Annotated in this window: 48 protein-coding genes (2 of these 48 only partly in view); 21 read left to right on the top strand and 27 right to left on the bottom strand. The window is 72.7% G+C overall.

From position 1 onward, the window contains the following. Together AC07DW_RS03675 and AC07DW_RS03670 are read right to left on the bottom strand one after the other, a co-directional pair. On the bottom strand, positions 1–260 hold the 5' end (the start) of the coding sequence (locus AC07DW_RS03675) for a helix-turn-helix domain-containing protein (RefSeq protein ID WP_478855969.1). The gene continues 949 nt to the left of window position 1, outside the view; the window shows 260 of its 1,209 coding nt (coding positions 1–260); its start codon is at positions 258–260; its stop codon lies off the left edge, out of view. A gap of 376 nt (positions 261–636) precedes the next feature. After that, positions 637–957, bottom strand: coding sequence for a hypothetical protein (locus tag AC07DW_RS03670; protein ID WP_478855968.1), 321 nt, complete (start codon positions 955–957; stop codon positions 637–639). A gap of 1,122 nt (positions 958–2,079) precedes the next feature. Between AC07DW_RS03670 and AC07DW_RS03665 the strand changes: the two genes are divergently transcribed. Then, positions 2,080–2,601, top strand: a complete 522-nt coding sequence (locus tag AC07DW_RS03665) for a universal stress protein (RefSeq protein WP_189551582.1) — start codon at positions 2,080–2,082, stop codon at positions 2,599–2,601. Between the two features lie 197 nt (positions 2,602–2,798). Here AC07DW_RS03665 and glmS read toward each other — a convergent pair whose 3' ends face one another. Further along, positions 2,799–4,616 (bottom strand): glutamine--fructose-6-phosphate transaminase (isomerizing), encoded by a 1,818-nt coding sequence (glmS, locus tag AC07DW_RS03660; RefSeq protein WP_478855967.1) that lies wholly within the window; start codon positions 4,614–4,616, stop codon positions 2,799–2,801. 58 nt (positions 4,617–4,674) lie between these two features. After that, entirely contained in the window at positions 4,675–4,950 is a 276-nt protein-coding gene (locus tag AC07DW_RS03655; protein ID WP_064069380.1) for a hypothetical protein, read from the bottom strand. A gap of 247 nt (positions 4,951–5,197) precedes the next feature. On the opposite strand from AC07DW_RS03655, the gene AC07DW_RS03650 reads away from it, so the two are divergent. Beyond that, a complete protein-coding gene (locus tag AC07DW_RS03650; RefSeq protein WP_478855966.1) occupies positions 5,198–6,823 on the top strand; it encodes a beta-N-acetylhexosaminidase in 1,626 nt (541 codons plus the stop codon). A gap of 134 nt (positions 6,824–6,957) precedes the next feature. On the opposite strand, the gene AC07DW_RS03645 is transcribed toward AC07DW_RS03650, so the two are convergent. From AC07DW_RS03645 to AC07DW_RS03600, 10 genes are all read right to left on the bottom strand, one after another. Beyond that, positions 6,958–8,724 carry an IucA/IucC family protein gene (locus tag AC07DW_RS03645; RefSeq protein WP_478855965.1) on the bottom strand — a complete coding sequence of 589 codons (1,767 nt, stop codon included), beginning with the start codon at positions 8,722–8,724 and terminating at the stop codon, positions 6,958–6,960. After that, on the bottom strand, positions 8,721–9,281 hold the full coding sequence (locus AC07DW_RS03640; RefSeq protein ID WP_478855964.1) for a GNAT family N-acetyltransferase: 561 nt from the start codon (positions 9,279–9,281) through the stop codon (positions 8,721–8,723). The genes AC07DW_RS03645 and AC07DW_RS03640 overlap by 4 nt, the downstream gene beginning before the upstream one ends. After that, positions 9,278–10,540 carry a lysine N(6)-hydroxylase/L-ornithine N(5)-oxygenase family protein gene (locus AC07DW_RS03635; protein ID WP_478855963.1) on the bottom strand — a complete coding sequence of 421 codons (1,263 nt, stop codon included), beginning with the start codon at positions 10,538–10,540 and terminating at the stop codon, positions 9,278–9,280. Before AC07DW_RS03635 ends, AC07DW_RS03640 begins: the two co-directional genes overlap by 4 nt. Beyond that, entirely contained in the window at positions 10,524–11,966 is a 1,443-nt protein-coding gene (locus tag AC07DW_RS03630; RefSeq protein WP_478855962.1) for a pyridoxal phosphate-dependent decarboxylase family protein, read from the bottom strand. Before AC07DW_RS03630 ends, AC07DW_RS03635 begins: the two co-directional genes overlap by 17 nt. 188 nt (positions 11,967–12,154) lie before the next feature. Beyond that, on the bottom strand, positions 12,155–13,033 hold the full coding sequence (locus AC07DW_RS03625) for a siderophore-interacting protein (protein ID WP_478855961.1): 879 nt from the start codon (positions 13,031–13,033) through the stop codon (positions 12,155–12,157). A gap of 4 nt (positions 13,034–13,037) precedes the next feature. Beyond that, the gene (locus AC07DW_RS03620; protein WP_478855960.1) at positions 13,038–14,084 is read right to left on the bottom strand and encodes an ABC transporter substrate-binding protein; all 1,047 of its coding nucleotides are present in this window, start codon (positions 14,082–14,084) and stop codon (positions 13,038–13,040) included. Positions 14,085–14,262: 178 nt separating this feature from the next. Then, positions 14,263–15,423 (bottom strand): acyl-CoA dehydrogenase family protein, encoded by a 1,161-nt coding sequence (locus tag AC07DW_RS03615; RefSeq protein WP_478855959.1) that lies wholly within the window; start codon positions 15,421–15,423, stop codon positions 14,263–14,265. Between the two features lie 3 nt (positions 15,424–15,426). Next, complete coding sequence (locus tag AC07DW_RS03610) at positions 15,427–16,389, bottom strand: hydroxymethylglutaryl-CoA lyase (RefSeq protein ID WP_478855958.1); 963 nt, start codon at positions 16,387–16,389, stop codon at positions 15,427–15,429. Beyond that, positions 16,386–18,323, bottom strand: a complete 1,938-nt coding sequence (locus AC07DW_RS03605) for an acetyl/propionyl/methylcrotonyl-CoA carboxylase subunit alpha (protein ID WP_478855957.1) — start codon at positions 18,321–18,323, stop codon at positions 16,386–16,388. Before AC07DW_RS03605 ends, AC07DW_RS03610 begins: the two co-directional genes overlap by 4 nt. Before the next feature lie 7 nt (positions 18,324–18,330). Next, positions 18,331–19,947: a carboxyl transferase domain-containing protein gene (locus AC07DW_RS03600; RefSeq protein ID WP_478855956.1), complete on the bottom strand. Its 1,617-nt coding sequence runs from the start codon at positions 19,945–19,947 to the stop codon at positions 18,331–18,333. An 81-nt stretch (positions 19,948–20,028) separates the two neighbouring features. Here AC07DW_RS03600 and AC07DW_RS03595 point away from each other — a divergent pair, with 81 nt between their 5' ends. Then, a complete protein-coding gene (locus AC07DW_RS03595; protein ID WP_478855955.1) occupies positions 20,029–20,646 on the top strand; it encodes an SACE_7040 family transcriptional regulator in 618 nt (205 codons plus the stop codon). A 38-nt stretch (positions 20,647–20,684) separates the two neighbouring features. Then, complete coding sequence (locus AC07DW_RS03590) at positions 20,685–21,452, top strand: phosphatase (protein ID WP_478855954.1); 768 nt, start codon at positions 20,685–20,687, stop codon at positions 21,450–21,452. Between the two features lie 33 nt (positions 21,453–21,485). Here AC07DW_RS03590 and AC07DW_RS03585 read toward each other — a convergent pair whose 3' ends face one another. The 4 genes from AC07DW_RS03585 to AC07DW_RS03570 form a co-directional block, all read right to left on the bottom strand. Next, on the bottom strand, positions 21,486–21,956 hold the full coding sequence (locus AC07DW_RS03585; RefSeq protein ID WP_478855953.1) for a hypothetical protein: 471 nt from the start codon (positions 21,954–21,956) through the stop codon (positions 21,486–21,488). Positions 21,957–21,972: 16 nt separating this feature from the next. Further along, positions 21,973–22,857: an acyl-CoA thioesterase II gene (tesB, locus tag AC07DW_RS03580; RefSeq protein WP_478855952.1), complete on the bottom strand. Its 885-nt coding sequence runs from the start codon at positions 22,855–22,857 to the stop codon at positions 21,973–21,975. Between the two features lie 5 nt (positions 22,858–22,862). Further along, positions 22,863–24,020 (bottom strand): acyl-CoA dehydrogenase family protein, encoded by a 1,158-nt coding sequence (locus AC07DW_RS03575; RefSeq protein WP_478855951.1) that lies wholly within the window; start codon positions 24,018–24,020, stop codon positions 22,863–22,865. Between the two features lie 102 nt (positions 24,021–24,122). Beyond that, positions 24,123–25,307, bottom strand: a complete 1,185-nt coding sequence (locus AC07DW_RS03570; protein WP_478855950.1) for a helix-turn-helix domain-containing protein — start codon at positions 25,305–25,307, stop codon at positions 24,123–24,125. Positions 25,308–25,474: 167 nt separating this feature from the next. On the opposite strand from AC07DW_RS03570, the gene AC07DW_RS03565 reads away from it, so the two are divergent. Beyond that, positions 25,475–26,077, top strand: coding sequence for a hypothetical protein (locus AC07DW_RS03565; protein WP_478855949.1), 603 nt, complete (start codon positions 25,475–25,477; stop codon positions 26,075–26,077). Between the two features lie 106 nt (positions 26,078–26,183). Beyond that, complete coding sequence (locus AC07DW_RS03560) at positions 26,184–26,474, top strand: hypothetical protein (protein WP_478855948.1); 291 nt, start codon at positions 26,184–26,186, stop codon at positions 26,472–26,474. A gap of 51 nt (positions 26,475–26,525) precedes the next feature. Here AC07DW_RS03560 and AC07DW_RS03555 read toward each other — a convergent pair whose 3' ends face one another. Further along, positions 26,526–27,932, bottom strand: coding sequence for a PucR family transcriptional regulator (locus AC07DW_RS03555; RefSeq protein ID WP_478855947.1), 1,407 nt, complete (start codon positions 27,930–27,932; stop codon positions 26,526–26,528). A 157-nt stretch (positions 27,933–28,089) separates the two neighbouring features. Between AC07DW_RS03555 and speB the strand changes: the two genes are divergently transcribed. The 6 genes from speB to AC07DW_RS03525 all read left to right on the top strand — a co-directional run bounded on the left by speB (position 28,090) and on the right by AC07DW_RS03525 (position 37,919). Then, the gene (gene speB, locus AC07DW_RS03550; protein ID WP_478855946.1) at positions 28,090–29,082 is read left to right on the top strand and encodes an agmatinase; all 993 of its coding nucleotides are present in this window, start codon (positions 28,090–28,092) and stop codon (positions 29,080–29,082) included. 162 nt (positions 29,083–29,244) lie between these two features. After that, complete coding sequence (locus tag AC07DW_RS03545; protein ID WP_478855945.1) at positions 29,245–30,927, top strand: thiamine pyrophosphate-binding protein; 1,683 nt, start codon at positions 29,245–29,247, stop codon at positions 30,925–30,927. Positions 30,928–31,077: 150 nt separating this feature from the next. After that, positions 31,078–31,971, top strand: coding sequence for a serine hydrolase (locus AC07DW_RS03540; RefSeq protein WP_478856052.1), 894 nt, complete (start codon positions 31,078–31,080; stop codon positions 31,969–31,971). 186 nt (positions 31,972–32,157) lie between these two features. Beyond that, on the top strand, positions 32,158–35,871 hold the full coding sequence (locus AC07DW_RS03535) for an ABC transporter ATP-binding protein (protein ID WP_478855944.1): 3,714 nt from the start codon (positions 32,158–32,160) through the stop codon (positions 35,869–35,871). A gap of 140 nt (positions 35,872–36,011) precedes the next feature. After that, entirely contained in the window at positions 36,012–36,419 is a 408-nt protein-coding gene (locus tag AC07DW_RS03530) for a hypothetical protein (RefSeq protein WP_478855943.1), read from the top strand. 81 nt (positions 36,420–36,500) lie between these two features. Next, positions 36,501–37,919, top strand: a complete 1,419-nt coding sequence (locus AC07DW_RS03525) for a S28 family serine protease (RefSeq protein WP_478855942.1) — start codon at positions 36,501–36,503, stop codon at positions 37,917–37,919. A 54-nt stretch (positions 37,920–37,973) separates the two neighbouring features. Here the strand turns inward: AC07DW_RS03525 and AC07DW_RS03520 are convergent, their stop codons facing one another. The 4 genes from AC07DW_RS03520 to AC07DW_RS03505 all read right to left on the bottom strand — a co-directional run bounded on the left by AC07DW_RS03520 (position 37,974) and on the right by AC07DW_RS03505 (position 42,982). Beyond that, positions 37,974–39,797 (bottom strand): glycoside hydrolase family 3 protein, encoded by a 1,824-nt coding sequence (locus AC07DW_RS03520; protein WP_478855941.1) that lies wholly within the window; start codon positions 39,795–39,797, stop codon positions 37,974–37,976. Positions 39,798–39,951: 154 nt separating this feature from the next. After that, entirely contained in the window at positions 39,952–40,695 is a 744-nt protein-coding gene (locus AC07DW_RS03515) for a hypothetical protein (RefSeq protein ID WP_478855940.1), read from the bottom strand. 195 nt (positions 40,696–40,890) lie between these two features. Beyond that, positions 40,891–41,676 (bottom strand): sugar phosphate isomerase/epimerase family protein, encoded by a 786-nt coding sequence (locus AC07DW_RS03510; RefSeq protein ID WP_478855939.1) that lies wholly within the window; start codon positions 41,674–41,676, stop codon positions 40,891–40,893. 241 nt (positions 41,677–41,917) lie between these two features. Then, the gene (locus AC07DW_RS03505; protein ID WP_478855938.1) at positions 41,918–42,982 is read right to left on the bottom strand and encodes a LacI family DNA-binding transcriptional regulator; all 1,065 of its coding nucleotides are present in this window, start codon (positions 42,980–42,982) and stop codon (positions 41,918–41,920) included. A gap of 152 nt (positions 42,983–43,134) precedes the next feature. Here AC07DW_RS03505 and AC07DW_RS03500 point away from each other — a divergent pair, with 152 nt between their 5' ends. From AC07DW_RS03500 to AC07DW_RS03480, 5 genes are all read left to right on the top strand, one after another. Then, on the top strand, positions 43,135–44,286 hold the full coding sequence (locus tag AC07DW_RS03500) for a Gfo/Idh/MocA family protein (RefSeq protein WP_478855937.1): 1,152 nt from the start codon (positions 43,135–43,137) through the stop codon (positions 44,284–44,286). Further along, on the top strand, positions 44,283–45,437 hold the full coding sequence (locus AC07DW_RS03495) for a dihydrodipicolinate synthase family protein (RefSeq protein ID WP_478855936.1): 1,155 nt from the start codon (positions 44,283–44,285) through the stop codon (positions 45,435–45,437). Before AC07DW_RS03500 ends, AC07DW_RS03495 begins: the two co-directional genes overlap by 4 nt. A 29-nt stretch (positions 45,438–45,466) precedes the next feature. Then, positions 45,467–46,246, top strand: coding sequence for a sugar phosphate isomerase/epimerase family protein (locus AC07DW_RS03490; RefSeq protein WP_478856051.1), 780 nt, complete (start codon positions 45,467–45,469; stop codon positions 46,244–46,246). A gap of 213 nt (positions 46,247–46,459) precedes the next feature. After that, positions 46,460–48,685, top strand: coding sequence for an SF1B family DNA helicase RecD2 (gene recD2 / locus AC07DW_RS03485; protein WP_478855935.1), 2,226 nt, complete (start codon positions 46,460–46,462; stop codon positions 48,683–48,685). 177 nt (positions 48,686–48,862) lie between these two features. After that, positions 48,863–50,152 (top strand): citrate synthase, encoded by a 1,290-nt coding sequence (locus tag AC07DW_RS03480; RefSeq protein WP_478855934.1) that lies wholly within the window; start codon positions 48,863–48,865, stop codon positions 50,150–50,152. Positions 50,153–50,695: 543 nt separating this feature from the next. Here the strand turns inward: AC07DW_RS03480 and AC07DW_RS03475 are convergent. The 4 genes from AC07DW_RS03475 to AC07DW_RS03460 form a co-directional block, all read right to left on the bottom strand. After that, on the bottom strand, positions 50,696–51,007 hold the full coding sequence (locus AC07DW_RS03475) for a heavy-metal-associated domain-containing protein (protein WP_478855933.1): 312 nt from the start codon (positions 51,005–51,007) through the stop codon (positions 50,696–50,698). A 189-nt stretch (positions 51,008–51,196) separates the two neighbouring features. Beyond that, positions 51,197–51,436: a GNAT family N-acetyltransferase gene (locus tag AC07DW_RS03470; protein ID WP_478855932.1), complete on the bottom strand. Its 240-nt coding sequence runs from the start codon at positions 51,434–51,436 to the stop codon at positions 51,197–51,199. A gap of 112 nt (positions 51,437–51,548) precedes the next feature. Beyond that, positions 51,549–51,746: a helix-turn-helix transcriptional regulator gene (locus tag AC07DW_RS03465; RefSeq protein WP_478855931.1), complete on the bottom strand. Its 198-nt coding sequence runs from the start codon at positions 51,744–51,746 to the stop codon at positions 51,549–51,551. A 221-nt stretch (positions 51,747–51,967) separates the two neighbouring features. Further along, a complete protein-coding gene (locus tag AC07DW_RS03460; RefSeq protein ID WP_478855930.1) occupies positions 51,968–52,882 on the bottom strand; it encodes a sugar phosphate isomerase/epimerase family protein in 915 nt (304 codons plus the stop codon). Positions 52,883–53,006: 124 nt separating this feature from the next. Between AC07DW_RS03460 and AC07DW_RS03455 the strand changes: the two genes are divergently transcribed. The 4 genes in view from AC07DW_RS03455 to iolD are tightly spaced (at most 29 nt apart) and all read left to right on the top strand, a layout consistent with a single transcriptional unit that may run on beyond the window. Next, entirely contained in the window at positions 53,007–54,062 is a 1,056-nt protein-coding gene (locus AC07DW_RS03455; RefSeq protein WP_478855929.1) for a 5-dehydro-2-deoxygluconokinase, read from the top strand. Beyond that, entirely contained in the window at positions 54,059–54,943 is an 885-nt protein-coding gene (locus AC07DW_RS03450; protein ID WP_478855928.1) for a Cgl0159 family (beta/alpha)8-fold protein, read from the top strand. The genes AC07DW_RS03455 and AC07DW_RS03450 overlap by 4 nt, the downstream gene beginning before the upstream one ends. A 29-nt stretch (positions 54,944–54,972) precedes the next feature. Continuing rightward, positions 54,973–55,788: a 5-deoxy-glucuronate isomerase gene (gene iolB / locus AC07DW_RS03445; protein WP_478855927.1), complete on the top strand. Its 816-nt coding sequence runs from the start codon at positions 54,973–54,975 to the stop codon at positions 55,786–55,788. Then, on the top strand, positions 55,785–57,531 hold the 5' portion of the coding sequence (iolD, locus tag AC07DW_RS03440) for a 3D-(3,5/4)-trihydroxycyclohexane-1,2-dione acylhydrolase (decyclizing) (RefSeq protein ID WP_478855926.1). It continues 128 nt past the right edge of the window; 1,747 of the gene's 1,875 nt are visible here — the first part of the coding sequence; its start codon is at positions 55,785–55,787; its stop codon lies off the right edge, out of view. Before iolB ends, iolD begins: the two co-directional genes overlap by 4 nt.

Genomic DNA, 57,531 nt, shown 5'->3' with positions numbered 1-57,531 from the left:
GCCCGGCTGATGGCCTCCAGGCCGTACGGCGCGCTGAGTTCGAGTCCGCCGGTGGTCCGCAGCGGTCCGTCCTCGCCCGCGCAGACGAGCAGCCTGTAGCGCGGAACTCCGGCGTCCTGGCGGTCGATCCCGAACACCGAGAGCGGGATGGAACTCTCGAAGATGGGGCCGCCGCTGAACAGCAGTACTGCGACGACCTCGCGGCGGCGCCGTCCGGACAGTTTGCGTCCGGTCTCCGGTGCGGCGGAGTCCTGGCTCATGACGCTAAGCCCCCCTCGGTGTTCGCGTCTCCTAGGTCCTGTCGCTCCTGCACGTTTCCCCTCGGTTTTGCACGAGTCCCCAGTCTTCGATAGTCATGATCGAATCTACTGTGTCCCGTGGCGCCGGAGTGACAAGTTCCGCATCCGGCACTAAGTCGACAAGGCAACTTGGCGCGAAGCATTCGATCACGAAGCGTTCCACTCGCGGGCCCCGCAGGGAAGGCCGTCTCACACTCATGGCCCATCCGCGTAGGGTGCGAGCGCCCCCGGCGGTCCTTTCCTGCCTGGTGACAAGGGGGTTGGCAGGCCATTTGGGCATGGAGCGGCCACCTGGTCGAAGTTGGCTGAAAACATACGGGCGCGGATGTGCGAACACTCAGTCCCGAGGTGTACACCCCGCGCCGTGACGGCCTCCGCGGTGTGCCCCGGCGCCCGGTCGCGCGTGCCGGCCCGCCCGCTGCGGGGCGGTCCGGCGCCGGTCCTCCTCGGCGACACGCTCGGCGCGGCGCAGCAGCACCCGGCAGGCGGCGGTCACGGCGGCCAGCCCCACGGCGGTGCCGGCCGCGCCGCCGAAGGACGTGCCGTACACCAGCAGGACCACGGGGACCAGCGCACAGCTGAACGCCGCCCAGCGCACCACGTCGCTCGCCGACTCGGACGCGGACGACGGGACGGGCGTGGACGGGCGTGAGAACACGGGACGCTCCCTGGACTGTGGACCGCGGACGGGGGACTGCGGTATGACCGGTCGGAACGAGTGGCCAACGACGACCGGCCGCCCCGGTCACTGCCCCGCGTCCGCCGGACGGACGGGGCCCGGCGGCGCCGGGTCGTGCCCCCGCGCGCTCGCGGCCCCGCCACGGGTGCCGCCGAGAGTACCGGTCGGTCGGCATGTTCCAGCCATTGCTACGCAGCGTGACGAAGAGCGGGGGCGGACCCCCGCCGGGGCGCGCATCCGGCCGGACGGGGGCCGGGGTGCGTCGCGCCCCGGCCACCCGGGCCAGCCCCCGGGCGGTGTCTCCACCGGCGGGGTATCCCGCCCGGGATGCGGCGGGGCGGCGGGCGGGCGATGCGGCTGGGGCGGCGGGCGACGCGGCTGTGGGGTGGGCGAGGGAGGAGGCGTGGCGACGGCGGCCGGGTCGCCGACGCCGGACAAGGGTCGGGGGCCGGGGTGCGACGGGACGGGAGCGGCCGGAGGGATCGGAGAGGCCGGAGGGGCGAGAGAGGCCGACATAGGCGGTGAGGGGCCGGAGAGGCCGGAAGGGCGAGAGAGGCCGACAAGGCCGTGAGGGGCCGGAGAGGCCCGGGGAAGCCGAGCGGCCGGAGGATCCGAGTGGGCGAGGGGCCGTAGTGGCCGGAGGGCCCGAGTGGCCAAAGGAACCGGAGAGGCCGAGAGACCGCGGTGACCGCCGTGACCCAAGGGGCCGGAGGAATCCGAGGGGCCGTAGGGGCTGACCGGGGAGGCCGGCCGGCCCCGGTGGTCCCACTGGTCCCGCTGGTTCGCGTCCCGGCGGCCGGGGCGCGGGACGGACGGTGTTCGGGCAGGTGGGGCCGCGTCCCGGGGCTCAGGGGGCGCCCGGATCGGGGGATCGGCGGTCGGCTGTAAGGGGCACCCGGCATTGCCATACGCGACGGGCTCGTGCATGCTCCCTGGGACGCCGTGTGGCCGCTGCGGCAGGGTGGCGGGCACTGGGCAGCGGAGGAGTGCCGCCGTACCCTTGGGGGTATGGGGCCGGGAAGACGATTCCCGGACAGAGCTCCGCCGCCAACCGTCGTACCCCTGCTCCTTCCCAAGAGGATCTTCTTCGTCGAGACACCGATGGCCGGTCACGAAATCCCTGAACCCGCGGACCGCAGGCAGGTCGCCGACTCTCCGGTCGACCCCCTCGCGGCGGACCAGACACGCCACTCCTGCGACCCCGCCTTCCAGCACGGGGTGGTCGTCGGATTCGACGGCTCGACCTCCAGCGAGCGAGCGCTCGCGTACGCCATCGGCATGGCCCGCCGCTCAGGCTCCGGCCTGATCATCGTGCATGTGGCCAACCGGCTGCCCACCACCGTCTGGGCCGGCTGCGAGCCGCCCGTCTTCGTCGACGTGCCCGATCACCGCACCGAGGTGCTCGGACTGGAGCTGGCCTGCGCGGACTACCTCGCCGAGGTGCCGTGGATCCTGGTCGAGCGCGGCGGCGACATCTGCCACGAGCTGGAGGAGGTCGGGCGGGAGTACTCGGCCGACGCCATCGTCGTCGGCTCCACGCACGGCATCGTCGGCCGCATCTTCGGCTCGGTCGCCGGACGGCTGGCACGGCGCGCGCAGCGGCCCGTCGTCGTCATCCCGTAGCCCCACGTCGTCCCCCGGCCCGCGTCGTCGTTCCCTGGGCCCCGCGTCGTCCTTCCGCGGTCCACGCCGGGCGCCCCCGCCGGTGACGCGGCGTCAACTCCGGCGGCACCCGTTGTGCGAAAGGGCGACCCCCGGCGCGTCGGTGGGACGCGCCGGGGGTCGCCCGGTCCCGGTTCCGCCGTGACGGCGGGCGGGGACTACTCCACGGTGACGGACTTGGCCAGGTTGCGCGGCTTGTCGATGTCCCGGCCCAGGGCCAGGGCCGTGTGGTAGGCGAGCAGCTGGAGCGGGATGCCCATGAGGATCGGGTCCAGCTCGTCCTCGTTCTTCGGGACGAGGATCGTGTGGTCCGCCTTCTCCTGCTCCTGGTGCGCGACCGCGAGGATCTTGCCGCTGCGCGCCTTGATCTCCTCCATCGCGGCCCGGTTCTTCTCCAGCAGGGAGTCGTTCGGGACGATCGCGACGGTGGGCATGGCGGGCTCGATCAGCGCCAGCGGGCCGTGCTTGAGCTCGGAGGCCGGGTACGCCTCGGCGTGGATGTAGGAGATCTCCTTGAGCTTCAGGGAAGCCTCCAGCGCCACCGGGTAGCCCCGGACGCGGCCGATGAACATCATCGACTTGGCGTCCGCGTACTCGGCGGCGAGCTTCTTGATGTCCTCCTCGCCCTCGAGGATCTCCTGGATCTGACCGGGCAGCTTGCGCAGGCCCTCGATGATCCGCTTGCCGTCGGCGACCGACAGGTCGCGGATGCGGCCCAGGTGCAGGGCGAGCAGGGCGAAGGCCACCACGGTGTTGGTGAAGCACTTGGTGGAGACGACGCACACCTCGGGGCCGGCGTGCACGTACACGCCGCCGTCCGCCTCGCGGGCGATGGCGGAGCCCACCACGTTCACCACGCCCAGGACGCGGGCGCCCTTGCGCTTCAGCTCCTGGACGGCGGCCAGCACGTCGTAGGTCTCACCGGACTGCGAGACGGCGATGTACAGGGTGTCGGGGTCCACGACCGGGTTGCGGTAGCGGAACTCGGAGGCCGGCTCGGAGTCGGCCGGGATGCGGGCCAGGCCCTCGATCAGCGAGGCGCCGATCAGGCCGGCGTGGTACGAGGTGCCGCAGCCGAGGATCTTCACCCGGCGGATGCCCCGGGCCTCGCGGGCGTCCAGGTTCAGGCCGCCCAGGTGGACGGTGGAGAACTTGTCGTCGATGCGGCCGCGCAGGACGCGGTCCACGGCGTCGGCCTGCTCCGAGATCTCCTTGTGCATGTACGTGTCGTGGCCGCCCATGTCGTAGGAGGCGGCCTCCCACTCCACGGTCTCGGGCGTGGCGGTGGTGAGCGTGCCCGAGGTGGTGTACGTGCGGAAGTCGTCGGCCTTCAGCGTGGCCATCTCGCCGTCGTCGAGGGTGACGATCTGGCGGGTGTGGGCGATCAGCGCGGCGACGTCGGAGGCGACGAGCATCTCCTTCTCGCCGATGCCGAGGACGACCGGGGAGCCGTTGCGGGCGACGACGATGCGGTCGTTGAAGTCGGCGTGCATGACGGCGATGCCGTACGTGCCCTCGACGACCTTGAGCGCCTCGCGGACCTTCTCCTCCAGCGTCTCGGCCTGGGAGCGGGCGATCAGGTGGGTGAGGACCTCGGTGTCGGTCTCGGAGGCGAAGACCACGCCGTCCGCCTCGAGCTTGGCGCGCAGCTCGGCGGCGTTGTCGACGATGCCGTTGTGGACGACCGCGACCTTGTTCTCGGGGTCCATGTGCGGGTGCGAGTTGATGTCGCTCGGGGCGCCGTGCGTGGCCCAGCGGGTGTGAGCGATGCCGGTGGTGCCGGTGAAGCGCTTGGGGACGCGGGCCTCCAGGTCGCGGACCCGGCCCTTGGCCTTGACCATCTTCAGACCGGTCGACTTCGGGCTGGTGATCACCATGCCCGCCGAGTCGTACCCCCGGTACTCCAGCCGCGCCAGACCCTCCAGCAGCAGCGGAGCCACGTCGCGCTTACCGATGTAACCGACGATTCCGCACATAAAGTGTTGCCCCTCCGAATGTTTGCGGGTGTGTGCCCGGGCGTCCGGTCCTGGACGCTCAGCCGTAGACGATGCGGCGCAGCTGCCGGAGCGAGAGCTCCGGTGGCGCCACGGCGCGGTGCGGCAGCTCGGCCGCGATCCGCTCGAAGATCGTGGCGTTCACCTCGCCGCCGGACTGCAGTTCGCGGTGACGGCGGCGGACGAACTCCTCCGTCGTCTCGTCGAAGTACGCCAGCACGTCGAGCACCACCCGGGCGGCCTCACCGCGCTGGAGCGCGGTGCTGCGGACCAGGTGGTCGATGAGGTCGTCGTGCGACGGGCGGTGTTCGAGCACTCGTAGATATTGGAGGATGGGCCTAGCGATGGCAACAATCCTGCCCGATTCCGGGCAGAGGTGCGTCCGTTTTGCTGAGACTGCCGAGGAATCATCTGCTTTGCGGTGGGGTCCTGGCCGTCCGTGACCGCCGTGGTCCGGCGGGTCAGAAGTGGTCTATACCTTGACCGGTCCTGGGATGCGCGGTACGGATGGTGACCGTTCGGTTGCACAGCCACAGTCGCGACGCCCCTCGAAGGGACCGCTTGTGAGACAGCGCAGAACGTTCCCCCGCCTCCGCATCCTCGGGTCGCTGCTGCTCGTCGTGGCGGCCGGGGTCGCCGGCACCGGAGCCGCGCCCGGCGGAGCCGGAGCCGCACCCGGAGCCGCGCCCGCCGTCCGGCCGCTCGGCGACATCGTCCCCGTGCCCGCCTCCGTACGCCCAGGCGGCGGCCCCTACACGCTGACCGCCCGGACCCGCATCCACGTGGACGGGGGCGCGCGCGAGGCCCGCCGCGTCGGGACCTACCTGGCGCGGGTGCTGCGGCCCTCCACCGGGTACCCGCTGCCGGTCACCGCCGACGGCGGCACCGGCGGCATCCGGCTGCGGCTCAGCGGCCGCGAGACGGCGCTCGGCGACGAGGGCTACCGGCTGGAGTCCGGGAGCCGGGGGGTCACCATCACCGCCCGCGAGCCGGCCGGGCTGTTCCACGGCGTCCAGACACTGCGCCAGCAGCTCCCGGCCTCCGTCGAGGCGGGCACCCGGCAGCCCGGTCCCTGGCAGGTCGCGGGCGGCACCATCACCGACACCCCCCGCTACGGCTACCGGGGCGCGATGCTCGACGTGTCCCGGCACTTCTTCACCGTCGGGCAGGTCAAGCGCTACATCGACCGGATGGCGCTCTACAAGATCAACAAGCTGCACCTGCACCTGAGCGACGACCAGGGCTGGCGCATCGCCGTCGACTCCTGGCCCCGACTGGCCACCCACGGCGGCTCGACCCAGGTCGGCGGCGGACCGGGCGGGTACTACACCAAGGCCCAGTACAAGGACATCGTCGCGTACGCCGCCGCCCGCCACCTGGAGGTCGTGCCCGAGATCGACATGCCCGGCCACACCAACGCCGCCCTCGCCTCGTACGCCGAGCTGAACTGCGACGGCGTCGCGCCGCCCCTCTACACGGGCACCGAGGTCGGCTTCAGCAGCCTGTGCGTGACCAAGGACGTGACGTACGACTTCGTCGACGACGTCGTGCGCGAGCTCGCCGCGCTCACCCCCGGCCGGTACCTCCACATCGGCGGCGACGAGGCGCACTCCACCCGTCACGAGGACTACGTCGCCTTCATGGACCGGGCGCAGGCGACCGTGGCCGCGTACGGCAAGACGGTCGTCGGCTGGCACCAGCTCACCGGCGCGCACCCGGCGAAGGGCGCGCTCGCCCAGTACTGGGGGCTGGACCGCACCGGCGACGCCGAGAAGGCGCGGGTGGCCGAGGCCGCGCGGAACGGGACCGGGCTGATCCTGTCGCCCGCCGACCGGCTCTACCTCGACATGAAGTACACCAAGGACACCCCGCTCGGCCTGTCGTGGGCCGGGTACGTCGAGGTCCGGCGGTCCTACGACTGGGACCCGGGCGCCTACCTGCCGGGCGTCCCGGCGGACGCCGTCAGGGGCGTCGAGGCGCCGCTGTGGACCGAGACCCTGTCCACGGACGCGCACATCGACCGGATGGCGTTCCCCCGGCTGCTGAGCGCGGCCGAGCTGGGCTGGTCCCCGGCCGCGTCGCACGACTGGGAGGGCTACCGGCAGCGGCTCGCCGGGCAGGGACCGCGCCTGGAGGCGCTGGGCGTCGACTTCCACCGGTCGCCGCAGGTGCCCTGGCGGACCGGGTAGGAGAAGCCGGGGCGGGGGGGGGGGGGGGGGGGGGGGGGCGCGGGGGGGGGGGGGGTGGGGGGGGGGGGGGGGGGGGGGGGGTGGTGTGGCACCCCCCCCCCCCCCCCCCCCCCCCCCCCCCGGCCGGCTGGTGACTACGCGAAACGCGCGATCGGGTTCACCAGCGTGCCCACGAACTGGAGCGCGCCGGAGGGGTCCGACAGGTCCACCATCTGCTTGTTGTTGCGCAGCTGGAGGCGGTTGAGGCACGACAGCGTGAACTCGTCCGCGAACATGTCGTACCGGGCGAACTTGTCCGCCAGCTCCGGCTTCGACTCCTGGTACGCCTTCACGCACTCCGCGACCGTCCGCCAGAAGTCGTCCTCGCCGACCACGCCCTCGGCGGCGAGCGTCGCGCCGAGGAAGCGGAAGAAGCAGTCGAAGACGTCCGTGAAGACCGACAGCAGCTTCGTGTCGTCGGGAACGTCGACCCGGATCCGCTCGACCGCCGGCGGCAGTACCGCGTCCGGGTCCATCACCGCGATCTCCTCGGCGATGTCCTTGAAGATCGCCCGCTGGACGGCCCCGTCCTCGATCACCAGGATCACGTTCTCGCCGTGCGGCATCCACACCAGGTCGTACGCGTAGAAGGTGTGCAGGATCGGCAGCAGGTACGCGTCCAGGTAGCGGCGCAGCCACGCGGTGGGGGCGAGGCCCGACTCGGCGATCAGCGCGCCGGCGAACGAGGCGCCCTCGTGGTCGGTGTGCAGCAGCGACGCCATCGTGGCCAGGCGCTGGCCGTCCTCGATGGTCGGCACCGGGCTCTCGCGCCACAGCGCGGCGAGCATCTTGCGGTACGGGGAGTACCGGTCCGTCGCGGCCTCGTACTCGAGGTGGCGGTAGCCGACCGCCGCCCGCTCGCGGATGATCGAGAAGCGGGCCGCCTTCAGGACGTCGTCGTTGTCGATCAGGCCGGCGAGCCAGTCGTTGATGGCCGGGGTCGCTTCCATGTACGCGGCGGACAGGCCGCGCATGAAACCCATGTTGAGGACCGAGATGGCCGTCTTGACGTAGTGCTTGGCCGGGTCGTTCGTGTTGAAGAACGTACGGATCGACTGCTGCGCCAGGTACCGGTCGTCGCCCTCGCCGAGGAACACCAGGCGCTGCCGGGCGATCTCGGCGGCGAAGGTGACGGACAGCTTGTTCCACCACTGCCAGGGGTGGACGGGCACCAGGAGGTAGTCGGCGAAGTCCAGCCCCAGGTCGGCGAGGGTCTTGGCGAAGCCGTCGACGGCCGCGTCCCCGAGCTCGGCGCGGACGAACGTCTCGTAGTCGATGCCCGCGCCCGCCGTGAAGGTGGTTCGGTCGCGGTGGGCGGCCAGCCAGATCAGCCGGACGGGGTTCGCCGCCTCCGGCGCGTAGGCGTGGTACTCGTCGATGCCGAAGCCCAGACGCCCGTTGTTGGCGACGAAGCAGGGGTGGCCCTCGGTCATGCCGGTCTCGACGGCCTGGAAGTCGGCCCTGGCCAGCTCGGCGGCGGGGACCTGCGGTTTCGTCGACTTGTAGGCCGTGCCGGACAGTGTGGAGGAGATCTCCTCCAGGTACACCGGCAGGATCTCGTCGCTCAGGCCGAGGGAGCCGCGCAGCTCGATGACGAACCGCAGCGCGTCCAGCGGGAGTTCTTCGCCGTCCCGGTGGCGGCTGATGGAGCCGGCGTCCACCTGCCAGTGGTCGAGGGCGAACCGGTCGGCGGTGAAGCGGTACTCGATCGTGCCGTCGTCACTGAGCACGCGGTAGCGGTCGTCGCCGAGGGGCTCGGGGGAGAGCAGCCGCTCGTGCGTGAACTCGGCCAGACCCTTGCGGATGAGGAGGCGGTTGGCGTGCGCCCAGCGGTCGGGGGTGAGGTGGGCGACCGGGTTCATCGGGCGGCTCCCACGGCGGCGTCGAACCGGTCCCGGGTGCACACGCTCAGGTAGGCGTCCTTCTCCGGCTTGGCTATCTTCTCGACTATCTCGAACCCGACGGCCTCGTTGAGCGCGTGGACGGCCGTGTTGCGCACGTCGGGCTCGACGACGACCCGCGCGGTCGCCGGGTCGCGGAACAGCTCGGCCATCACGGCGGTGATCACGGCGCGGGTGAAGCCGTGCACGGGCGTGTCGGTCGGGGCGACCAGGAAGTGCATGCCGACGTCGCCGGGCCGGGCCTCGTACAGCCCGACCAGCTCGACCTTCGACGGGTCGTAGCGCTCCATCAGGAAGGCGGGCTCGCCGTCGTGGAGGCCGATGAAGGCGTCGTGGTGCTCGTGGGCCGCGATGGCCATGTACTCGCGCTGCACGTCCGCGACGCTGTGGTTCCCCATCATCCAGAACGCCGCCTTGGGGTGGGTCACCCAGCCGTGGACCAGCTCCCCGTCCGTGAGCGGGTCGAGCGGGCGGAAGGTGAAGGTCCCGAGGGACGGGGTGGTGCTGGTGGTGCTCATACGGCGAACTCCTGGAACGCGATGGACTTCTCGACGGGGTAGTACTCGGAGCCCAGCAGCTCGCCGATGATGTACGCGTTGCGGTAGGCGCCCATGCCCAGGTCGGGGCTGGTGATCGAGTGGGTGTGCACGCCGGCGTTCTGGAGGAAGATGCCCCGGCCGGTGGTGTCGATGGAGTAGTTGCGCGCCACGTCGTAGCGGCCCCGGCCGTCCCAGCGGATGCGGTCCTTGACGGGGTTCAGGAACTCGGGCGTGACGTACTTGTAGCCGGTGGCGAGGATCAGGCCCTCGGTCTCGATCTCGAAGTCCTTGCCCTGCTCCTCCTGGCGCAGGCCCAGGGTGTACGTGCCGTCGGCGTACGTCGCGGAGTTCAGCGACGTGTTGGTGAGCAGGCGCGTGGGGACCGGCCCGGCGAGGTTCTTCTGGTACAGCAGGTCGAAGATCGCGTCGATCAGCTCGCCGTCGATGCCCTTGAACAGGCCCTTCTGCTGCGTCTCCAGGCGGTAGCGGGTGGCCTCCGGGAGGGCGTGGAAGTAGTCCACGTACTCCGGCGAGGTCATCTCCAGCGTGAGCTTGGTGTACTCCAGCGGGAAGAAGCGCGGGGAGCGGGTGACCCAGTTCAGCCGGTAGCCGTGGACGTCGATCTCGCCGAGCAGGTCGTAGTAGATCTCGGCGGCGCTCTGGCCGCTGCCCACGAGGGTGATCGACTTCTTCTTCTGCAGCGCTTCCCTGTTCGGCAGGTAGCGCGAGTTGTGGATGAAGTCGCCCTCCAGGCCCTGGCAGGCGTCCGGGACGTACGGCGGGGTGCCGGTGCCCAGGACGAGGTGCCGGGCGCGGAACGTTTCGCCGGCGGTCGTGCGGACCGCGTACAGCTCCTCGGCGGCGTCGTACTCGACGGTCTCGACCGTGGTGGAGAAGCGGATGCTGCTCAGCTTGCCGGCGGCCCAGCGGCAGTAGTCGTTGTACTCGGTCCGCAGCGGATAGAAGTTCTCGCGGATGTAGAACGAGTAGAGCCGGCCGTTCTCCTTGAGGTACTGGAGGAAGGAGTACGGCGACGTCGGGTCGGCGAGGGTGACGAGGTCCGACATGAACGGCGTCTGCAGGTGGGCGCCTTCGAGGAACATCCCGGAGTGCCACTCGAAGCCGGGCTTGGACTCGAGGAAGAGGCCGTTCAGCTCGTCGATCGGCTCGGTGAGGCAGGCGAGGCCGAGGTTGAACGGACCCAGTCCGATACCGATGAAATCAAGAGGCGTGGACAAGGTTCTCTCCAAGGTACTGCTCGGCGTGGCCGGCGATCAGGTCGAGGACGGCGGTGATGTCGTGCACGGTCGTCTCGGGGTTGAGCAGGGTGAACTTGAGGTACTGGCGGCCGTCCACCTTCGTCCCGGCGACGACGGCCTCGCCCGACGCGAACAGCGCCTTGCGGGCGTGGAGGTTGGCCCGGTCGATCTCGGTGGGCGGGGTGACGGCGGCGGGGATGTAGCGGAAGACCAGGGTGGACAGGGACGGCCGGACGACCACGTCGTACCGGGGGTCGGCGGCGAGCACGTCCCAGCCGGCGGCGGCCAGGTCGCACACCTCGTCGAAGAGCTGCCCGACTCCGTCGGCGCCCATGACGCGCAGCGTCATCCACAGCTTGAGCGCGTCGAAGCGGCGGGTGGTCTGGAGCGACTTGTCGACCTGGTTCGGGATGCGCTCCTCGACCGTACGGCGCGGGTTGAGGTAGTCCGCGTGGTACGTGGCGTGGCGCAGCGTGGCGCCGTCGCGGACCAGTACGGCGGAGGAACTGACCGGCTGGAAGAACGACTTGTGGTAGTCGACCGTGACCGAGTCGGCCCGCTCGATGCCGTCGAGGAGGTGGCGGCGGGTGGGGGAGGCGAGCAGGCCGCAGCCGTAGGCGGCGTCGACGTGCATCCAGGCGCCGTACTGGGCGGCGAGTTCGGCGATCTCGGGGAGCGGGTCGATCGAGCCGAAGTCGGTGGTGCCGGCGGTGGCGACGATCGCCATGGGCGTCAGGCCCTGGGCGGCGCACAGCTCCAGTTCGGCGGCGAGGGCGACGGACTGCATCCGCTTGTCGCGGTCGGTGGGGACGGAGATGACGGACTGCGGGGGCAGGCCGAGGAGTTTGGCCGACTTCTGGACGCTGAAGTGGCTGCACTCGGAGGAGAAGATGCGCAGTTTCGCCAGGTCGTCCGTCTTGGCCTCCTCGCGGGCCAGCAGCAGCGCCTGGAGGTTGGACTGCGTGCCGCCGCTGGTGAAGACGCCGTCGGCGGCCGGGCCGAGCCCGATGCGGCCGGTGGTCCAGTCGATCAGTTTGCGCTCGATGAGGGTGCCGCCGGCGCTCTGGTCCCAGGTGTCCAGCGAGGAGTTGACGGCCGAGAGGACCGCCTCGCCCAGGACGGCCGGGATGACGACCGGGCAGTTGAGGTGGCCCAGGTAGCGCGGGTGGTGGAAGTAGACGGCGTCGCGGAGGTAGACCTGCTCCAGCTCGTCGAGGGCGGCGGAGGCGTCGCCGAGGGGCTTGTCGAGGTCGACGGCCGAGACGAGCGGTGCCAGTTCGTCGGGCGTGACGCCGGTGAACGGCTGCCGGGTGGAGGCGAGCCGGCTCGCCACCCGCTCGACTCCTTCGGTGACGGAACGCCGGTACTGCTCGGCGGTTGCGTCATTGAGCAGGTGCGAGCGCATGCGATTGTCCTCCCGGGTACGGGGACTCGAACGGCCCTCAGGGGACAGGAGGGGGGTGAGGTGCCGCGATGAAGTAAGGTTAGCCTAACCTAATTTGAAACCGCAACGGCACCCGGGGCCCCACCAGCCCCCCGCGGCGCGGCCGTTGCGGCCCGGCCGTGTGCGGACGCCGATACCTCCGGACAGTCCTAGGACTCGTCCTCGGTCGCGTCCGGGGCCTCCCGGAGGGCGTCCTCGCTCAGGCCCCTGCGCCAGTAGCCGACGAACGTGACCCGCCGGCGGTCGATTCCGCGCTCGTTCACCAGGTGGCGGCGCAGCGCCTTGACCGACCCCGCCTCGCCCGCGATCCAGGCGTACGGAGCCGTGCCGGACAGCGTGGCGGCGCGCACCGCGTCGACGGCGGCGGGCGCGCCCTCCTCCCGGACCAGCCAGGTGACGGTCGCGTCCGCCTCCGTGTGCAGCTCCAGCCGGTCGGCGGCGTACGGGACGTCCAGCCACACCCGCGCCCGCGTGCCGGCCGGCAGCGACTCCAGGATCGACGAGGCGGCGGGCAGCGCCGTCTCGTCGCCCCAGATCAGCACCTCGTCCGCGTCCGGCGGCAGCCGGAAGCGCACGCCGGTGTTGTCGGCGACGGCCGGGCCGAGGACGGCCACCCGGTCGCCCTCCGAGGCGCGCGCGGCCCAGCGGCACGCCGGGCCGCCGTCCTCGTGGAGGGCGAAGTCGATGTCGACCTCGCTCGTCCCGTCGGCGGCACGGCGCTGTTCGCGCACGGTGTACGAGCGCATCACCGCCCGCACGTCGTCCGGCATGGTCCGCCACGCGCCGAGCGCGCCGTACAGGTCGCCGTCCACCACGGGCGGCAGGACCGGCTCGGGCTGGCCCGGGTGCGGCAGGAACAGCGACAGGCTCTGGTCGCGGCCGCCGGAGGTGAAGCCGGCCAGCCCGTCATGGGTGGCCCCGGTGAAGGTGACGCGCATCAGCGACGGGCCGAGCCGCCGCGTCCGCACCACCTTCAGGGCGAAGAACGCGAACGGGGCGGCGGGAGTGGCGGTCTCGGCGGTCGTCATCGGGTCAGGCCACCTTCTTGGCGTTCTCGATCGCCTCGGCCAGGTCCTCCAGGAGGACGGCGCACTTGTCGTAGGAGTAGATCGGCTCGGTGAAGCGCGGGATCACCTGGCCGGCCTTGACGGCGGGCAGCTGGGCCCAGGTCGGCTTGGACTTCAGGTCCGCCGGCTGGATGGCCTGGCTGCGGTTGTCCATCATGATGATGTCGGCCGGGTACTTGTCGAGGTTCTCCCAGCTGAGCTCCTCGAAGTAGCCCTGGGCGTTCACCTTCGGCTTCACGAACTTCACGCCCAGCTCCTCGAAGTACGCGGTGTCCGCGGACATCTTGGCGAGCGAGACGTAGAACAGCTCGGCGCTGGCCGAGCCGATCATCACGCGGATCTCCGGCCGCGCCTTGGCGGCGGCGCGCAGCCGGCCGGCGGCCTTCTCGAAGCGGGCCTTGGCGTCGACCGTCTTCTTGTCCTTGAGGTCGGCGCCCAGAGACTCGGCCAGCTCGGCGTGGCGCGCCAGGGCCTTCGGCATCGTGGTGTTGGCGGCCCACAGCGCGACCGTCGGGGCCAGCTTGACGATCTTGTCGTGGGACTGCGGCGGCAGGTACCACAGGACGTCCTTGTCCCACATCGCCGAGACCAGCAGCTCGGGCTCGAGCTTCAGGTACTCCTCGATGTTGAAGGTGCCCCAGACGTTGCCGAGGTTCTTCACCTTGGTGACGTCGAGGTCGCCGGCCTGGATGTCGGCCCGGTCCTTGCCGGTCTTCGGGTCCTTGACGGTCGTCGGGCCGAATACGCCCTTGACTTCGATGCCGTAGTCGTGCAGAGCGGCGGCCGTGCCGATGAAGGCGACGATGTTCTTCGGTACGGACTTCAGCTCGACGGCCTTGGCGCGGTCGTCGGTGAACTTCCAGGGGCCGGACTTCTCGGCCGCCGCGGCCGAGCCCTTGTCGTCGTCCTTCCCGCCACCGCAGGCCACGAGTGCGGCGCCCAGCCCGAGGGCGCCGCCCGCGGCGAGCAGGCCGCGACGGGTGAGATGAGTGGCTCGGGCGGTGCTGGGCATGGCGGAGTCGCTTTCGTACGGCCGTATTCGGCCACTGGGCAAGTCGAGGGTAGGTTAGCCTAACCTCACGCGTTGTCCAGAGGGTGCCCCGGTGTGCGATGGGCCACGGTGCACCCGGTCGCCGGACGCGGCACGGCCGCCACCGGCGGACGGTGGCGGCCGTGCCGTAAGGCCGAGGTCAGGCCGACAGGCCCAACTCCCGTGCGATCAGCATGCGCTGGACCTCGCTGGTGCCCTCGCCGATCTCCAGGATCTTGGAGTCCCGCCACATCCTGGCCACCGGATACTCGTTCATGAAGCCGTAGCCGCCGTGGATCTGCGTCGCCTCACGCGCGTTGTCGACGGCCACCGTCGACGAGTACAGCTTCGCCAGCGCCGCCTCCTTCTTGAACGGCTCGCCGCTCACCAGACGGGACGCCGCGTCGCGCCAGCCGATCCGGGCCATGTGCGCCCGCATCTCCATGTCGGCGATCTTGAACTGGATGGCCTGGTTGTCACCGATCGGCCGCCCGAAGGCGTGCCGCTCCTTGGCGTACTTCACCGACTCGTCCACGCACCCCTGCGCCAGGCCCGTCGCGAGCGCCGAGATGGCGACGCGGCCCTCGTCGAGGATGCGCAGGAACTGGGCGTACCCGCGCCCCTCCTCGCCCAGCAGGTTGGACACCGGGACCCGGACGTCGGAGAAGGACAGCTCACGGGTGTCCGAAGCGTTCCAGCCGACCTTCGAGTAGGGAGCGGCGACCGTGAAGCCGGGGGTGCCGGACGGAACGATGATCGAGGAGATCAGCGGGCGGCCGTCGTCCTTGCGGCCGGTGACCGCGGTGACCGTGACCAGGCCCGTGATGTCCGTACCGGAGTTGGTGATGAAGCACTTGGAGCCGTTGATGACCCACTCGTCCCCGTCCCGCACGGCGGTGGTGCGGGTGCCGCCCGCGTCCGAGCCGGCGCCCGGCTCCGTCAGCCCGAACGCGCCCAGGATCTCACCGGCGCACATGCGCGGCAGCCACTCGCGCTTCTGCTCCTCGGTGCCGAAGCGGTGGAGCGGCATCGCGCCGAGCGAGACGCCCGCCTCCAGGGTGATGGCCACGGAGGAGTCCACCCGGGCCAGCTCCTCCAGGGCGATGCCGAGGGCGAGGTAGTCGCCGCCCATGCCGCCGTACTCCTCCGGGAAGGGCAGGCCGAACAGGCCCATCCGGCCCATCTCGCGGACGATCTCGTACGGGAACTCGTGGCGCTCGTAGAAGTCGCCGATCTTGGGGGCGACGACGTCGTGGGCGAACTCCTCCACGGTTCGGCGCAGTTCCTCGTGCTCCGGGGAGAGCCGGTGGTCCAGGGGCATGACTCAGGACTCCTTGTGGGAGGCCGCGCCGCCGAGGGCGCGGACGGTGCGGGACGGGCTGGGACGGCCCAGTTGTCCGGCCAGCCACACGCTTGTGGCGGTGAGCCGGCCGAGGTCGACCCCGGTGTCGATGCCGAGGCCGTGGAGCATCCACACGAGGTCTTCGGTGGCGAGGTTGCCGGTCGCGGACTTGGCGTAGGGGCAGCCGCCGAGGCCGCCGGCGGAGGCGTCGACCGTGGTGACGCCGTGCTGGAGGGCGGCGAGGGTGTTGGCGAGCGCCTGGCCGTAGGTGTCGTGGAAGTGCACGGCCAGGGCGTCCGTCGCCACGCCGGCCCCGTTCAGGGCGGTCAGGAGCCGCGCCACATGGCCGGGGGTGGCCACACCGATGGTGTCGCCCAGGCTCAGCTCGTCGCAGCCCATGTCCTTCAGGCGCCGGCAGACGGCGACGACCTGGTCGACCGGGACGGGGCCCTCCCACGGGTCGCCGAAGCACATGGACAGGTAGCCGCGCACGGTGAGGCCGTGCTCGACGGCGCGGGTGACGACCGGGGCGAACATGGCGAGTGCCTCGTCGACGGTTCGGTTCAGGTTGGCCTTCGCGAACGACTCGGTGGCGCTCGCGAACACGGCCACCTCGCGCGCCCCGAGCGCCAGCGCCCGGTCGAGCCCCCGCTCGTTCGGCACGAGGACCGGCAGGCGTACCCCTTCCAGGTCCCTGACGAGCGGGAACACCTGCTCGGCGTCGGCGAGCTGGGGCACCCACCTGGGATGGACGAAGCTGGACGCCTCGATGGTGGTCAGGCCGGCGCCGGCCAGGCGCCGGATGAACTCGGCCTTCACCTCGGTCGGAACGACGCCCTGCTCGTTCTGCAGACCGTCGCGCGCGCCGACCTCGTGGATCCGCACCCGGGCGGGCAGCCCGTCCGCGGGCACGGTCATGGGCAGACCGGCGGGTGGGGTGGTCATCGCTCCTCCTTGGGGGCCACGACGGCCAGCACCTGGTCCATGGCGACGGTGGTGCCGGGCATGACGTCCAGCTCGGTGACGGTGCCGTCGTGCGGGGCGGAGATGACGTGCTCCATCTTCATGGCCTCGACGACGACCAGGCCCTGTCCGGCCGTCACCTCGTCCCCGACGGCCACCTTCACGACGGTGACGGTGCCGGGCATGGGCGCGGTGAGCGAGTCGGCGCCGCCGTGCGCGGCCCGGCCCAGCGACGCCTCCACCGGGTCGTGGTCCAGGACGTTCCAGCTGTCACCGTCCCGGCCGAGCCACGTCCCGGCGCGGTGGAAGGTGTGGGTGACACCGTCCACGGTGACCGTGACCCGGTCCTCGGTCACGCGCGCGTGGCCCCCCGTCCGGTGGGCGACGGGCTCCTGGCCCGGTACGCGCAGCCAGTGCGTCAGGGGCGCGGACGCGCCGCCGAGCCGCCACCCGCTGGGCACCGAGAACGGGTCCGTCCAGCCGCCGGCGTACGGCCGGGGCCGCAGCCCGTGCTCGCGCACCGCAGCGGCGGCCTCGTACACCTCCTCCGGCACGCCGCGCGGGACCAGGTCGTCCACGTCCCGCTCCACCAGGCCGGTGTCCAGGTCGCCCGAGACGACGTCCGGGTGGGCGAGGAGCCGCCGCAGGAAGCCGGCGTTCGTCGGGACGCCCAGGGTGACCGTGCCGGCGAGCGCGGCGCGCAGCCTGCGCAGGGCCGTCGGGCGGTCCGGCCCGTGCACGATGACCTTCGCCAGCATCGGGTCGTACAGGCTGGAGACCTCGGTGCCCTCGCTCAGGCCCGAGTCGGTCCGCACCCCCTCGCCCTTCGGCTCGTCCAGCGCCAGGACCGTGCCGCCCGAGGGCAGGAAGCCCCGGGAGGGGTCCTCCGCGCAGATACGGGCCTCGATGGAGTGGCCGGTGAGCACGATGTCGTCCTGGGTGAGGCCGAGCGGCTCCCCGGCGGCCACCCGCAGCTGCCACTCCACCAGGTCCACGCCCGTGACCAGCTCGGTGACCGGGTGCTCGACCTGGAGCCGGGTGTTCATCTCCATGAAGTAGTAGGCGGACGGGTCGCCGCCCGGGACGATGAACTCCACCGTCCCCGCGCCCCGGTAGCCGCACGAGCGGGCCGCCTGCACGGCCGCCTCGCCCATCGCGGCCCGGGTCCTCTCGTCGAGCAGGACGGACGGGGCCTCCTCGATGATCTTCTGGTGCCGGCGCTGGAGGGAGCACTCGCGCTCGCCGAGGTGCACGACGTTGCCGTGCCCGTCCGCCAGCACCTGGATCTCGATGTGCCGGGGCCGGTCGATCCACCGCTCCACCAGCAGCGTGTCGTCGCCGAAGGACGCCCGCGCCTCCCGCCGGGCGGCGGCGATCTCCTCCATCAGGGCCGACTCCGCGCGGGTGAGGCGCATGCCCTTGCCGCCGCCGCCCGCCGAGGGCTTCAGCAGCACCGGCATGCCGATCTCCCGCGCGGCGGCGGCCAGTTCGGCGTCGCTCAGCCCGCTGCCCGAGGAGCCGGGTACGACCGGCACGCCGGCGGCCTTCACCGTCTCCTTGGCGCGGATCTTGTCGCCCATGAGGGCGATCGCGGAGGCCGGCGGCCCGATGAAGACCAGACCGGCGTCCTCGCACGCCTGCGCGAAGGCGGCGTTCTCGGCCAGGAAGCCGTACCCCGGGTGGACGGCCTCGGCGCCGGTCCGCTTCGCCGCCTCCAGCAGCCGGTCGGCCCGCAGGTAGCTCTCGGCGGCGGCGGGCGGCCCGATCCGTACCGCCGTGTCCGCCTCCCGTACGTGACGGGCGTCGGCGTCCGCGTCGCTGAAGACGGCGACCGAGCGGATACCGAGGGCCCGCAGCGTACGGATGACGCGAACCGCGATCTCGCCCCGGTTGGCGACCAGAACAGTCGTGAACATCAGTCCCTCACATCCGGAAGACGCCGAAGCCGGGCTCACCCAGCGGGGCGTTGGCACATGCGGTCAGGGCCAGACCCAGCACCTGGCGGGTCTCCAGCGGGTCGATCACACCGTCGTCCCAGAGCCGGGCCGTCGCGTAGTAGGCGTTGCCCTGCTGCTCGTACTGGGCGCGGATCGGGTCCTTGAAGGCTTCCTCGTCCTCGGCGGACCAGGACTCCCCGCGCGCCTCGAGCTGGTCGCGCTTGACGGTGGCCAGGACGGAGGCGGCCTGCTCGCCGCCCATGACGGAGATCTTGGCGTTGGGCCACATCCACAGGAAGCGGGGGCTGTACGCCCGGCCGCACATGGAGTAGTTGCCCGCGCCGTACGAACCGCCGACGACGACCGTCAGCTTCGGCACACGCGTGCAGGCGACGGCGGTGACCATCTTGGCGCCGTGCTTGGCGATGCCGCCCGCCTCGTAGTCCCGGCCGACCATGAAGCCGGAGATGTTCTGGAGGAACAGCAGCGGGACGCCGCGCTGGTCGCACAGCTCGATGAAGTGGGCGCCCTTCTGGGCGGACTCGGCGAACAGGATGCCGTTGTTGGCGACGATCCCGACCGGGTGGCCGTGGATCCGGGCGAAGCCGGTGACCAGGGTCTGCCCGAACTCCGCCTTGAACTCCTGGAACCGGGAGCCGTCCACGATCCGCGCGATGATCTCCCGGGCGTCGTACGGCGTGCGCGAGTCGACCGGCACCGCGCCGTACAGCCCCGCGGGGTCGACCTTCGGTTCCTCGACGGGCTCCACCGACCAGGGCAGCGGGCCGCGGGCGGGGAGCGTCGCCACGATGTTCCGCACGATGCGCAGCGCGTGGGCGTCGTCCTCGGCGAGGTGGTCGGTGACGCCGGACGTACGGGAGTGGACCTCGCCGCCGCCCAGCTCCTCGGCGGTGACGACCTCGCCGGTCGCCGCCTTCACCAGTGGCGGACCGCCCAGGAAGATGGTGCCCTGGTTGCGCACGATCACGGCCTCGTCGCTCATCGCCGGGACGTACGCCCCGCCGGCGGTGCACGAGCCGAGTACGGCGGCGATCTGCGGGATGCCGGCGCCGGACATGCGGGCCTGGTTGTAGAAGATCCGCCCGAAGTGCTCCCGGTCGGGGAACACCTCGTCCTGCTTGGGCAGGAAGGCGCCGCCCGAGTCCACCAGGTAGAGGCACGGGAGGCGGTTCTCCAGGGCCACCTCCTGGGCGCGCAGGTGCTTCTTGACCGTCATCGGGTAGTACGTGCCGCCCTTGACGGTCGCGTCGTTCGCCACGACGACCACCTCGCGGCCGCTGACCCGGCCCACTCCGGCGATCACCCCGGCGGCGGGCGCCTGGCCGTCGTACATGCCCTCGGCCGCCAGCGGAGCGAGCTCCAGGAACGGCGAGCCGGGGTCCAGGACGGTGTCGACGCGGTCGCGCGGCAGCAGCTTGCCGCGCGCGGTGTGCCGGGCGCGGGCCTTCTCACCGCCCCCGAGCCGGGCGGCGGCCAGCCGGGCGCGCAGCTCGTCGGCCAGCTCGTGGTGCGCCGCCTCATTGGCCTGCCAGGCCGCGGACGCGGGATCCGCCGCGCTCGTCAGCACCGGTGCCTGTTGCATCGTGTCGCCCCCAGGTTAATGAGCGTTAACGTATGTCGATCAGGTTAACGACCGCTAACCGGCTTGTCTAGAATCGATCCCATGAGCACCAGGACCGACGCCCCGACGCGCCGCGAACAGATCCTCAGGGAGGCCGCCCGCCTCTTCGCCGAGCGCGGCTTCCACGGCGTGGGCGTCGACGAGATAGGGGCGGCGGTCGGCATCAGCGGCCCCGGCCTCTACCGGCACTTCCCCGGCAAGGACGCCATGCTCGCCGAGCTGCTGGTCGGCATCAGCGAGCGGCTCCTCGACGGCGGCCGGCGACGCGTACGGGAGGCGGCGGGCGACCCCGAGGCGCTGCTCGGCTCGCTCATCGACGGGCACATCGACTTCGCGCTCGACGACCGCCCCCTGATCACCCTGCACGACCGTGAGCTGGACCGCCTCCCGGAGAGCGACCGGAAGAGGGTGCGCCAGCTCCAGCGCCAGTACGTCGAACTGTGGGTCACCGCGGTCCGCGAGCTGTACCCGGCGCCCCCGGAGGCGGAGGCCCGGGCCACCGTCCACGCCGTGTTCGGCCTGCTCAACTCCACCCCCCACATCGGCCTGCTGGGCCGTACCGAGATGGAGTCCCTGTTGCGCCGACTGGCGCAAGGGGTGTTCGGCTCGCTGGCCGCCTCGGACGCCGGGGAGGCCCGGCAGGTCCACGGGGCGGAATGACGCCGCCACCGAGGGTGGCGGGACGGCACAATGGGGCCATGCCGATACCCAGCCGCGCCGCCCTCGTCGAGCACCTCCTCCGCACCCGTATCGCCGGAAACGTCGCGACGCCCCGCGACAACAACCTCTCCCACTACCGCAAGCTGGCGAACGGCGACCGCCACTACTGGCTAGGCCTGGAGCTGGGCGACCGGTGGACCGACGAGCAGGACGTGCTCGCCGTGATGGCGGAGCGCTGCGGGGTGAACGACGACCCGGCGCACCGTGCCGGACAGGACACCATCGACCCCGAGCTGACCGTCGACGCCCTGGACCGGATGGCCGCGCGGCTGCGCAAGGCCGCCGCCGGGGCGGAGCGGGTGCTGTTCGCCACCGGGCACCCGGGCGCGCTGCTGGACGTGCACAGCGGGACCGCCGCCGCCCTGCGGAGCGCCGGGTGCGACATCGTGCGCATCCCCGGCGGGCTCGTCGCGGACGAGGGGTACGTCGTGCAGTTCGCGGACGTGGCGGTCTTCGAGCGCGGCGCGAGCCTGTGGCACACCCACTCGCCCGAGCCGATGAACGCCATCCTCGACCACCTGGACGTCCAGCCCGACCTGGTCGTGGCCGACCACGGCTGGGCGGGCCGCGCCGGCCAGCGGGGCATCGACTCCATCGGGTACGCCGACTGCAACGACCCCGCCCTGTTCATCGGCGAGGCCGAGGGCACCCTGGAGGTCACGGTCCCGCTCGACGACCACGTCGTCGACCCGCGCTTCTACGAGCCGATGACGGCGTACCTGCTGGACGCGGCCGGGCTGCTCTGAGGCCGGGGCGCGAGGCTCACCGGGGGGCGGAGCTCAGCGGGGCTCCGGCAGGCGGCTCCGGCCGCCGCCCAGCTCGTCCCGCGCGGCGTCCATGAACGCGTGGCGCCGCTCCCGCTTGGCGGGCGGCGGCGGGCTCTCGGTGCCGCCCCGCACGCGCGCGTGCAGCGCCCCCGCGTAGTCCCGGGCCGCCGTGGCCGTCCCGTCCGCGCAGACCAGCTCGACGGCCTTCGTCGCCAGCCACAGGTCGTGCAGCGCCTCCTCGTCGGTGCCGCACGCCTCGGACAACCCCAGGTTCCGGCTGTCGAGAACCAGCTCGATCCGCTGCGCCGAGCCGAGGAAGTCCATGATGGCGGCCTTGCGCTCCGCGCGTTCGGTGGCGGCCCGCTCCCACTGGTGGCGGCGGTTCTCCACCCGGGTCGCCAGGTGCTGGCCCACCAAAGTGCCCAGGGTGCCGAGCACAACTCCCGCCAGGGCCAGGGCCGTTCCCCCCGTCAGTGTCTCCATGACGCCCAAGGAAACCTCATCCGCGCGGGACGCGCACCACGCCCTCCTGGATGACGGAGATCGCCAGCCGGCCGTCCTGGGTGTAGATGCGGGCCTGGCCCAGGCCCCGCCCGCCGGAGGCGGAGGGCGACTCCTGGTCGTACAGCAGCCACTCGTCCGCCCGGAAGGGGCGGTGGAACCACATGGCGTGGTCGAGCGAGGCGCCGACCACGTCGCCGACCGCCCAGCCGCCCCGCCCGTGGGCGAGGAGCACCGAGTCGAGCAGCGTCATGTCGGAGACGTACGTCGCCAGGCACACGTGCAGCAGGGGGTCGTCCGCGAGCTTGCCGTTCGTGCGGAACCACACCTGGGAGCGGGGTTCCCGGGGCGTGCCCGCCGTGCCGTACGGGGGTTCCTCGACGTACCGCAGGTCGACCGCCGCCCGGGCCTCCAGGAAGCGGTCCACGGTGTCGGGGTGGACGAACCGGTCCGCGTACCGGGGGAGCAGCTCGGCGGCCGTCGGCAGCGTCTCCGGAGCGGGGGCGGGAGGCATGTCCGCCTGGTGCTCCAGGCCCTCCTCGTACGTCTGGAACGACGCCGACAGGTGGAAGATCGGCTGCCCGTGCTGCACGGCGACGACCCGGCGCGTGGTGAACGAGCGCCCGTCGCGGATGCGGTCCACGGTGTAGACGATCGGCGCGCCGGGGTCGCCGGGGCGCAGGAAGTACGCGTGCAGGGAGTGGGCGTGCCGGTCCTCGGGGACGGTCCGGCCGGCCGCCACCAGGGCCTGCGCGGCGACCTGCCCGCCGAAGACGCGCGGGACGATCGCCGAGCGGGACTCGCCCCGGAAGATGTCCTGCTCGATCCGCTCCAGGTCGAGCAGATCGAGCAGGTCGTCGAGCGGCTTCGCGCTGTCGGTCACAGGTGCTACAGGCCCATCGACTTAGCGATGATCGTCTTCATGATCTCGCTGGTGCCGCCGTAGATGCGGTTGACCCGGTTGTCCGCGTACAGGCGGGCGATCGGGTACTCGTTCATGTAGCCGTAGCCGCCGTGCAGCTGGAGGCAGCGGTCGATCACGCGGTGGGCGACCTCGGTGCAGAACAGCTTGGCGCTGGCGGCCTCGGCCGGGGTCAGCTCGCCCGCGTCCAGGGCCTCCAGGGCGCGGTCGGCGACGGCCTCGGCGGCGTCCACCTCGGCCTGGCAGGCGGCCAGCTCGAACTTGGTGTTCTGGAAGTGGGCGACCGGCTTGCCGAAGACGGTGCGGTCGGTCACGTACTGCTGGGCGAACCGGATCGCGGCCTTGGCCTGCGCGTACGCGCCGAAGGCGATGCCCCAGCGCTCGGAGGCCAGGTTGTGGCCGAGGTAGGAGAAGCCCTTGCCCTCCTCGCCGAGCAGGTCCTCGACCGGGACCTTGACGTCGACGAAGGCCAGCTCGGCGGTGTCGGAGGTGCGCAGACCGAGCTTGTCGAGCTTGCGGCCGATGGAGTAGCCCTCGGACGTGGTGTCCACCGCGAAGAGCGAGATGCCGAAGCGGCGGTCCTCGGCGGAGGGGGCCGAGGTGCGGGCGCACACGATCACGCGGTCGGCGTGGACGCCGCCGGTGATGAAGGTCTTGGCGCCGTTGAGGACGTAGTGCGTGCCGTCCTCGGAGAGCTTGGCGGTGGTCTTCATGCCCGCGACGTCGGAGCCGGTGCCCGGCTCGGTCATCGCCAGCGCCCACATCTCCTCGCCGGAGACGAACTTCGGCAGGTAGCGCTTCTTCTGCTCGTCCGTGGCGAGCATCTTGATGTACGGCAGGGCGAGCAGCACGTGCACGCCGGAGCCGCCGAACTGGACGCCCGCGCGCGCGGTCTCCTCGTAGAGGACGGCCTCGAACTTGTGGGTGTCCAGGCCCGCGCCGCCGAACTCCTCGGGCACGTTGATGCCGAAGACGCCCAGCTCGCCGAGCTTGTAGTAGAAGTCGCGCGGCGCCTGGCCGGCCGCGAACCACTCGTCGTAGACGGGGACGACCTCGGCCTCGATGAAGGCGCGGATGGTCTCCCGGAACGCCTCGTGGTCCTCGTCGAAAACGGTACGGCGCACGGACGCCTCCTCGTGGTGTCGCTGGCTACGGTCGTTCACTGCGGTCGCACCGCAGCTGGCTAAGCGCTTGCTCAGCCTGTGTCAGTCGAAGTTACTCATCGGTCACCCGGTCTGTCCAGACTCCGCGTCTGTGATCCAGCGCCCTTCGGCGGATTCGTACAGGTACGCCGGCCTCCCCCCGGTCCCGCTGGTGCGGAAGGGCTTCCCGCCGTCCGTGATCCGCACCGTCCCCGAACGGTCCCCGGCGCTCCACTCCAGCTCCAGGTACCAGCGGCAGTCGCAGCCCGCCGTCCGGGCGGAGACGAGCAACTCCTCGGGGTCGGAGGAGGTGACCTTGTACGGGAAGGAGACGGCCGGGATCGTCCGGACCTCGGCGCCGGAGGCGTCAAGGCCGTCGACGGGCCTCGCGAGCGGGCGCGGCCGGTCGAGGTCCACGGCGAAGTGGCGGGGGGTGACGGAGCCGCCGCAGCCGTTGTCCATCCGGTACGCGTTCCACGGCAGCGGCGCGGCCCGGTCGACCACGCGCACGTGCAGGGCCTGGAGGACGACGGCGTCGGACGGCGACCGGCCCTGGAGCGTGATCCGCACCAGCGCCTCCCCGCCGTGCACGGCGCCGTGCGTCCCGGCCCACGCCCCGGAGTCGGCCGTTACCGGCGGCGGGGCGACCGCGCGGGGGGGCCGGTCCACGAGGTAGGTGTGCCCGCAGCCGCCCTGCCAGAGCTGGGAACCGATGGTCCAGGTGAAGGGGAGGGGGGCCGCGGTCCGCCCCGGAGGGGTGGAAGCGGGAGCGGGGGCGGAAGTCGTACGGGTGGGGCGGCCGAGCAGGGCCGCGGCGGCGAGGGCGAGCACGGCGAGGGCGACGGCGGCGGCGACGAGGAGGGGAGCGGGGGCGGCACGACGGGGGCGGGCGCGGGGCGCCCCCGGCGCGGTCGGGCTCGGGGCGGGATCGGGGCCCGGTTCCGGCGCGGACGGTTCCGGGTTCGATTCCGGCGCGGCCGGCACAGGCGTGGGCGAGGGCACGGGCGAGGCCGTTCGGCGGCGGGCGCGGTCCGCCTCCGTCCAGGCCGCCTCCAGGGCCCGCCGTTCCTCCTCGTCCGCCCCGCACAGCAGGGCGAGGCGGTCGACCACGGCGAACTCCTCCGGGACGGTCGCGCCGGAGCAGTAGCGGTGGAGGGTGGACGCGCTGACGCTCAGGCGCCGGCCCAGCGCCTCGTAACTCCTCCCGTCCCGCGCCTTCAGCGCGTGCACGAGCCCCGCGAACTCCTCGACGGCGGCGTCCTTCGGCATTCCATCCCCCTCGACCCTGTGTCCCATCCTTCACGTCCTTGCACGTCAACGGGGGTGGAATGGTTCCGGGACGGATGGTGGGCGCGTGATCGTTGCGGGCGGCGGGCGCCGGCCCCACGCTGGTTGAGCACCGACCGAACGAACGACCCGACGGGGGATCCACCACCATGAACAAGCTCCGTACCGCACTCGCCACCGCCGCTGCCGCCCTGGGCCTCGCGGCCCTCGCCACGGCCCCGGCGCAGGCCGCCGCCGAGCCCGCCTTCCTCGCCGCCTCCCAGATGCCGCCGTCGTCGACGCCGTGGACCGCTACCCAGGTCTTCACCGGCATCCCGGAGAACGGCGGCGCCCTCTGCGCCCCGTACAAGATCCCGGCGCAGAACACCCGCTACCGCGAGTTCACCACCGAGCTCGACACCAACGGCGTCCAGATCACCACCGTCGCCCGCACCGAGGCCGACGCCGTGAAGCTGGTCGACACCCTCCGCAAGGCCCTCGCCGGCTGCGGGCCCCTGCTGGAGCAGCAGAACCCGGGCCTGAAGGCCGTCAGCGCCTCCCACGGCAAGCTCGCCGTCGAGGAGGGCGCCTGGGTCTACAGCCTGGACACCGCCGACCCGCAGATCGGCATCACCGACATCCACCTGTTCTCCGTCGGCCGCGACGGCCGCACCGTCACCCTCGTCCGCTGGGGCCAGATGGGCGACCTCGAGGACGCCCCGCTGACCGCCTTCCGCACCACCACGAAGACCGCCGTCAACAAGCTCCACTGACCCGGGGGCTCTCCCGAGGGCTGACCACGGATCGACAGCGGCGAGGCCGGAACCTGGGCGCGCCGCTGTCGTGCCACCTACTCCGCCGGCGGCGGAGAGGGCCGGCATGCTGCGGAGATTCCGCACGGCCAATGCGCGGTCACTGCGCGACGAACAAGAACTGACCTTCGTCGTGCCCGAGGACGCGCCGAGCACTGCCGCCCGGCGCGTCGACCTGCCCGGCGGCGCGGTGGGCGTGCTCCCTCTGATCGGCGTCTTCGGCGCCAGCGCCTCGGGCAGGTCGAACGTCCTCGCCGCGATGGCGGACATGCGCGGCGCCGTGCAGAACTCCTACGCGCGCTGGGCCTCGTACGACGACGAGCCGGGACGGCGCATGTGGATGGGGGGCATCGCGTAGGGGCGTGCCGCGCACCGGCGCCCGTGGCGGCCCGCCTCCTGCCCGCCGGCCTCACGACCACCGCAGCGCGAACCACAGCTCCATCCGCGTCTCGGCGTCGTCCAGGTCCATGCCCAGCAGCGCCGCGCACCGGGCGATCCGCTGCCGGACGGTGTTGCGGTGCACGCCCAGCGCCGTCGCCGTGCGGTCCCAGCCGCCGTGCAGGGAGAGCCAGGTGCGCAGCGTCTCCGTCAGCGGCTCCGGCAGCGGGGCCAGGAGCGTGCGGGCGTACGCCGCCGCCTCCTCGGGGTCCAGCAGGGCGCCGATGCCGCCGGAGCGGTGCCGGGCGAGCGGCAGGTGCGCCGCCCGGGCCCGGCGCAGGGCGCGGCCCGCCTGGAGGTCGGCGGCGGCCAGCCCCGAGGGGTCCGCGGGGGCGCTCGCCCCGATCGTCCAGCCCGGCTGCGGGGCGACCTCGCGGCCGGCCGGCAGCAGCGCCCGTACGGTGCCCTCGCGGGCGTCCACCAGCGGCGTGCCCAGCGGCGGCGGGGCGCCCTCACCGCGCGCGTGCACCACGGTCCACGGGGCGTCTCCCAGCAGCGGGGCGACCTCGGCGGGGGCGGCGCCCAGCAGCAGCCGGACCAGTGCCGCGGAGCGCGTGGCCTCGTCGGCGCCCTGGTGCGGGGCGGTGAGCAGCGACAGGAGGACCACCGCGACGCCCGCGATGGTGTGGTCGCCCGCCTCCCGGCGCCCCGAGGCGAGGCCCAGCGCGAGCCCTTGGCCGCCGCCGAGGGCGTATGCGGCGAGGTGGGCGCCGCCCGCGGTGTCGGCCGCCGAGGCGGGGCGGCCGCCGGTGCGCAGGATTCGCACCAGGCGGGCCAGGGCCTCCAGCGCCGCCGGCTCCACGGCCCGGCCGGCCGCCGCCCGCTCCGAGCCGTCCGGCGCGTACAGCGCGGCCCGCCCCGCCAGCCGGGAGGCCAGCGCGCGCAGCACGGCGGGCACCGGGTCGGGGCGGGCCGCGGCGGTGGCGAGCGCCTGCTGGGCGTCCGTCACACGGCGCAGCTCCCGGTGCCGGGCCTCCGCCATGAGGCGCCACACCGCGCGCCCCACCGCCGCGAACGGCGTCCTCGGCGGCACCTCCAGCAGCGGCAGCCCGTGCCGGGCGCAGGCCGCGACCAGGCCCTCCGGCACCCTGTCGTACACCGGGGTCACTCCGAAGCCCAGCGCCGCCGCCCCCGCCTCGACCACCCGCGCGACGTACCGCTCCGGGTCCGTGAGCTGCACGCCCGCCGTCATCAGCAGCTCACCGCCCAGCAGGTACGGGTAGGGGTCGGCCATCTCGGAGGTGTGCACCCAGTGGACGTCGGTCCCGGGCGACCCCGCGAGCAGCCGCAGGCCCAGGTCCTCACGGGAGAGCAGCGCGCTCAGCGGGACCGGGGGCGCCGGTGGGGCGGGCACCGGCCCGGCGACGGACTCCGTCATGGACGCTTCCTCCATCCGAAGCGCGAACAATGGAGGAAACGTACACTTCAACGCCGCGCCCCGGCCACTTACTGTCATCCCGACCGGCCATGCGCACTCGAAGCAGCGCATACCCGGACACAGCGCCACCTGACGACCGAAAGAAGGCCAACCGATCATGAGCAGCACCCCCGAGACGCCGCGCGGCCCCATCGACTCGTCCCGCGTCCCGCGGTACGCCGGACCGGCGACGTTCGCGCGGCTGCCGCGCCTCGACGAGGTCGGCACCGCCGATGTCGCCGTCGTCGGTGTGCCCTTCGACTCGGGCGTCTCCTACCGCCCCGGTGCCCGCTTCGGCGGCAACGCCATCCGCGAGGCGTCTCGCCTCCTGCGCCCCTACAACCCGGCGCAGGACGCGTCCCCCTTCGCGCTCGCGCAGGTCGCGGACGGCGGCGACATCGCCGTGAACCCGTTCAACATCAACGAGGCCGTGGAGACGGTGGAGGCCGCCGCCGACGACCTCCTCGGCACCGGCGCCCGCCTGATGACCCTGGGCGGCGACCACACCATCGCCCTGCCGCTGCTGCGCTCGGTCGCCAAGAAGCACGGCCCGGTCGCCCTGCTCCACTTCGACGCCCACCTCGACACCTGGGACACCTACTTCGGCGCCGAGTACACCCACGGCACCCCGTTCCGCCGCGCCGTCGAGGAGGGCATCCTCGACACCGAGGCGCTGTCCCACGTCGGTACGCGCGGCCCGCTGTACGGCAAGCAGGACCTGACCGACGACGAGAAGATGGGCTTCGGCATCGTCACCTCGGCCGACGTCTACCGGCGCGGCGCCGACGAGGTGGCCGACCAGCTCCGCCAGCGCATCGGCGACCGCCCGCTGTACATCTCCATCGACATCGACTGCCTCGACCCGGCCCACGCCCCCGGCACCGGCACCCCCGAGGCGGGCGGCATGACCTCCCGCGAGCTGCTGGAGATCCTGCGGGGCCTGGCGTCCTGCAACCTGGTCTCCGCCGACGTCGTCGAGGTCGCCCCGGCGTACGACCACGCCGAGATCACCTCGGTGGCCGCGTCGCACACGGCGTACGAGCTGACGACGATCATGTCCCGCCAGATCGCCGCGCAGCGCGCCGCAGGCGCGGAGCAGTCCGCGAAGTAACCTGCGCGGGGGCGGCTGCCGACGGTGAGTGGCGGGGCCGTGGCCCCTCCGGGCCCGTCTCCGGCCGTCGGCCGGGTGCGGCGGTCCTCGCGGCCCGCACCCGGTACGGAACGGCGAGTGTGTCCCGGAGGCGAACCGAGCCCTCGGAAAAAGGGGAGAACAGTGACCCACGACCACGACCTCGTGCTGCGGCCCACCGCCGCGCAGACGGAGGCCGCGCTGAACCCGCCGGCCGGGCGCACCGGCGGGGACCTCGTCGTCGAGACGCTGGCCGGGCTGGGGGCCACCACGGTCTTCGGGCTGCCCGGCCAGCACGTGCTCGCCGTGTTCGACGCGCTGCGCCGGTCGAGGCTCCGGTACGTGGGCCTGCGCGTGGAGAGCAACGCGGGCTTCGCCGCCGACGCCTACGGCCGGATCACCGGCGAGGTCGCCCCGCTCCTGCTGTCGGCCGGTCCGGGCGCCCTGATGTCGCTGCCCGCGCTCCAGGAGGCGGCCGCCGCCAGTGCGCCCGTCCTGGCGATCGCCGGCCAGGTCCCGGTCGCCGGGCTGGGCGGTGGACGCCACGGTCACCTGCACGAGCTGCGCGACCAGCGGGCGTCGTTCCGTGACGTCGTGAAGTCCGTGCACACCGTGCGCACCCAGTCGCAGATCCCGTCCGCGATCGCCGCCGCCTGGGAGTCCGCGCTGACCGCGCCGCACGGTCCGGTGTGGGTGGAGATCCCGCAGGACGTGCTGGCGGCGCCGGCCTCCCTGCCGGTGGTGACGCCCGTGGACGCCTTCCCCAAGGAGCTCGCGCCCCGCCCCGAGCTGACCGCCGTCGCCGCGCACCTGCTGGCGAACGCGGAGCGGCCCGCGATCGTCGCCGGTGGCGGGGTCGTGCGCTCCGACGCGTCCGGCAAGCTGCTGGCCCTGGCGGAGCGGCTCGACGCGCCCGTCGTGACGACCTTCGGCGGCAAGGGCGCGTTCCCCTGGGAGCACCCGCTGTCGCTGCGGTCGTGGCTGGAGGACCGGCACACCACCGAGTTCCTGGAGGACGCGGACGTGCTCCTCGTGGTCGGCTCGGGGCTCGGCGAGCTGTCCTCGAACTACCACACCTTCGCCCCGCGCGGCCGGGTGATCCAGATCGAGGCCGACCTCGGCAAGCTGGAGTCCAACCACCCGGCCCTCGGGATCCACGCCGACGCCCGTCTGGCGCTGTCCGCGCTCCTGGAGACGGTGCCGCCCCGCGAGGACGCCACCGCCGCCGAACGGGTGCGCACCGTCCTGGCCAGGGTCCGGGAGCGGATCGACGGCCAGGACCTGGCGTTGGAGGAGCGGGTCCTCGCCGCCGTGCGGGAGGCCCTGCCGGACGCGGCGCCCAGCTTCTGGGACATGACGATCCTCGCGTACTGGGCCTGGTCCGCCTTCGACGCGCGCCGCCCCAACACCATGCACTCCGCCCAGGGCGCCGGCGGCCTCGGCTACGCCTTCCCCGCAGCGCTCGGCGCGGCGGCGGCCGACCCCTCCACACCCGTGCTGGCGGTCTCCGGGGACGGCGGCGCCATGTACGGGATCGCCGAGCTGGCCACGGCCCGGCAGCACGGGCTGAACGTCACGTGGCTGATCGTCGACGACGGCGGGTACGGCATCCTCCGCGAGTACATGAGCGACGCCTACGGCGAGGCCACGGGCACCGAGCTGGGCCGCCCGGACTTCGTGGCGCTCGCCGAGTCGTTCGACGTCCCGGCGGTCCGTACGACCCCGGAGGCGCTGCGCGAGGACCTCGCCAAGTCCCTTGCCCGGCCGGGCCCTTCCGTGGTCGTCCTGCCGGCCCTGCTGAGGATGTTCGCCCCGACCCACAGGTGACGACATGTGACGGGAGTCGCGCGGGATTCGTCGAACTGGTGAGCCCCGCGCGTACAACTTTTCGTGCACTGCCGAGTCATCGAATGCGTGAACAGACTTTCCATATCCCGCCGCGGGCGCGGGGCCGTGTGCGCCGCGGTCGCCCTCGGGGTGCTCCTGCCGACCGCCGCCACCGTCACTCCCGCCACCGCCGCGACGCCGGCCGTGGCGTGCACCTCCCAGAAGGCGGGCCTCGCCGCCAAGCTGGTCAAGGACATCACCGCCGCCCTCGCCGGCCGTAAGTCCACGACCGCGATCCTGGTGAACGACCGGATCACGAAGACGAGCTGCGTGCTGAGGCCCGACACGCAGTACGACTCCGCCAGCGTGGTCAAGGCGACCGTCCTCGCCACGCTTCTGTGGGACGCGCAGAAGACCGGCCGGGCCCTGACCTCGACCGAGAAGTCCCGCGCCACCGCCATGATCACCAAGTCGGACAACGACGCCACCAGCGCGCTGTGGAAGCAGCTCGGGGTCACCAAGGTCAAGGGCTTCCTCACGGCGGCCGGCATGACGAAGACCGTCCCGGGCTCCGGCGGCTACTGGGGGCTCACCCAGATCACCGCCCGGGACCAGCAGAAGCTGCTGGCGCTGATCACCGCGAAGAACGCCGTCCTCACCGACGCCTCGCGCGCGTACATCCTCCAGCTGATGAACGCCGTCGTCGCCTCGCAACGCTGGGGCACCCCGGCCGGCGCGCCCGCCACCGCCAAGATCCACGTGAAGAACGGCTGGCTGCCCCGCGCCACCCACGGCTGGCGGGTGCACTCCATCGGCGCCTTCACCGGCACCGCGCACAACTACCAGATCACGGTGCTCACGCACGACAACGCGACGATGCAGGACGGCATCAACACCATCCAGGCCGTCGCCCGCGTCGTCCACGCCGACCTGAACCCCACGGCCGCCCGGAGCGACTCCTTCGTCCCGCCCGCCGTCCCGCAGGAGGCCGTCCCGGCCGTGCCCGGCCGGGCCGCGCAGGACCTGGTGAGCGCCGCCCGCTGACCCCGGCCCGGCCGACCGGCCCCCGGCCCCGGCCGGCCGGGCCCGCCGGCCCGACCCGGGCCCGACCGCGGTCCTAGGACCAAGGGCCGATCATGGCGGAGGGATGAAATCCGTTCCCGCCCGCGTTGGTGCCTTCCGGTAGATCAGATCATCGGCTCGATCACCGGTTCCAACGGGAGGCACCACGTGGCGGCGGCAGAGCAGGGATGGGCACGACGGCTGTCCGGGTACGCCTGGCGGTACCGGCGCAATGTGGTGCTCGCGCTCGGCTCGTCCCTCGCGGGCATGGCCGTGATGGCCCTCGTCCCGCTGATCACCAAGGTCGTCATCGACGACGTCATCGGGGACGGGACGCGCTCGGTCACCGTCTGGACCGGGCTCCTGATCGCCTCCGCGGTCGCCGTCTACGTACTGACCTACATCCGCCGCTACTACGGCGGCCGCCTCGCCCTCGACGTGCAGCACGACCTGCGCACCGAGATGTACGGGACGATCACCCGGCTCGACGGGCGGCGGCAGGACGAGCTGTCCACCGGGCAGGTCGTCGGACGCGCCACCAGCGACCTCCAGCTGATCCAGGGCCTGCTCTTCATGCTCCCGATGACCATCGGGAACTTCATGCTCTTCCTGATCTCCCTCGTGATCATGGCGTGGCTGTCGCTGCCGCTCACCCTCGTCGCGCTCGCCGTCGCCCCCGCCCTGTGGTTCATCGCCAAGCGCAGCCGCACCCGGCTGCACCCCGCCACCTGGTACGCGCAGGCCCGGGCCGCGCACGTCGCGGGCGTCGTCGACGGGGCCGTGACCGGCGTACGGGTGGTCAAGGGCTTCGGCCAGGAGGACCAGGAGACCGGCAAGATCCGCGAGGCGAGCCGCAAGCTGTTCGCCGGCCGGCTGCGCACGGTCAAGCTGAACAGCCGCTACACCCCGGCGCTCCAGGCCGTGCCCGCGCTCGGGCAGGTCGCCATGCTGGCCCTCGGCGGCTGGCTCGCCACCCGGGGGCAGATCACCCTCGGCACGTTCGTCGCCTTCTCCACCTACCTCGCCCAGCTCGTCGGCCCGGTCCGGATGCTCGCCATGGTCCTCACCGTCGGCCAGCAGGCCCGCGCGGGCGTCGAGCGCGTCCTGGAGCTGATCGACACCGAGCCGGTGATCGAGGACGGCACCAAGACCCTGCCGGCCGACGCCCCGGCGAGCGTCGAGTTCGACGACGTGTCGTTCGCGTACGAGGACGGGCGGCCCGTCCTCGACGGCTTCTCGCTGGAGATCCGCCCCGGCGAGACCGTCGCCGTCGTCGGCTCCTCGGGCAGCGGCAAGTCGACCGTCTCGCTGCTCCTGCCGCGCTTCTACGACGTGACGCACGGCGCCGTCCTGGTCGGCGGGCACGACGTCCGCGAGCTCACCATGGACTCGCTCAGGGCCGCCATCGGCCTCGTACCGGAGGACAGCTTCCTCTTCTCCGACACGGTCCGCTCCAACATCGCGTACGGCAGGCCCGGGGCGACCGACGAGGAGGTACGCGCCGCCGCCCGGGCCGCACAGGCCGACGGGTTCATCAGCGACCTGCCGGACGGCTACGACACGACGGTCGGCGAGCACGGCCTGACCCTGTCCGGCGGCCAGCGCCAGCGCATCGCGCTCGCCCGCGCCATCCTCACCGACCCCCGGCTGCTGGTCCTCGACGACGCCACCTCGGCCGTCGACGCCCGCGTCGAGCACGAGATCCACGAGGCGCTGCGGTCCGTCATGGCCGGCCGCACCACCCTGCTCATCGCCCACCGCCGCTCCACCCTGAACCTCGCCGACCGGATCGCCGTCCTCGACGAGGGGCGGCTGTCCGACATCGGCACCCACGAGGAGCTGGAGCGGCGCTCGGCGCTCTACCGCCGGCTGCTGACCGACCCCGACGAGCTGGGCGGCGTCTCGCCCGGCCACGCCGTGCCCCTGGACCTGCCCGAGGACCGTTCGGTACGGGAGGAGCTGGACGCCGAGTTCGACGCGGAGCGGGGCATCACGCCCGCCCTGTGGGAGCGCGGCGAGCCGGTCGCCGAGTCCGCGGCGCCCGGCGCCACGCCCGAGCTCCTCGCCCAGGTCGAGGCGCTGCCGCCGGCGACCGACACCCCGGCCGTCGACGAGGCGCGGGCGGTCGCGCCCGAGGACTCGTACGGGCTGCGCCGGCTGCTGCGCGGCTTCGGGGCGGTGCTGCTGGTCAGCCTGGGGCTCGTCGCCGTCGACGCGGGCATGGGGCTGCTGCTGCCGATCCTGATCCGGCACGGCATCGACGAGGGCGTCGAGCAGGCCGCGCTGGGCGCGGTGTGGGCGGCGTCCGGGCTGGCACTGGCGACCGTGCTGGTGCAGTGGGTCGCGCAGACCGGTGAGATCAGGATGACCGGCCGCACCGGCGAGCGGGTGCTGTACGCGCTGCGCCTGAAGATCTTCGCCCAGCTCCAGCGCCTCGGGCTCGACTACTACGAGCGGGAACTGACCGGGCGGATCATGACCCGGATGACCACGGACGTGGACGCCCTCTCGACGTTCCTCCAGACCGGCCTGGTGACGGCGTTCGTGTCGCTGGTGACCTTCTTCGGCATCATGATCGCGCTCGTGGTGATCGACGTGCAGCTGGCGCTGGTCGTCTTCGCGACGCTGCCGGTGCTGGTGGCCGGCACCGTCTTCTTCCGCCGGTCCAGCGTGAAGGCGTACGAGCTGGCCCGGGAGCGCATCAGCGTCGTCAACGGCGACCTCCAGGAGTCGGTGTCCGGGCTGCGGATCGTGCAGGCGTTCCGGCGCGAGCGGTCCGGCGCGGAGCGGTTCGCGGCGCGCAGCGAGGCGTACCGGGCGGCGCGGGTGCGCGGCCAGTGGCTGATCTCCGTCTACTTCCCGTTCGTGCAGCTGCTGTCGTCGGTGGCCGCGGCGGCGGTGCTGATCGTGGGCGCCGGGCGGGTGGAGGCCGGGACGCTGACGACCGGCGCCCTCGTCGCGTACCTGCTGTACATCGACCTGTTCTTCGCGCCCGTGCAGCAGCTGTCGCAGGTCTTCGACGGCTACCAGCAGGCGGCCGTGTCGCTGGGGCGGATGCAGGAGCTGCTGCGGGAGAAGACGTCCACGGCCGCCCCGGCGAAGCCGCTGCCGGTGCCCTCGCTGTGGGGGGAGATCGCCTTCGAGAACGTGTCGTTCGCGTACAAGGACGACGAGACCGCGCTGAGCGGTGTGGACCTGCGCATCCCGGCCGGGCAGACCGTCGCCTTCGTCGGCGAGACGGGCGCCGGCAAGTCGACGCTGGTCAAGCTGGTCGCCCGGTTCTACGACCCGACGTCCGGCCGGGTCACCGCGGACGGCACCGACCTGCGGGACCTGGACCTCACCGCGTACCGGCACCGCCTCGGCGTGGTGCCCCAGGAGGCGTACCTCTTCGCCGGCACCGTCCGCGACGCCATCGCGTACGGGCGCCCCGACGCGACCGACGCGCAGGTGGAGGCGGCTGCCCGGGCGGTCGGCGCCCACGACATGATCGCCACGCTGGACGGCGGGTACCTGCACGAGGTCGCCGAGCGCGGCCGGAACCTGTCGGCGGGCCAGCGCCAGCTGATCGCCCTGGCGCGCGCCGAGCTCGTCGACCCCGACGTCCTGCTGCTCGACGAGGCCACCGCCGCGCTGGACCTCGCCACCGAGGCTCAGGTCAACGCCGCCACCGACCGTCTCGCCGGCCGCCGCACCACCCTGGTGGTCGCCCACCGGCTCACCACGGCGGCCCGCGCCGACCGGGTGGTCGTCATGGACCGCGGTCGCGTCGCCGAGGACGGCAGCCACGAGGAGCTGCTGGCCCGCGGCGGCCGGTACGCGGAGCTGTGGCGCACCTTCATCGGCGAGGAGCCTGCCGGAGCGCCCGCGGCGACGGCCTGAGGAGTGTCCGGGCGCGGACGGGCGCGGCGGGGTCCCGGGTCCGGGGCGGCGGGACACGGGGGTGGGCCCGGCTCGGGGCAACCGTTCGGCGCTACCGTGCGTCGTACGCACGTACGCTCATCGGGCGAAGAGGAGCAAGTGTGTTCGACGAGGTGGCCGCTACCAGGACAAGACGACTGTGCACGCAGGTGCTCGCGGTGCTGGTGGCCGCGGGTTTCCTCGTCCTCGCCGGGCCGGGCACCCCACGCGCCGACGCGGCGGCCACCGCCTGCCCGGGACGGCTCGTCAAGACGATGACCTTCGCCACCGGTGAGCTGCGCGTGTACAAGAACCGCCAGTACGCCTGCGCCGTCACCGTCGCCAAGAAGCCCGGCGCCCGCCGCGCCATGTCGGTGTCCGTCCAGCCGCGCGGCGGCCGGGCCGCGGTCGACGCGGGCGCGTTCACCCGCCAGGCCGGGCCCGTCACCGTGCACGCCCTCAACCGCTGCGTCCGGGCCTCCGGCGCCGTGGCGGGCCGGGGCGCCTCCACGGGCTGGATCCTCTGCTGACCCGGCCCAACAAGGGGTGGCGGCAACCACGTTGGCCCCACTAGGTTCGCGGCGACCACCGCAAACCCACGTGGAGGGTGAATGCGCAAGGCGCTCAGATGGCTGCTGTCCCTCATGGTGCTCATAGGCACCGTGAGCGCGGCCGGCACGGCAACCGCCGCCGGCTCCGACGGCAGCGGCACGACCACCGATATCAAGGACCGCATCCTGGCGATCCCCGGGATGGCCCTGGTCGAGGAGAAGCCCTACCCGGGCTATCGCTACTTCGTCCTCACCTACACCCAGCCGGTCGACCACCGTGACCGCTCCAAGGGCACCTTCCAGCAGCGGCTCACCCTGCTGCACAAGGACACCGCCCGCCCCACCGTCTTCCACACCAGCGGATACGCCGTCAGCACCCGCCCCGGGCGGGCCGAGCCGACGCGGATCGTGGACGGCAACCAGGTCTCCCTGGAGTACCGCTTCTTCACCCCCTCCCGCCCCCAGCCCGCCGACTGGTCGAAGCTGGACATCTGGCAGGCGGCCTCCGACCAGCACCGGATCTTCACCGCGCTGAAGCGGATCTACGACCGGAAGTGGCTCGCCACCGGCGCCTCGAAGGGCGGCATGACCGCCACCTACTACGAGCGCTTCTACCCCCGTGACATGGACGGCGTCGTCGCGTACGTCGCCCCCAACGACGTGGTGGAGAAGGAGGACTCGGCCTACGACCGGTTCTTCGCGACCGTCTCCACCCAGGAGTGCCGCGACCGGCTGAACGCGCTCCAGCGCGAGGCCCTGGTCCGCCGCGCGCCACTCCAGGAGAGGTTCCGCGCCCAGGCCGAGGCCGAGGGCGCCACCTTCACCACGGTCGGCAGCCTCGACAAGGCGTACGAGGCGGTCGTCCTGGACTTCGTCTGGGGCTTCTGGCAGTACCACACCGAGGCCGACTGCGCCTCCGTCCCGGACGCGGCCACCGCCACCGACCAGGCCGTGTACGAGACCATCGACACGTACTCCGGCTGGTCCTTCTACAGCGACCAGGGCCTGGAGCCGTACACCCCGTACTACTACCAGGCCGCCACCGAACTCGGTTCGCCGAGCATGCGGATGCCCCACCTCGACGGCCTGACCCGGTACGGCTACCAGCCCGCCCGCAACTTCGTGCCCCGGGACATCCCCATGCGGTTCAAGCCGTGGGTGATGCGCGACGTCGACACCTGGGTCCGCACCCAGGGGCGCGGCATGCTCTTCGTGTACGGCGGCAACGACCCCTGGGGCAGCGAGAAGTTCCGCGTCGACAAGGGCGCCCGGGACTCCTATGTGATGACCGCGCCGGGCGCCAACCACGGCGCCAACGTCGCGGGCCTCATCGAGGCCGAGCGGACGAAGGCCACGGCCCGCATCCTGGCCTGGGCGGGTGTCGAGGCGGCCGATCCGCGGCGCGCGGCGCCGCTGACCACGTACGACCCGCGCCTGGACAAGCAGGAGCTGCGGCGTGAGATGACGCTGCGCCCGTAGGGCGTACGGGGACCGCGCGCACCGCTCACGGGCGGCGCGCGCGGCCCACCGGCGTTACCGGTAGTTCAGGCCGTGGCCCACCGGGTAGAGCACCCGGGCCGGATCGTCCGCGCGCTGCACGGGCACGGGCAGCCGCCCTTCCGGCCGGGCCTCGCCCGCGATGACCCGGGCGGCGGCGCGCAGTTCGACGTCCGTCCAGGAGTAGGTGGCGAGCGTGGCGCGCTGACCGGTGAGGCGGGCGATGTCGTACGGGTTGCGGATGGCGACCGTGACGACGGGGACACCGGTGGCGGCGAGCCGGGACACCAGCGTGCGCTGGCTGCTCGTCGCCGTGACGTTGTACGTCGCGACGATCACGGCGTCCTTGCCGGCCGCCGCCGCCACCGCCTCGTCGATCCGCGCGGCGGTCGGGGCCGTACCGGTCGGCAGCACCGTGGTGGTGAAGCCGAGTTCGGTGAGGGCGCCGGCCAGGGTGGCGGTCGGCGGGCCGGTCGTCCCGGAGGGCGAGGCGGCGTCGGCCCCGACGACCAGGAGGTTCGGCCGGTCGGCGCTGCGGAGCGGGAGCAGCCCGCCGTCGTTCAGCAGCAGGGTGGTGGTCCGCTCGGCGATCCGGTCGGCGGTGGCCAGGTGCGGCCGGGTGCCGACGGTGCGGTCGACGGTGTCGTGGGTGACGTAGGGCTCGTGGAAGAGCCCCAGTTTCGCCTTCAGCCGCAGGACGCGGCGAATCGATTCATCGATCCGGGCCTCGCTGATCTCCCCGCTCCGTACGGCCTTGAGGACGGCGTTCCACGCCACGTCCAGCTTCGGCGGATTGAGCAGCTGGTCGCAGCCCGCCTTCAGGGCGAGGACGGGGACGCGGTCGTCGCCGTACTTGGTGCGCACTCCCTCCATGCCGAGCGAGTCGGTCACGACGACGCCGTCGTACCCCAACTGCTCCCGCAGGATGCCGGTGAGGATCGGGCGGGAGAGGGTGGCCGGGTCCTCGGCGGGGTCGAGCGCGGGGACCACGATGTGCGCCGTCATGATCGAGTCGATTCCGGCGGCGATGGCGGCGCGGAACGGCGGGGCGTCGAGCGTCCGCCACTGCTCGCGGGTGTGGGTGATGGTCGGCAGGCCGTAGTGGCTGTCGACGGAGGTGTCGCCGTGCCCGGGGAAGTGCTTGGAGGTGGCGGCGACGCCCGCCCGCTGGTATCCGCTCACCTGCGCGGCGACCATCCCGGCGACGGCCCTCGGGTCGGAGCCGAAGGAGCGTACGCCGATGACCGGGTTGGCCGGGTTGACGTTGACGTCGGCGACCGGCGCGTAGTTCTGCCGGATGCCCATGGCCGCCAGCTCGGTGCCCGCCAGGTGGGCGGCGCGCCGGGCGTCGGAGCGCGAGCCGCCCGCGCCGAGCGCCATCGCGCCCGGCATGAGCGTGGCCGGTTCCCCTATCCGGGCGACGATGCCGTGCTCCTGGTCGATGGAGATGAGGACCGGTACGGGGGTGGACCGGCCGAGCGCGGCGCGCTGGATGCCGTTGGACAGGTCGGCGATCTGGTGCGGGTCGCGGGTGTTGTGCGCCCAAGAAAAGTAGATGATGCCGCCGACGTGGTACCTCGTGACCAGTTCGGCGGCGGTGCGGACGCCGATCTCCTTGAGGTTGGCGTCGGCGTCGGCCTGGTCGGGGTCGGTGGCGGAGTGCCCGTACACCCGCATGACGAAGAGCTGGCCGACCTTCTCCTCCAGGCTCATGCGGGAGAGGAGCCGTTCGAGGCGGCGCTCGTCGGAGGCCGCCCCGGCGGGGGCGGCCGTCCCGGTGACGGCGGCGGCCGCGGCGGCGGCCGTGACGGTCAGGAGGGTGCGTCTGGAGGGGGTGGTGGCGGTGGCCCGGTGGTGCATCGGTGCTCCTTCCGGCCATGCGGATGAAGGAAACTTCCAAGGAGTCACGCATAGCCGGAAAGTAACTGCCAGGTCAAGGACCTGCGCGCCCCGCGCCGGGAAAGGGGCGGGGCGGCGGGCCCCCTCCGGGGCCCCTCCGGGCCCCCTGCGGGGTTCAGTTCCCGGGGCGGGCGGTGGAGTCGGCGGGCGGCCATGTCCCCCGCAGGGCGTCGTCCCACGTCTCCGGTGCCGCTGTCCCGGGGGCGGCCGGCGTGGGGGGCACGGGGGTCGCCGCTCCGGGGGCGGCCGGCGTGGGGATCGCGGGGGTCGCCGCTCCGGGGGTCGCCGTCTCCGGTGCCGCCGTCGCCGGGTCGCCGGCACTCGTCCGTGCCTCTTCGAGGAGCGCGCGGGCCTTGGCCTCCGCCTGGTCGTACCGCTCGGGGAAGGCGGACCGCTGCACACCCTGCGCGACCTGACCGGCCGTCCACTCGGGGTGCGCGCGGTCGGTCTCGACGGCCCGGGTGAAGAACGAGTGGGACGCGTACGTCACGTCCATGCACTGCTCGCGGGTGCCCCAGCCCTGGCTCGGGCGCTGCTGGAAGACCCCGACCGAGTCGAGGTGGCCGCAGTCGAGGTTGTTCATGTGCGACTCGACCCACCCGGCCTCGAAGCCGGCGAGCATGACCTTGTCGTTGACGCCCAGCTCGACGCCCACCCGGTACACGGTCCTGATCACCTCCGGGTCGTGGCCGGAAGGCACCGTACAGGCCGCCGCGCCGCCCAGCTCGGTGGCGGGGATGTGATCCCCGGACGGCGGAGGCTCCCGCGTCATCGCCAGGGCGAGCCGCTGCCGGCCGCTCAGCGTCCACACGGCGGCGGTCAGGCCGCCGGCGCGTACGAGAGCGCGTCTGGACACCATGGAGGGAACCCCTTTCGGGCGAGGCCGGGCGAGCCCCGGCCGGTTCGGCGGGGACCCCACGGCACAGGTTCACACCCCTCGGCCCGTGTCCCGGCCCGTCCGGCCACGTGTCGCCCGGAGCCCGCCCGAACGCCACGGGCGGCCGGCACCCCGCCGGGCGAACCCGGGCCGGCGGTCCCGGCCGGGCGATCCCGGCTAGGCGAGCCGGGCCAGGTGCTCCCGCCCCGCCGCCAGCAGCGGCGGCAGCTCGGCGGCCTCGGGGTACCACCGCTTCTCGTACTCCCAGCAGACCCACGCCTCGCCGTCCCCGCCGCCCACCAGCGCCAGGCACTCCGCGAGCGGCAGCACCCCGGCGCCCAGGGGCAGCGGTGTGGCGTCCTCCGCCGAGGCGACGTCCTTGACCTGCACGTACCCCAGGTACGGCGCCAGCACCGCGTGCGTCGCCGACGGGGCCTCACCGGCCCTCCAGGGGTGCATCACGTCCCACAGCGCGCCCACGTGCTTGTGGCCGACCGCGCCCACGATCCTGGCCACGTCCGCGCCGGCGGGGTGCGAGTCATGGGTCTCCACCAGGATCCGTACGCCCAGGTCCGCCGCGACCTCCGCCGCCGCGCCCAGCCGCCGGGCCGCCGTGGCGTCCGCCTCCGCCGGGTCCTGCTCGCCGCCGCCCGGGAACACCCGGACGTACGACGCGCCCAGGTCGGCGGCGAGGTACAGGAGCCGGTGCAGCTCCTCGTACACGGGCTCGTCGTCACCGGCCTCCGCGACCCGGGCGTACCCGGCGACCGTCAGGATCTCGACGCCCGCCCGTGCGAACTCCTCGGCCACGGCGCGCCGCTCGTGCGCCACCAGCCCCGGGTGCACCGGCTCCTCGGGGTGGGCGCGCAGCTCCACGCCCTGGTAGCCGCTCTCGGCGGCGAGGCGGGCGACGTCGGGGACCGGCATCCCGGGGACGCCGAGGGTGGAGAAGGCGTACTTCACGGTCTGGAGCTCCTTCGTGCGGCGGGGGCGGGGTCCGGTCGGACTCGGACTCGGACTCCGGGGAACGTACCCCGCGGACGCTCCCTCATGGCCCGCGCAACGACAGTCGCCGGTCCTGGCCCACCAGGTCCGCCCCGTACGCACGGCCCGGCTCCCGGCCACCAGGGTTGCGCCCGGCACGTGGGTGGGCCCGCCGGGCGCCGGGCGCGCCGCCGTTACGGGGCGGGCCGCCCGCCGTCGTTCACGAGGCGGGCCGCCCGGTGGACGCGCGCACCATGAGGTCCCCGCCGATCGTGGCGATACCGCCCGGCGGCGGGGCCTCCGTACCGGTCGCCAGCCGCCCGGCCCGCGCCCCCGCCTCGTGCAGCGGCAGCCGTACGGTGGTGAGCGCGGGCACCGCGTCGACGGAGAACGGCAGGTCATCGAAGCCCGCCACGGAGATGTCGTCCGGGATGCGCAGCCCCCGGTCCCGCAGCGCGGCGCAGGCGCCCAGCGCGACCGTGTCGTTGGCCGCGACCACCGCGGTCAGGCGCGGTTCCCGCCGCAGCAGCTCCAGCGTCGCGTCGTACCCGGAGCGCCGGTCGTAGCGCCCGTGCACGGTGAGCCGGTCCAGGCCCTCGCCGCCCAGCCCGGCCGCCTCCATCGCGGCGCGGTGGCCCTCCAGGCGGTGGCGGGTGGTGGTGCGCTCGGCCGGGCCGGCGATGTACCCGATCCGCCGGTGGCCCAGCGTCAGCAGGTGCTCCGTCAGCCGCTTCCCGCCGCCCCGGTTGTCGAAAGTCAGCGCGGCGGTGACCGCCTCGCCCGCCGCGGGCACGGGTGGGCGCCCGCACAGCACCACCCGCGTACCTGCGTCCGCCAGCTTGGCCAGCTTCACCGCCATCGCCGCGATGTGGTCCGGGTCCTCGACCGCCCCGCCGGTCAGGACCACGGCGGCGGCGCGCTGGCGCTGGAGCAGGGTCAGGTAGGTCAGTTCGCGCTCTGGGGAGCCGCCGGTGTTGCAGACGACGGCGAGCTTCTCGCCGCCCGCCCGGCCCGGCGCGCCCTCCCCCATCGCGTGCTGCGCCGCCCCGGCCATGATCCCGAAGAACGGGTCGGCTATGTCGTTGACGAGGACGCCGACCAGGTCGGAGGTGGCGGCGGCGAGCGCGCTGGCGGGTCCGTTGAGCACGTAGTCCAGCTCGTCGACCGCGCGCAGCACCCGCTCGCGGGTGGAGGCCGCGACCGGGTAGTTGCCGTTGAGGACGCGGGAGACGGTGGCCGGGGACACCCGGGCGCGCGCCGCCACATCGGCCAGGGTGACTGTCATCGCGTTCCTCCGAGGAGAGTCGGGCCGGGCCCTTGTACCGGCCGCTGTCGGCAGGCTAGCGTCATCACCGATAGAAAGCGCTTGCTACGGCGGTGTGCGGGCATGACTCCGGTACCGGCGGGCGACCTCGCGACCACACTTGGAGGATCTTCGTGACACGCAGAACCGTGCGGATCGCCATGAACGGCGTCACGGGCCGGATGGGGTACCGGCAGCACCTGGTGCGGTCGATCCTCGCGATCCGCGACCAGGGCGGCCTGGACCTCGGCGACGGCCAGGTCCTGTGGCCCGAACCCGTCCTGGTCGGCCGCCGCGAGCACGCCCTGCGCGCACTCGCCGACCGCCACGGGCTGACCGAGTGGTCGACCGACCTCGACGCCGTCCTCGCCGACGAGACCACGGAGATCTACTTCGACGCCCAGGTGACCTCCGCCCGCGTCGACGCCCTCACCCGGGCGATCGCCGCCGGAAAGCACATCTACACCGAGAAGCCCACGGCCACCGACACCGAAGGGGCCCTGGAACTCGCCCGCCTCGCCCGCGCCGCGGGTGTCAAGCACGGCGTCGTCCAGGACAAGATCTTCCTGCCGGGCCTGGTCAAGCTGAAGCGCCTCATCGACGGCGGCTTCTTCGGCGAGATCCTCTCCGTGCGCGGCGAGTTCGGTTACTGGGTCTTCGAGGGCGACTGGCAGGAGGCTCAGCGCCCCTCCTGGAACTACCGCGCCGAGGACGGCGGCGGCATCGTCGTCGACATGTTCCCGCACTGGGAGTACGTGCTCCACGAACTGTTCGGCCGCGTCACCGGAGTCACCGCCCACGTCACCACCCACATCCCGCAGCGCTGGGACGAGGACGGCAAGCCGTACGCCGCAACCGCCGACGACGCCGCGTACGGCATCTTCCAGCTGGCGAGCGGCGCCGTCGCCCAGATCAACTCCTCCTGGGCGGTGCGCGTCCACCGCGACGAACTGGTCGAGTTCCAGGTCGACGGCACCCACGGCTCCGCCGTCGCCGGACTGCGCGGCTGCCGCGTCCAGCACCGCTCCACCACCCCCAAGCCCGTCTGGAACCCCGACATCCCGGTCACGGAGGCGTTCCGCGACCAGTGGCAGGAGGTCCCCGACAACACCGTGTTCGACAACGGCTTCAAGGCCCAGTGGGAGCTGTTCCTGCGCCACGTCGTGCTGGACGAGCCCTACCACTGGGACCTGCTGGCCGGCGCGCGCGGTGTGCAGCTCGCCGAGCTGGGCCTGAAGTCCTCGGCCGAAGGCCGCCGTTACGACGTGCCGGAGCTGTCGCTGTGACCATCCGGCTCCCGCACGGCACGTACGAGCCGCGTACCGAACCGGCGGTCTTCGGTTCCGCTGACCGCCCCGGACGCGCGCGCCTCGCCTCCCGTACGGTCTTCTCCGCCGCCCACGTGGTGGCCGACCCCTACGCGGACGTCACCCCCGACTCCCCGGCGGCCGTCGACTGGGACGCCACCCTCGCCTTCCGCCACCACCTGTGGGGCCACGGACTGGGTGTCGCCGAGGCGATGGACACCGCCCAGCGCGGTATGGGCCTGGACTGGGCGGGCGCCGCCGAACTGATCCGCCGCTCGGCCGCCGAGGCGAAGGCGGCCGGCGGCCGGATCGCGGCCGGGGTGGGTACGGACCAGCTCACCGCCCCGGCGGACCTGGCCGCCGTCCGCGCGGCGTACGAGGAGCAGCTGGCCCTCGTCGAGGACTGCGGCGCCCAGCCCGTTCTCATGGCCTCCCGCGCCCTCGCGGAGGCCGCGCGGTCCCCCGACGACTACGTGACCCTCTACACCCACCTCCTGCGCCAGGCGGGCGAACCCGTCGTCCTCCACTGGCTCGGCCCCATGTTCGACCCCGCTCTGGAGGGCTACTGGGGCTCGGCCGACCTGGACGTCGCCACCGACACGTTCCTGAAGGTCGTCGCCGAGCACCCGGACAAGGTCGACGGCATCAAGGTTTCCCTGCTGGACGCCCGGCGCGAGGTCGAGCTGCGCCGCCGCCTTCCCGAGGGCGTGCGCTGCTACACCGGCGACGACTTCCACTACCCCGAGCTGATCGAGGGCGACGAGCACGGCTTCAGCCACGCCCTGCTGGGCATCTTCGACCCGCTCGGCCCGCTGGCGGCCGAGGCGGTACGGGTCCTGGACACCGGCGACAAGGACGGGTTCCGCGCCCTTCTCGACCCGACCGTCGCCCTGTCCCGGCACCTCTTCCAGGCGCCGACCCGCTTCTACAAGACGGGCGTGGTGTTCCTGGCCTGGCTGGCGGGCCACCAGGACCACTTCACGATGGTCGGCGGTCTCCAGTCGGCCCGCTCGCTCCCGCACCTCGCCCGGGCGTACGAACTGGCCGACGGACTGGGCCTGTTCCCCGACCCGGCCCTGGCGGAGTCCCGTATGAAGTCCCTGCTGTCGGTGTACGGAGTCGAACAGTGAGCGATCTGGCCCGCTTCAGCATCAACCAGATGACCGTCAGGCAGTTGTCGCTGCCGGACCTCACCGCGGCCTGCGTCCGCCTCGGCGTCCCCGGCGTCGGCCTGTGGCGCGAGCCGGTCGCCGAGTACGGCCTGGAGGCCACCGCGAAACTCGTCCGCGACGCGGGGCTGACCGTCACCACGCTGTGCCGGGGCGGCTTCTTCACCACCGCCGCCGACCTGGACGACAACCGCGCGGCCGTCGACGAGGCGGCGACCCTCGGCACCGACACCCTGGTCCTGGTCTCCGGCGGCCTCCCGCCCGGGAGCAAGGACCTGCCCGCGGCCCGGTCGCTCATCGCCGACGCGCTCGCCGAACTCGCCCCGTACGCCGCCTCCCGGGGCGTCCGGCTCGCGATCGAGCCCCTGCACCCCATGTACGCGGCCGACCGCTGCGTTGTCTCCACCCTCGACCAGGCCCTCGCGCTGGCGGAGCCCTTCCCCGCCTCCCAGGTGGGCGTCGTCGTCGACACGTACCACATCTGGTGGGACGACCGCGCCCCGGCGGCCATCGCCCGCGCGGGCGCGGCGGGCCGCATCCACTCCTTCCAGCTCGCCGACTGGACCACCCCCCTCCCGGCAGGGGTCCTCAACGGCCGCGGCCCGCTCGGCGACGGCTCCATCGACCTGCGCGCCTGGCGCGAGCTGGTCGACGGCTCCGGCTACACGGGCCCGATCGAGGTGGAACTGTTCAACGACGAGCTGTGGGCCCGCGACGGGCTGGAGGTCCTGGAGGAGACGGCCCGGCGCTACGTCCGCCACGTGCTCTGAAATCCGTCCCCGTACGCGTACAACCCTCCGGCCCCGACGCGTGTCATACGTGGCGTCAGGGCTTCCGGGGGCATCCGGGGGGATTCATGAAGCCCTGCCGGGGGGAGCGCTCGGGGCCCGGTCCACGGACCGGGCCCCTTCGTCGTCCGTGGACCGGGCGGGAGTTGTCCACAGGGCCGCCGGACTGTCCGAGCCGCCCGGTAGCGTCGGGGCATGTCCAATCCAGCAGTGGTCGAAGGGGTCCTCGAGCGGATCACGTACGCCAATGAGGAGAGCGGCTACACGGTGGCCCGGGTCGACACCGGGCGCGGGGGCGGGGAGCTGCTCACGGTCGTCGGCTCGCTGCTCGGCGCGCAGCCGGGGGAGTCGCTGCGCATGGAGGGCCGCTGGGGGTCGCACCCGCAGTACGGCAAGCAGTTCACGGTGGAGAACTACACGACCGTCCTGCCGGCCACCGTCCAGGGCATCCGCCGCTATCTGGGTTCCGGACTGATCAAGGGGATCGGGCCGCGCATCGCCGACCGGATCGTGGAGCACTTCGGGATCGAGACGCTCGACGTCATCGAGCGGGAGCCGAAGCGGCTCATCGAGGTGCCGGGGCTCGGGCCGAAGCGGACGAGGATGATCGGCGCCGCGTGGGAGGAGCAGAAGGCGATCAAGGAGGTGATGGTCTTCCTCCAGGGCGTCGGCGTCTCCACGTCCATCGCGGTGCGGATCTACAAGAAGTACGGCGACGCCTCCATCTCCGTGGTGCGGAACCAGCCCTACCGGCTGGCCGCCGACGTGTGGGGCATCGGCTTCCTCACCGCCGACAGGATCGCGCAGGCGGTGGGCATCCCGCACGACAGTCCCGAGCGGGCGAAGGCCGGGTTGCGGTACGCCCTGTCGCAGTCGGCCGACCAGGGGCACTGTTTCCTGCCCGAGGAGCAGCTGATCTCCGACGCGGTGAAGCTCCTCCAGGTCGACACCGGGCTCGTGATCGACTGCCTGGCCGCTCTGGCGGCCGACGAGGAGGGTGTCGTGCGCGAGCAGGTGCCGGGTCCGGAGGGGCGGCCGCTGACGGCGGTCTACCTGATCCCGTTCCACCGGGCGGAGCTCTCGCTGGCCGGGCAGCTCCGGCGGCTGCTGCGGGCCGAGGAGGACCGGATGCCCGCCTTCCGGGACGTGGCGTGGGACAAGGCGCTGGCGTGGCTCGCCGACCGTACGGGGGCGGAGCTGGCGCCTGAGCAGGAGCAGGCGGTGCGGCTCGCCCTCACCGAGAAGGTGGCGGTGCTGACGGGCGGCCCCGGCTGCGGCAAGTCGTTCACCGTCCGGTCGATCGTGGAGCTGGCCCGGGCGAAGAGGGCCAGGGTGCTCCTCGCGGCGCCCACCGGCCGCGCGGCCAAGCGGCTGTCGGAGCTGACCGGCGCGGAGGCGTCCACGGTGCACCGGCTGCTGGAGCTGAAGCCGGGCGGGGACGCGGCGTACGACCGGGACCGGCCGCTCGACGCCGACCTGGTCGTGGTCGACGAGGCGTCCATGCTGGACCTGCTGCTGGCGAACAAGCTGGTCAAGGCGGTGGCGCCGGGTGCGCACCTGCTGCTGGTGGGGGACGTCGACCAGCTGCCGAGCGTGGGCGCGGGGGAGGTGCTGAGCGACCTGCTGGCGCCGGACGGCCCGGTGCCGTCGGTGCGGCTCACACGGATCTTCCGGCAGGCCCGGCAGTCCGGTGTGGTGACCAACGCCCACCGGATCAACTCCGGTCAGCAGCCGGTCACCTCGGGGCTGCCGGACTTCTTCCTGTTCGCCACGGAGGACACCGAGGAGGCGGGCCGGCTGACGGTGGACGTCGCGGCCCGCCGGGTACCGGCGAAGTTCGGCCTCGACCCCCGCCGGGACGTGCAGGTCCTGGCGCCGATGCACCGGGGGCCGGCCGGGGCGGGCACGCTCAACGGTCTCCTCCAGCAGGCGGTCACCCCTTCGCGGCCGGACGTCCCGGAGAAGAGGTTCGGCGGCAGGGTCTTCCGCGTCGGCGACAAGGTCACGCAGATTCGCAACAATTACGAGAAGGGCACGAACGGGGTCTTCAACGGAACGGTCGGCGTGGTCACGTCGCTGAACGTGGACGAGCAGCGGCTCACCGTGCTGACGGACGAGGACGAGGAGGTGCCGTACGACTTCGACGAGCTGGACGAGCTGGCCCACGCGTACGCCGTCACCATCCACCGCTCCCAGGGCAGCGAGTACCCGGCCGTGGTGATCCCGGTCACCACGGGCGCGTGGATGATGCTCCAGCGGAACCTGCTGTACACGGCCGTCACGCGGGCGAAGAAGCTGGTCGTCCTCGTCGGCTCCCGCAAAGCCATCGGTCAGGCGGTCCGCACGGTTTCCGCGGGCCGGCGCTTTACCTCACTGCGGTATCGGCTGAAAGGTGAGGTACGGGTGGGAAACATCACCTAGGGATCATCCGGACTTTCGCAACCGGGGCGAAGGGGGCAGGATGAGCAGGTTGACGGCACTGAGTGCCGCCAATTGGCCGAATGGTCGACCCCGAGTGCACTCTGCTGGGCCAAGTGGGGGATGGTAGAGACAGTCAGGGCACCTCGAAGAAGAGGCACTACGTCGGTGAGGGATGACGTGAGCGACAACTCTGTAGTACTGCGGTACGCGGACGGTGAATACACCTACCCGGTGGTCGAGAGCACCGTCGGTGACAAGGGCTTCGACATCGGGAAGCTCCGAGCCCAGACCGGTCTGGTGACCCTGGACAGTGGATACGGCAACACCGCCGCCTACAAATCCGCGATCACCTACCTGGACGGCGAGCAGGGCATCCTGCGGTACCGCGGCTACCCCATCGAGCAGCTGGCCGAGCGCTCCACCTTCCTCGAGGTGGCGTACCTGCTGATCAACGGTGAACTGCCCAAGGTCGACGAGCTGGCGGCCTTCCGCAACGAGATCACGCAGCACACGCTGCTGCACGAGGACGTCAAGCGGTTCTTCGACGGCTTCCCGCGCGACGCCCACCCGATGGCCATGCTGTCCTCGGTCGTCAGCGCGCTGTCGACGTTCTACCAGGACAGCCACAACCCGTTCGACGAGAAGCAGCGTCACCTCTCGACGATCCGGCTGCTGGCCAAGCTGCCCACGATCGCGGCGTACGCGTACAAGAAGTCGATCGGTCACCCGTTCGTCTACCCGCGCAACGACCTGTCGTACGTCGAGAACTTCCTCCGCATGACCTTCTCGGTCCCGGCGCAGGAGTACGAGCTCGACCCGGTCGTGGTCTCCGCCCTCGACAAGCTGCTGATCCTGCACGCGGACCACGAGCAGAACTGCTCCACCTCCACCGTGCGTCTGGTCGGCTCGTCGCAGGCGAACATGTTCGCCTCGATCTCGGCGGGCATCTCGGCCCTGTGGGGCCCGCTGCACGGTGGCGCCAACCAGTCGGTGCTGGAGATGCTCCAGGGCATCCAGGCCGCCGGCGGCGACGTCGACTCCTTCATCCGCAAGGTGAAGAACAAGGAGGACGGCGTCCGCCTGATGGGCTTCGGTCACCGCGTCTACAAGAGCTTCGACCCCCGGGCGAAGATCATCAAGGCGGCGGCGCACGACGTCCTCTCGGCGCTCGGCAAGTCCGACGAGCTGCTGGACATCGCGCTGAAGCTGGAGGAGCACGCGCTCGCCGACGACTACTTCGTCTCGCGCAACCTCTACCCGAACGTGGACTTCTACACCGGTCTGATCTACCGGGCGATGGGCTTCCCGACCGAGATGTTCACGGTGCTCTTCGCGCTGGGCCGGCTGCCGGGCTGGATCGCCCAGTGGCACGAGATGATCAAGGAGCCGGGTTCCCGCATCGGCCGCCCGCGCCAGATCTACACGGGAGAGGTCCTGCGCGACTTCGTCCCGGTCGAGGGTCGCTGAACCGACGCCATGAGGGGCGCCCGCCCGGGTGCCCCTCCGGCAGCGCATGACGAGAGCGCCCCGCCGCCGATCCCCCCACGGGTCGGCGAGCGGGGCGCTCCCCATATCCCCGGAACGGATTCCCCCCACGGGATCCGGGTCCGGGCGTCTGCCGGGTTTCAGCAGAAGCTCGCGATGCGATCTGCCGGGGTACGTACGGGAGGGCCGCTCAAAGCTCCCCGGTGCACGTGCCCCGGCCAACGCTTGCCTGGGACGTCCCCCAAGACATCCCATGAACGTCCCCCAAGACGTTCTCGGCATCGCCCATTCAGACTCGCGAGCGGTCCGAATGGTTACCCCCAAATATCTGTGATCTAGGTCTCGTTGTGAAGGTCCTGTGAGTCACGTGAAGGTGAAATCACGTGGAGGTACGGGACCGGAGACCGACAGTCACCGCCAAACGCGGAGGAAACGACCGCGGCCGGGCCGGCCGCCCGTGGTGGTCACGGTGCGGTCCGGTCCGGCCGGGAGCGGCCTGGTCCGGCCGGTGGTCCGTCTCGGGCGTCAGGCCCGGCCAATGAGCTCGTAGCCCGCCTCGTCGACCGCGGCGCGCACCGCGGCCTCGTCCAGGTCGGCCTCCGAGGTGACGGTGACCAGGCCGGTGGCGGCGACCGCCTCGACCGAGGTGACGCCGGCGATGCCGCGGATCTCCTCGGAGACGGCGCCCTCGCAGTGGCCGCAGGTCATGCCCCGGACCTCGTAGACGGTGGTGACGCCGCCGGTCGGCCCCTCGGTCCCGCCGTCGTGGCAGGAGCCGGTGGGGGAGCAGCAGGAGCCGGTCGCCTGGGGGAGTTCGGTCCTCGTCTCGGCGGTCATGGGGTTCTCCTCTTCGGTCGGACACGTGGTGCGGCAGGGGCGCACGGGGTTCACGGGAGCGCTGTGGCGTCCCGACGTACCTCACTCTATACCCCTAGGGGGTATCAAAGCCAGTGAGGTCGCCTCCGCGTGCCGCCGACCGCCGGAACCCGCGGAGGGAGCCGGCGCGGGACGGCCCCGGTGGGCGGCTCACTCCCGGGCCAGGACGGACATGGTCGGCGAGTCGATCAACCGGCCCTCGTGCGGCAGGGTCTCCCGCTCCGCGCCCTCCCCGAGGGAGGGCGGCGGTGGGCCGGCCGGAGAGCCGGTGAAGGTCAGCACCTCCGGGTCCGCGAGGATCCCGGCGACCGCGTCGGCGTCCTGCTCGGTGGGCGGGCGCAGCGCCACACGGTCTCCGGTGAGGGCGGGCTTGACGGAGAAACCACTCATCCGGTGATCCTCCGGGCCGTCGCGGCGGCGGGCAACCCCTGTACGCGGCCGGCCCCGCACCGGGGGAGGTGCGGGGCCGGGAACGCCGGATCACGGTTTCCCGCGGGGGTCGTCAGGTCCCCCGGGAGCGGTTTCCGGGGCGGTTGGCCACCCAGACGCGGATCGTGTCCGGGTGCCAGTAGGGCTTGCCGTCCTCCACGTGGTCGGGTTGCGGGAGCAGGCCGTGCTTCCGGTACGAGCGGACCGTGTCCGGCTGTACCCGGATGTGCGCGGCAATCTCCTTGTAGGACCAGAGCTTTCTGTCCGTCATCTGTGGCACCTCCCTGCGTGCGCCGCGGCGCGGTCCGGGGGGACCGTCGGGGGAGCCGGGGCGCGGTCGCTGGCGATCACTCAGCCTGTGCCCGTTGAACGACGCACAGTGACCGGCGGGAAGGGCCTGTTGATCGCCTGTGACGGAAGACCCGCGTTATGGAGACATGTGTGACAGGAAGGGGATCACTGTGACGAAAGCAATGGCGGGGGCGGCGACGGTCAGGCCCCGCAGGAGCGCAGGAAGCGGCGGGTGCGTTCGGCGATGGGGAAGGGGCGGTCCGGCGGGCAGGGGTACATGTCCTGCTCGACGATGGCGAAGAGGTCGACGTCCAGGGCCCGGGCGGCGGCCAGCACGGGCTCCAGGGCCGGCACGCCGGACGGTGGTTCGCACATCACGCCCCTGGCCACGGCCGGGCCGAACGGGGTGCCCCGGGCGACCACCTCGGCCAGGACCTCGGGGTCGACCTGCTTCAGGTGGAGGTAACCGATGCGCTCGCCGTACCTCTCGATCAGCGCGACGCTGTCGCCGCCGCAGTACGCGTAGTGCCCGGTGTCCAGGCAGAGGGCGACCAGCTCGGGGTCGGTGGCGTCGAGGAACCGGCTGACGTTCTCCTCGCCGTCGATGTGGGTGTCGGCGTGCGGGTGTACGACGATGCGCAGGCCGAAGCGGTCGCGCACCTCCCGGCCGAGGCGCTCGGTCAGGCGGGTCAGGTCGCGCCACTGGTCCGCCGTCAGGTTCCGGTCCTCCAGCACCCGGCCGGTCCGGTCGTCGCGCCAGAAGGACGGGATGACCACGAGGTGCCCGGCGCCCATGGCGCGGGCGAGGGCCGCGTTGTCCGCGACGTGCGCCCAGGTCTTCTCCCAGACTGCCTCACCGTGGTGCAGGCCGGTGAACACCGTGCCCGCCGAGACCTTCAGCCCGCGGCGGGCGGTCTCCTCGGTGAGCCGGGCCGGGTCGGTGGGGAGGTAGCCGTACGGGCCGAGCTCGATCCACTCGTACCCGGCCCGCGCGACCTCGTCGAGGAAGCGCGGCCAGGGGACTTGCCGCGGATCGTCGGGGAACCACACACCCCAGGAGTCGGGGGCGGAACCGATCCGGAGGCGGGACGGCGGCGAGGGTGACAGCTGCGTCATGGGGGCCAGCTTGGAGGCGGCCGGAGCGGAGCGTCAAGGCTTGGTCCGAATGTCCGGACAAAAGATTGACAGGGTGTGCGGGGGCGGCTAGACCTGACCACGGTGCCGACGCGAAGGGATCCGGATGACGACCGATCCGTACGACCTCATCACCATGGGGCGCATCGGAGTGGACCTCTACCCGCTCCGCACCGGCGTCCCGCTCGCCGATGCCGAGACGTTCGGCAAGTTCCTCGGCGGCTCGCCCGCCAACGTGGCCGTCGCGGCCGCCCGGCTCGGCCGGCGCACCGCGCTGATCACCCGCACGGGCGCGGACCCGTTCGGCGCGTACCTGCACCAGGAGCTGCGCGCGTTCGGCGTGGACGACCGGTGGGTGACGCCGGTCGAGGCGTACCCCACCCCGCTCACCTTCTGCGAGATCTTCCCGCCGGACGACTTCCCGCTCTACTTCTACCGGCAGCCCAAGGCCCCCGACCTGGAGATCCACCAGCACGAGCTCGACCTGCCGGCCGTCGCGGGCGCCCGGATCTTCTGGATGACCGGTACGGGTCTGTCCGCCGAACCCAGCCGCGCCTCGACGCTCGCCGCCCTCGCCGCCCGGTCGCCCGACGCCGCGCCGCCCGCCGTCCCGCCCGCCGCCGCCCCGTCGCCCGCCGTCCCGCCCGCCACCGTGCCGCCGTCCGCCGCGTACGCCGCCGGGCCGGACGGCCGGATCACCGTCTTCGACCTCGACTGGCGGCCGATGTTCTGGTCCGGCGCCGACGAGGCCCGGCCCCCCTACGCCGCCGCGCTGCGGCACGCCACGGTCGCCGTCGGCAACGTCGACGAGTGCGAGATCGCCACCGGGGAACGCGCGCCCCACGCCGCCGCCCGCGCCCTGATCGACGCGGGCGTCCGCCTCGCCGTCGTCAAGCAGGGCCCCAAGGGAGTCCTCGCCATGACCGCCGACGGCGACACCGCCGACGTACCGCCCGTCCCCGTTGAGGTGGTCAACGGCCTGGGCGCGGGCGACGCGTTCGGCGGGGCCCTGTGCCACGGGCTCCTCGCCGGGTGGGACCTGGAGCGGACCATCCGTTACGCCAACGCCGCCGGTGCCATCGTCGCCTCCCGCCTGGCCTGCTCCTCCGCGATGCCGTTCGCCGACGAGGTGGCCGCCCTCCTGGACGGCGGGCGTCCGTGACCGTCGACCTCGCCCACCTCGTCGCGGTGCGCACCCATCACCCCGAGGCCGTCGCCGAGGCCGCCGCCCGCCGCACCCGGCGGGCCCTGCTCGGCGCCTCCGGACGGCTGATGATCGTCGCCGCCGACCACCCGGCCCGCGGCGCGCTGGCCGTGGGCGACCGGCCGCTCGCCATGGCCAACCGCCTGGACCTGCTGGAACGGCTCTGCCTCGCGCTCTCCCGCCCCGGCGTCGACGGCGTCCTCGCCACCGCCGACATCCTCGACGACCTGCTGCTCCTCGGCGCCCTGGAGGGCAAGGTCGTCATGGGCTCGATGAACCGCGGCGGCCTCGCCGGAGCCGCCTTCGAGCTCGACGACCGCTTCACCGGGCACCGCCCCGAGGACCTCGCCCGGCTCGGCTTCGACGCCGGCAAGCTGCTGCTGCGCATCGACCCCACCGACCCCGGCTCCCTCACCACCCTCGCCACCGCCGCCCGCACCATCGACGCCATGGCCGAACGGCGGCTCCCCGTCTTCGTCGAGCCGTTCCTGTCCCGCCGCGACCCGGCCGACGGCCGCGTCCGCAACGACCTCGGCCCCGAGGCGGTGACCACGTCGCTCGCCATCGCCTCCGGGCTGGCCGGCACCTCCGCGTACACCTGGCTCAAGGTCCCCGTCACCGACGACCCCGACGACATGGCCCGGGTCATGGAGACCACGACCCTGCCCGCCGTCCTCCTCGGCGGCGACGTCGGGCCCGACCAGGACACGGCGTACGAGAAGTGGCGCGCGGCCCTGCGGCTGCCGACCGTCCAGGGCCTCGTGGTGGGCCGGTCCCTGCTCTACCCGGCGGACGGCGACGTCGCCGCCGCCGTCGACACGGCCGTGGGCCTGCTCTGAGGAGCGTTCCAGGAGGGTACGGAAGGATCATGACCGACCAGCAGCTGTACGTACCGAGGGGCGGGGCGGCCCGTGGGCCCTACGCCCTCGACATCGGCCCCGGACGGGCCGGCTGGGCCCACTGCGCCCTGCGCGTCCTCGACCTCGGCCCCGGCGGGTCCCACCTCCTCGCGACCGGCGACAGCGAGTGGATCCTGCTTCCCCTCACCGGCGGCTGTACGGTGCTGGTCGACGGCCGGAGCATCGAACTGCTGGGCCGCGACAGCGTGTTCAGCGGCGTCACCGACTTCGCCTACCTACCGCGTGACGCCCACGCCCAGATCGCCTCCGGCGCGGGAGGCCGCTTCGCCCTGGCAGGAGCGAAGTGCGAGCGACGACTCCCCGCTCGCTACGGCCCCGCGCCGGAGGTACCGGTCGAAGCGCGCGGCAGCGGGAACTGCGCCCGCCAGGTGCGCAACTTCGCCGCCGCCGACACCTTCGACTGCGACCGGCTCATCGCCGTCGAGGTCATCACGCCCGGCGGGAACTGGTCCTCCTACCCACCCCACAAACACGACGAGCACCTGCCCGGCGAGGAGGCGGAGCTGGAGGAGATCTACTACTTCGAGATCGACGGCGACGGCGTCGGCTACCAGCGCGTCTCACCCTCCCGGCCCGGCGGCGCCGACCTCCTCGCCGAGGTCCGCTGCGGTGACGCCGTCCTCGTACCGGACGGCTGGCACGGCCCGTCCATCGCCCAGCCCGGCCACACCATGTACTACCTCAACGTCATGGCGGGGCCGGGCGAGGAACGCGAGTGGAAGATCCGCTTCCACCCCGGCCACCGCACGGAGGGATACCGATGAGCACCCGACGGCTCACCACCGCCCAGGCGCTCGTCGCCTTCCTGGCCCGCCAGTTCACCGAACGCGACGGACGGCGCCACCGGCTCGTCGGCGCCACCTGGGGCATCTTCGGCCACGGCAACGTGGCGGGCATCGGACAGGCCCTCGTGCAGTACGCCGGTGACATGCCCTACCTCCAGGGCCGCAACGAGCAGGCCATGGTCCACGCCGCCGTCGGCCACGCCCGCCAGTCCGGCCGCCTCTCCGCCCACGCCGTCACCACCTCCATCGGCCCCGGCGCCACCAACCTCGTCACCGGCGCGGCCCTGGCCACCGTCAACCGCCTCCCGGTGCTGCTGCTGCCCGGCGACACCTTCGCCACCCGGCCCGCCGACCCCGTCCTCCAGCAGCTCGAAGTGCCCTGGGCGGGGGACGTGTCCGTCAACGACGCGCTGCGCCCGGTGTCGGCCTACTTCGACCGGATCACCCGCCCCGAGGCGCTGGTCCCCGCCGCCCTGGCCGCCATGCGGGTCCTGGCCGACCCGGCCGCCACCGGCGCGGTCACCCTCGCGCTGCCGCAGGACGTGCAGGCGGAGGCGTACGACTGGCCGGAGGAGTTCTTCGCCGAGCGCGTCTGGCGGGTGCGCCGGCCCCGCCCCGACGCGGCCGAACTCGATGCCGCCGTCCGGGCGATCAGGGCGGCCGGGCGCCCCCTTGTCGTGGCCGGCGGCGGAGTCCACCACAGCGCCGCCGAGACCGCGCTGGGCGCGTTCGCCGCCGCCACCGGCATCCCCGTCGCGTCCACCCAGGCCGGCAAGGGCTCCGTGCCGCACGACCACCCCTGCGACGTCGGCGGCATCGGCCACACCGGCACCTCCACCGCCAACCGCCTCGCCCGCACCGCCGACCTGGTCCTCGGCGTCGGCACCCGGTACACCGACTTCACCACCGCCTCCTCGACGCTCTTCGCCCACCCCGGCGTCCGCTTCGTCAACCTCAACATCACCGGCTTCGACGCCCACAAGATGGCCGCCCTCCCGCTGGTCGCCGACGCCCGCGAGGGGCTGGAACAGCTCGCCGGAGCCCTCGGCGGGCACACCGTCCCGGCACCGTACGCGAGCGAGTACGCGGAGCTGCGGGCCGGCTGGGACGCCCGCGTCACCGCCGCGTACACCCCCGAGGACGAGGACGCGCGGCCCACGCAGGCGCAGGTCCTCGGGGTGCTCGACACCCTGGTCACCGGCGACGACATCCTGATCAACGCCGCCGGCTCGCTCCCCGGCGACCTCCACAAGCTCTGGCGGACCCGCTCCCGCGACCAGTACCACGTCGAATACGGCTACTCCTGCATGGGCTACGAGATCCCCGCCGCCATCGGCACCGCCCTCGCCGCGCCCGGCCGCCCCGTCTGGGCCCTCGTCGGCGACGGTACGTACCTGATGAACCCCACCGAGATCGTCACCGCCGTCCAGGAGAACGTCCCGATCAAGCTGGTCGTCCTCCAGAACCACGGGTACGCCTCGATCGGCGGCCTCTCGGAAACCGTCGGCGCCGAGCGGTACGGCACCGCCTACCGCTACCGGGCCCCCGACAGCACGTACACCGGTGACCCGCTCCCGGTCGACCTGGCCGCCAACGCGGCCAGCCTCGGCATGCGCGTCCTGCGCGCCCACACCGTCCGTGACCTGCGAGAAGCCCTCGCCGCGGCCCGCGCGGCGACCGTGCCCACATGTGTCTACGTGGAGACCGAAACGGCAGACACAG

The sequence above is a fragment of the Streptomyces sp. NPDC045701 genome, assembly GCF_056432045.1.
Note: the sequence above shows the minus strand (reverse complement) of the source record. Positions and strands in the feature narration are given on the sequence as shown.

Excerpts from the sequence above, each read along its gene's own strand:
- AC07DW_RS03470 (WP_478855932.1), bottom strand. The coding sequence starts at position 51,436 with ATGAGTGGTTTCTCCGTCAAGCCCGCCCTCACCGGAGACCGTGTGGCG.
- AC07DW_RS03465 (WP_478855931.1), bottom strand. The coding sequence starts at position 51,746 with ATGACGGACAGAAAGCTCTGGTCCTACAAGGAGATTGCCGCGCACATC.
- AC07DW_RS03625 (WP_478855961.1), bottom strand. The coding sequence starts at position 13,033 with ATGACGACCGCCGAGACCGCCACTCCCGCCGCCCCGTTCGCGTTCTTC.
- AC07DW_RS03525 (WP_478855942.1), top strand. The coding sequence starts at position 36,501 with ATGCGCAAGGCGCTCAGATGGCTGCTGTCCCTCATGGTGCTCATAGGC.
- AC07DW_RS03665 (WP_189551582.1), top strand. The coding sequence starts at position 2,080 with ATGGCCGGTCACGAAATCCCTGAACCCGCGGACCGCAGGCAGGTCGCC.
- AC07DW_RS03505 (WP_478855938.1), bottom strand. The coding sequence starts at position 42,982 with ATGACAGTCACCCTGGCCGATGTGGCGGCGCGCGCCCGGGTGTCCCCG.
- AC07DW_RS03455 (WP_478855929.1), top strand. The coding sequence starts at position 53,007 with ATGACGACCGATCCGTACGACCTCATCACCATGGGGCGCATCGGAGTG.
- AC07DW_RS03460 (WP_478855930.1), bottom strand. The coding sequence starts at position 52,882 with ATGACGCAGCTGTCACCCTCGCCGCCGTCCCGCCTCCGGATCGGTTCC.
- AC07DW_RS03645 (WP_478855965.1), bottom strand. The coding sequence starts at position 8,724 with ATGAACCCGGTCGCCCACCTCACCCCCGACCGCTGGGCGCACGCCAAC.
- AC07DW_RS03490 (WP_478856051.1), top strand. The coding sequence starts at position 45,467 with ATGACCGTCAGGCAGTTGTCGCTGCCGGACCTCACCGCGGCCTGCGTC.
- iolB (WP_478855927.1), top strand. The coding sequence starts at position 54,973 with ATGACCGACCAGCAGCTGTACGTACCGAGGGGCGGGGCGGCCCGTGGG.
- AC07DW_RS03595 (WP_478855955.1), top strand. The coding sequence starts at position 20,029 with ATGAGCACCAGGACCGACGCCCCGACGCGCCGCGAACAGATCCTCAGG.
- glmS (WP_478855967.1), bottom strand. The coding sequence starts at position 4,616 with ATGTGCGGAATCGTCGGTTACATCGGTAAGCGCGACGTGGCTCCGCTG.
- AC07DW_RS03610 (WP_478855958.1), bottom strand. The coding sequence starts at position 16,389 with ATGACCACCCCACCCGCCGGTCTGCCCATGACCGTGCCCGCGGACGGG.
- AC07DW_RS03615 (WP_478855959.1), bottom strand. The coding sequence starts at position 15,423 with ATGCCCCTGGACCACCGGCTCTCCCCGGAGCACGAGGAACTGCGCCGA.
- AC07DW_RS03555 (WP_478855947.1), bottom strand. The coding sequence starts at position 27,932 with ATGACGGAGTCCGTCGCCGGGCCGGTGCCCGCCCCACCGGCGCCCCCG.
- AC07DW_RS03565 (WP_478855949.1), top strand. The coding sequence starts at position 25,475 with ATGAACAAGCTCCGTACCGCACTCGCCACCGCCGCTGCCGCCCTGGGC.
- recD2 (WP_478855935.1), top strand. The coding sequence starts at position 46,460 with ATGTCCAATCCAGCAGTGGTCGAAGGGGTCCTCGAGCGGATCACGTAC.
- AC07DW_RS03590 (WP_478855954.1), top strand. The coding sequence starts at position 20,685 with ATGCCGATACCCAGCCGCGCCGCCCTCGTCGAGCACCTCCTCCGCACC.
- AC07DW_RS03570 (WP_478855950.1), bottom strand. The coding sequence starts at position 25,307 with ATGCCGAAGGACGCCGCCGTCGAGGAGTTCGCGGGGCTCGTGCACGCG.
- AC07DW_RS03585 (WP_478855953.1), bottom strand. The coding sequence starts at position 21,956 with ATGGAGACACTGACGGGGGGAACGGCCCTGGCCCTGGCGGGAGTTGTG.
- speB (WP_478855946.1), top strand. The coding sequence starts at position 28,090 with ATGAGCAGCACCCCCGAGACGCCGCGCGGCCCCATCGACTCGTCCCGC.
- AC07DW_RS03600 (WP_478855956.1), bottom strand. The coding sequence starts at position 19,947 with ATGCAACAGGCACCGGTGCTGACGAGCGCGGCGGATCCCGCGTCCGCG.
- AC07DW_RS03515 (WP_478855940.1), bottom strand. The coding sequence starts at position 40,695 with ATGGTGTCCAGACGCGCTCTCGTACGCGCCGGCGGCCTGACCGCCGCC.
- AC07DW_RS03520 (WP_478855941.1), bottom strand. The coding sequence starts at position 39,797 with ATGCACCACCGGGCCACCGCCACCACCCCCTCCAGACGCACCCTCCTG.
- AC07DW_RS03620 (WP_478855960.1), bottom strand. The coding sequence starts at position 14,084 with ATGCCCAGCACCGCCCGAGCCACTCATCTCACCCGTCGCGGCCTGCTC.
- AC07DW_RS03560 (WP_478855948.1), top strand. The coding sequence starts at position 26,184 with ATGCTGCGGAGATTCCGCACGGCCAATGCGCGGTCACTGCGCGACGAA.
- AC07DW_RS03630 (WP_478855962.1), bottom strand. The coding sequence starts at position 11,966 with ATGCGCTCGCACCTGCTCAATGACGCAACCGCCGAGCAGTACCGGCGT.
- AC07DW_RS03640 (WP_478855964.1), bottom strand. The coding sequence starts at position 9,281 with ATGAGCACCACCAGCACCACCCCGTCCCTCGGGACCTTCACCTTCCGC.
- AC07DW_RS03605 (WP_478855957.1), bottom strand. The coding sequence starts at position 18,323 with ATGTTCACGACTGTTCTGGTCGCCAACCGGGGCGAGATCGCGGTTCGC.
- AC07DW_RS03475 (WP_478855933.1), bottom strand. The coding sequence starts at position 51,007 with ATGACCGCCGAGACGAGGACCGAACTCCCCCAGGCGACCGGCTCCTGC.